Below are 57,671 nucleotides of genomic sequence, written 5' to 3' on the forward strand. Positions count from 1 at the left end.
GGGGTATCATAAGAATGTGCAATAATTTCATCAATTGTCGGTTCTCCAGATACCGTTTCATCATTAGATAAATAATTTATAAGTACTAATGTGACGACTCCAATTAATGTAAGAGAAACGAGGAGAATTATCATGATATTTACTAATTTATTTTTAAACAATCAAGTGCCCTCCACATCTTTTTTACTAATAATTGAAGCAAGTCCAATCGTTCGATATAGTTCATTTATCATAAGCATAACATCGTCAATTGACTCACGCACCACTATCTTTTTTCCATTGACAAGAGTAATGGTCGTGTCAGGAAAAGCCTCAACTTGTTCTATCAGTAATGCATTTAATAAAAAAGTACTATTATTTAACCTGGTTAACTTAATCATAGTAACAATTTAGAGACTGGTACTTTAGTAGCATAAAATAACTGTTACTTAAAAACACTAGCCTCGCCCTCCTAATTAATGTTTACTGCTTGAAAACTTAACGTTTTAAATTAACGAGTTCTTGTAAGATTTCATCAGAAGTCGTTATAATTCTCGTATTTGCTTGGAATCCACGTTGAGCTACGATCATTTCAGTAAATTCTTCTGAAATATCAACGTTAGACATTTCTAATGAACTCCCCATAAGCAATCCACGGCCCTCTCCAGGAACACCAATGTTAGGTTGTCCAGAATTGTTAGAGGCATGATATGTGTTACTTCCTGCTTTACTTAAACCGCCTGGGTTATTAAATGTCGCTAGAGCAAGTTGTCCAAGCAGTTGAACTCTACCGTTGGAGTAAACACCAATAATTTCACCAGATTGTCCAATGTTAAAACTATCTAAAAATCCATCGATATTACCTGATACTTGGTCAACATCAGCAGTGCTTGGACTTGAGAACTGAGTGAATCTTGAGAAGTCAAAAGTTAGCTGAAGATCCTCAGCCCCGTTGAAATCCCCTGGTCCTAATGGTCGAGTATTTAGGTTTAAAGTTAGATTAACTTCTTTCATAGAGTTACTATTATTCGCATTTGGGTTATCTTGAATGATAGCACCGTTTGAACCAAACTTGATGTAGTCATCCGTTAACCCTGGAAACGGAGTGTTTGTACTAGTTAACCTTTCATATGTGAAAAATGGCTGCCCAGTTAATGGATCCTTAAGATGTTCTCTTGTATTAAGATCAATAGAAGGTCTGACTATTCCAACTGTCCATTCCCCAGTAGCTGTTTTTTGAAATGCTAATTTTACATCATGAGTAGCACCAAGAGAATCTACAACTTTATGAGTAATCATAAATCCACTTTTCATAGCATCATTAATTTGTTGTTGTGTTAATCGATTAGTATTGTTAACTAATGCGGTACCACCTTTTTCACTTCCAACAGGTGGTAAATCTGCATTAAAATTACCTTTATACGATATATTTGTCGTCGCTTCTGGTGCCATTTGACTTCCCGCTTGAATTCTAAGAGGCTGTATTTGTGTGTAATCAATTTGGTTTGCTGTACCAGCTTGTAAACCGTATCCCATTACACGAAGGCCATCACCATTAACAAGTGTCCCATTTTGGTCTAAGTAAAAATTCCCAGCTCGTGTATACGAATTAAAATTACCATTATTCACTACAAAGAAGCCATCACCTGAAACAGCTACATCTAGAGAACGTCCTGTAGTTTGCATACTTCCTTGTGTATGAACGGTATCAATCGTTGCAATAGTTCCACCTAGACCAACTTGCATAGGGTTTGTTCCACCTCGATTAGCTGTGGGGGTACTTGCACCACGCATTTGTTGACTCATCATATCTTGAAATGTTGTACGCCCTTTTTTATACCCAAACGTATTTACATTTGCAATATTATTTCCTATTACATCTAGCTTTGTTTGAAAGTTTTTTAAACCACCAATACTGGAATACATTGAACGTAACATGTAGATTTCCCCTTTATTTTTCAGATCATAGTTCACTGATTGCTTCTATCATTCCACAACCATAGGCTTCCATTTCGGTCCAGCCCACTAATCAATAAGAATCGTTCCATTAATATTCGTAAAAATTTGCTTACCCGCTTCCGTTCTGTCTAACGCAGTAATAACAGTTTTGTTTTTCGTACTGACAACAAGTGCAGCATTATTCAAGATAACTAACGAGTCTTGCACACCTTTTAATTTTGCTTCTTTTAGCTTATTTTCAATGACTTTCCATTGGTTATTTTCTATGGATATTCCTCGTTCTTCCATTCGCTTTTCAGCATGTTTACTAAGCTTAATTCCTTCACTGCTATTAATCTCTGTTTCTAATATATTTTGAAAATTTCCTTGCCTTATTTGTTGTGCCGTTTTATTTGTAGTTGTGGTTAGCGGCCTTCCCAATTGGTGTGAATATATATGAGGGTTCATTAGTTCACCTCCTATTCACTTTTTTCTTTAGCACCTGCAGAAATTTGTTTAATTTGGTCAACCAATATCCAATTACCGTTTTCTAATTGCACCGAGACTTGCCCATCACGTTGACGAACAGCTTTTACGGTATTTGTCTCTAGATCACGATCTGAAATTGAACCTTCTTTTTGCCACAGTATTTCCTTACCAATGAGATGACTATTTTGTACAAGTTTATTTTCTGTTTGTGAAGCAATAAATTTCTCAAGCGTTTTATTCATATTAGTCATTTGTTCAAGTGATGAGAATTGTGCCATCTGCGAAATAAACTCCCGGTCGTCCATTGGATTCGTTGGATCTTGGTTTTGTAACTGGGTAATTAATATTTTTAGAAAATCGTCTTTTCCTAATGCTCCTTCTCCCGTTTTCTTAACATCACGAGGTCGATTTTCAAAAAAAAGACTTGGGTCTACTGTATTATTCATACTCAACACCTAAACTTTCTCGTTAATCGTTAGTTCTTCTAAAACTTGTGAGAATGTTTCTCTTTCTCTTTCATTATCTTCATCCTGTTTATCCCGCTGCTCTCGATCGTCGTCTCTACCTTTGCCGTCCTTATTTAAATTACCAGGTGATTGCTGATGTGCAATTTCAATCCGTTCTACATTTATTTGCTGTTGTGAAAAGCCATTCCTTAATTGTTGAATTTGAGATTCAATTAACTCTCGTGCAGTACTCGTAGTTGCTAGAATACGAGCTGTAATTACGCCATTCATTTGGGAGAGGCGAATATCCAACCTTCCTAGATGCTCTGGAAAAAATCTAATCGAGATTTGTGAGCCATTATTTAAGTTCTTTAATACACCACGACCCAATAGCTCTTGAAACTGGCGGACAAATTGACGTTGTTCTGCTTCTTTACTCGTTTGTTCTCCAATATGTAACACTAACTGTTGAACACGAGACATATTCTGTAAATCTGTATTTAGATTAACACTTTGCTGTCCTTCATAATTCCGCTCACTGACTCCTACTCTCTGCATGACCGATTGGAGGATTTGGTTATGATTGCGTTGTTCTTCTTTTTGTAGAGATGCGATTAATTGTCGTAACAAATCACTTTGACTTTTATGATTGCTTATAATATCGTTTTGTTTTAACAAATTTTCAAGATGTCTCATAAATTGATTAAACTCTTGAGCAGTTGATAACAACTGATCAGATGTTAATCGGTTTATAACTATTAGTAATGCGAGCATGTTGGCAGGTTTATTAACTTCTTGAACAGATTGTAAAAGCGCTTCTATCGGGAGGCCACTCTGAAAAATACTTTCAACCTCTAACTTTAGGTGTTCTGGTAATAATGCTAATAAGTCTACTACATCTTTATCATTCAGTTTTTCTTTTGTTAAATATCCCTCATCCATTGGAAGTAATCCAGCTAACTTTTGTAAATGAGTTAATAGTTTAGCTTCATCTATGCGTTGATCATCCGATAACGTATTTCTAGTATAAGTACTTGTTTCTTTTGTTACTCCCCAATCAGAGGAAGCACTTCCTAGTAAATTAGCAAAAGAAGATTTTTTACTTAACAAACTTTTCTTTTGCTGTGGCCCATTTACTATATTATTTTGATTTGGGTTTCCAACTCCTACTATGTTCAACCTTTCACCTCCTTTCAACCCTTTATTGATTTGCTAGCTTGGACATTAATTCCGCTGCTCTTTCTGGTTCCATTTTTGCCAGTATCCCAGCTCTAGCCTGTGTAGAAATTTGTGAGATATGAAGTAGGGCTTCTGATGTAGGGAGTTCAGACAATATTTTGGCTGCGTTCTTCGTTGACATCGCTTCGTAAGTTTTTGCTATTTCCTTTAAATCATGTCTAACTTCAGCAACTGATTCTTCTTGTACCTCTACTTGCTGCTCTAACAATGCCGTTTCATTTTTAAGCTTTAGTATCTCTTCCTCTTTTTGATTTAGCTCTCGTTCTAAGCGGTCTATTTGCGCTTGCTGATTAGCTATTGTTTCATTTAAATCCTCGATATTAATTTCTTCTTCTGCTTCTTTTTCAGTAAAATATTCTCCTATTAAAGGAAGATTTCCGCCAACCTCTTTAGCTTTATCTTTCAAGTCAACTCCAAGAAAAATTAGAATTACTGCAAATAATATAATGGCAAAGATGGTTGGAATGAAAATGACAAAGAAGAACCACTGAATTTTACTGTACTCTTTTTCATTACTCATGAGCTTCACCTATTTTAGCGGTTTACATATAACTGTAAAGAAATTTCGTCCATCCGCATATTGTCTAACTTTTTTTGTTCTTCTATATACTCTTGATACTTAAGTTCTTTCATTTTTTCATATTTTCTTAACTCTATTGAGGCATTAACTAACTCTTTTTGTTTTTGATACATGAGATTTCGAGCCAAGTTTGTCGATTGTTGCTGTTTTTCAATATCAACATTTAACCGCATTAAGATGGTTTGGTGTTGTTGAAGTTGATGAACTGGAATTCCTTCATTCATCTGCTGTTGACAACCTGCTTCTAAATCCTCTTTTTTCTTTAAGAGATCGTATAGTCTTGTTGCGGTATCTTCAAATTCTCTTGTGGCCTTACTATATTCATTTTCTGATGCTTGTTTTTCATTTTCTTTTATTTCTAGTACTTTTTGGAGAGTATAGCGAAATGACATTCATTATTCACCTTTCCCAAACTGATCGTGTAACAACTTTACAGCCTCATCCAGATTACTTTGTTCGTTAATATCTTGCTTTAAAAAAGAGATGATGCCTGGAAACGTTTGTATCGCTAGATCAACTTCTCTTGATGAACCTCGCTTATAAGCACCAATATTTATTAAATCTTCCGATTCATAATAGGTTGATAATAGTTTTCTCACCCTATCTGCTGCTAGCCGATGATGCTGTGGAACAATATCATGCATAACACGGCTAACACTCTTTAATATATTAATGGCTGGAAATTGGCCTTTATTTGCCAACTTTCTATCTAGTACAAAATGTCCGTCTAATATACCTCGCACGGCATCAGAGATCGGCTCATTCAAATCATCCCCGTCCACTAGTACTGTATAGAATGCAGTGATTGAACCTTTTACACTAGTACCAGACCGCTCTAAGAGTCTAGGTAACATCGCAAACACTGATGGTGTATATCCTTTTGTCGTCGGAGGTTCCCCGACGGCTAACCCTATCTCCCTTTGCGCCATTGCAAAACGAGTAACAGAATCCATCATTAAGTTAACGTTCATTCCTTGGTTACGGAAATACTCTGCAATAGCTGTTGCTGTCAATGCTCCTTTAACTCTCATTAAAGCGGGTTGGTCCGAGGTGGCAACAACTAAAATACTATTCTTTAGACCAGCTTCCCCCAAGTCACGTTCTATAAAATCTTTTACTTCTCGTCCACGTTCGCCAATTAATGCAATGACATTTAAATCAGCATCAGAGTTTTTAATAATCATTGATAAAAGCGTACTCTTGCCGACCCCACTCCCTGCGAAAATTCCAATTCGTTGACCTTTACCAACAGTTAATAAGCTATCTATAGCTCTTATTCCTATACTCATAGGTTCAGTAATTCTAGGTCTATCTAAAGGGTTTGGAGGGGAGTTATCAGTTGGAAATGAAGACAAACCATCTGGTAATTTTGAGTGGTCTAAAGGTTGTCCACATCCATCAATAACTTTACCTATTAAACCTAATCCAACTTTAACTTCTAAAGGGTGGCTAGTTGCTTCTACAAGGCTACCTGGAGATATTTCACCTGTACCATTTATCGGCATGAGTAGAACATGTTCTTCTCGAAAGCCGACAACTTCAGCCATCACCTTGGACTTTTGACTTTTCCCAATATGGATATAACAAAGGTCCCCAATTGAAGCTTGTGGTCCTTTTGACTCAATCATTAAACCGACAACCCTAGTCACTTTTCCATACCATTTGTACGAATTTAGATGGGGAACAACATTAATTAAATCATGTGCTTGCATGCTTCCCCTCCTTTAGTTTTATATTTAGGACCTTTTTAAGTTCAGTTAATTGGCTGTCTATGTTCGCGTCAATTCGGCCAAATGGTGTTTCAATGACACAATCATGTTCTTTTAATTGAGAGTCTGCATAAATAAATAACTGTTCAGTATGACTTAACAAACTAACTAATTCATTTTTGTGCTGCACAGTACGTTCAAACCAATGAGGGTGAACATATACTTTTACTTCAGCTTGATCTCTAACTTCAAGAACAGCTTGTTGTACTACATTTATCCATGCTTCATCTTCCGTTTTTACTGTATTGCCAATAATTTTTTTTGAAATAGCAAAAGCTAATTCAATAATGGTAGGTTGAGCTTGCTCAACAGTTTTTATATATTCCTTTTTCGAAGCCTCTACAAGATTATTAACTTGTGCTATCACTTGTGTATACTGTTGTTTTCCAGCCTCCAAACCTTGTTGATACCCAAGGTCATACCCTTGTTGTTTAGCCTCTTCTTTTAATTGATCCAGTTCGTTATTTACAAATTGCCTTTCTTGTTCTAACTGTTTTCGTATCTCAAGCGCAGCACTTTCGGCTTGTTCCATAATAAATTTTGCTTGTTGTTCAGCTTCTTGTAATAATTGTTTAATTTCATCTTCATTTCCAACAAAACTGCCATCAGCACTTTCCTTTTTTTCAGTTATGAATTCTTCGTTTAAAGTATTAAACTTAAGTTTTTTAATGGATATCGTTTTGGATCCACTGTTTTCAGCTTTTGCATATGTCGATTTGATGATTTTAGACAATAATATCATCTCCTCCGCCACGTGCAATTACAATTTCACCAGCTTCTTCAAGACGGCGAATTACCGCAACAATGCGTGATTGAGCTTCTTCTACATCACGCAAGCGTACAGGACCCATAAACTCCATTTCCTCTTTAAATGTGTCAGCCATACGCTGAGACATATTTGTAAAGACAATTTCTTTAACTTCATCGCTTGCAACTTTAAGTGCCAATTGTAAATCTTCGTTTTCAACATCACGAATAACACGCTGGATCGAGCGATTGTCAAGAGTAACGATATCTTCAAAAACAAACATTCTCTTTTTAATTTCTTCAGCTAGTTCTGGATCTTGAATTTCAAGTGCATCGAGAATAGTACGCTCTGTACTCCTATCCACGCTATTAAGTACTTCAACAACTGCTTCAATACCACCAGCATCTGAAAAGTCTTGGGTCACAGTCGCCGATAACTTCTGTTCTAAAATACTCTCAACTTGATTTACAATTTCAGGTGATGTGCTGTCCATAAGAGCAATACGTTTAGCTACATCGGCTTGAACCTCTTGAGGAAGTTCAGATAATATTTGAGCAGCTTGTACTGGCTCTAAGTAAGATAATATTAGAGCTATCGTTTGTGGATGCTCATTTTGAATAAAATTTAAAATTTGCGAAGGATCTGCTTTTCTTGCAAAATCAAAGGGCCGTACTTGTAAGGTAGAAGTAAGACGATTAATAATTTCCATTGCCTCTGCTTCCCCTAACGCTTTTTCTAAGACACTTTTTGCATAACCAATACCACCTTGAGCAATATAATCTTGAGCTATCGCTAATTGGTGAAATTGATTTAAAATATCTTCTTTTAATGAGCTATCAACTTTACGTACATTTGCAATTTCTAGCGTTAATTTCTCTATTTCTTCTTCTGTTAAATGTTTATAAACCTGTGCCGATACATCGGGGCCAAGGGAAATGAGGAGAGTAGCTGCTTTTTGACGTCCTGTTAAACTTCCTTTTTTTGTCACACTCATCCAATCAACCTCCTAGTCATCCACCATCCATGTTCTAATAAGCTTAGCAAATTCATCTGGTTTTTCTCTCGCCATTCGTTCAAGCTGCTTTCGCTTTGTAGCCGAAGCACTATCTTCTTCATTAGGAAGTTCAGGTACTTCTTCGTTTATTTGAGCTATAATTGTTTCCTCTTCCTCTTCTTTATTTCTCTTTTTCTTCTTAACCAATAAGAAGATTAATAGAATTATAATCGCAATTAATATACCAGCAACAATATATAACCAAGTTACATCCGTTTGTTCTGAGACTTGTTGAACTTCAACTTTCCCTCTAAATTGTTGTGAAGATACAAATATCTTATCGTTAATATCTTCTGCAGTTAGTTCATTTGCTAAATTACCATCTATACTCGTTCGTACAATCGTACTTAATATTTGCTGTATATCGTTTAATCGTTCTATTGGAAGTTCCTCTTGACCATCAGGAGGTTCAACCATTACCTGTATACCTAGATCCCTAATTTTATATGGACTTTCGACAATATCTCGCCGTATACGGTTCACTTCATTATTTACACGTTCTTCAATTTTTTCATAGGAGCCGCCGCCTCCACCGACAATACCAGGATAGCCAGGGATAGCTTCACCTGTACCTGCTACTCCCCCTTCAGGAACCTCGTCACCCTCATACGTTTCAGTGATTCTCTCGATACTCACAGCTAAGCCTTCCATATTCTCTTCATCAACTGGTGCGACAATGTCTTCTTGACGATTCTCTTGTGTAAAATCAATATCTGTCGTAACAGAAACTAATACACTATCTCGTCCCATCATAGTTCCAAGCATTTGAGTTAGTTGACGTTGTAGGTCTCTTTCAATATCTTGTTTAATTTTTCTTTGATGTTCGTATGCAGTCATTGTAGAGTAATCAATTGAATTTTCATCTTTATATTCATAATGCTCAAACATCTGGTTCATAATGACAATATTATCTATAGGAAGGTTAGGAACACTTTTGGATACTAGATGATAAAGCGCTCGAACCTGCCTCGGTTCGAGTTGGTATCCAGGAGCTGTATTTATGACTATTGACGCTGATGCCGTCATCAATTCATCAGATACCCAAATTCTTTCTTCTGGTAGTGTGATCATGACATTAGCACCGTTTACACCGTCTATATTGCGAATTAGATTCCCTAGTTCAGTTTGAACTGCTGCTCTTTCCATTAATGAGAATTCATTATCGGTAATACCAATTCCCATTCGGTCTCTAAAAAAACCATAATCGATACTACCACTTCTAGGAATACCTTCAGCCGCAAGCTCTACTTTTAAAGTATCGACCATTGATTCAGGAACACTAATCGTAGTACCATTAGCCGAAATCTCTGAAGAAATCCCTCTAGAGTCTAGTGTTTCTTTTATTTGTCCTGTTTCTTGAACAGTTAAGTTACTGTATAAAGGAAGAAAACTTGATTTTGTTCCAAAAATAGTTAATAATATAATCATAGTGATTAATAATAAAATAGAGCCTAACATTATACCCTTTTGGGCATTAGTGCGCTCTTTCCAGAAAACTACACCTTTTTCTCTATATTGTAAAAGCTTATCGTTCATGTGCCCTCCCGCCTATGTGACAATAACAATCTCAAGTTATTTTGTTATACTTGCATACGCATGATTTCTTGGTAAGCCTCTATTACTTTATTACGGACCTCGACAGTAGCCTGCAAAGTAATACTAGCTTTTTGACCTAAAATCATAACTTCATGGAGATTATCTACTTGTCCACGAGCAAGCCTCAATGTAGCCTCTGAAGATTGGCTTTGTATATTGTTGACGTTTTTTATTGCTTCACTAAGGGCAGTCTTAAATTGATCCTGGGCGTCTGCTGGAGTTCTTTTAATCATTTGTGTTTCTATTGGCTGTCGTTGTACAGCAAAGGGAGTGTTTATTTTATTCATTTCCACTACAATCATCCTTATCTACCAATTTCTAATGCCTTCATCAGCATGTTTTTTGTTGCATTCAATGTCGTTACGTTCGCTTCATAAGAGCGTGTAGCACTCATTAGATCTACCATCTCTTTTAGTGGGTCAACATTTGGTAGCTTTACATAGCCAGCTTCATCTGCATCTGGATGATCAGGTTGATACATCAATTTAAATGGTGTACGGTCCTCAACAATTCTGGATACTTTCACACCATTTCCAGGTTGATCTGATTGATTCATTGCTTTATTTAAGTATGAAGAAAAACTTTGTTGATTTGGTTGCATCACAACCATTTTCCGTCTATACGGTTGCCACTCTCCATCCACAATGCTTGCACGAGTTGTTTCAGCATTTGCCATATTGGCAGAGATCACATCCATCCTTAACCTTTGAGCTGTTAAAGATGATGCTGAAATATTAAATCCATTAAAAATTGTCACCTTTTATTTCCCACCTTTAATTACTGTTTGCAAACTATTAAAACGGCCGTTCAACCGGTCAATTAGAGCATTGTAATAGATTTGGTTTTGAGCAAGCGCTGCCATTTCTTTATCAATATCCACATTATTTAAGTTATGATTATACATTGTGTTATTTAACCTAGTAACAAAGGCTTCTCTCTGTTCCCCTGTGCTAAAACTCACATGACGATGGTCTGTCTTATTAACATCAAAGGATTTGGTCCTAATTGCTTGATCAAGCGTATGTTGAAAGTTCACTTTTTTTGACTTGTAATTAGGTGTATCGACATTTGCAATGTTTTGGGAAATCGCTTTTTGTCTTAAAGCTGAACCATCCAACGCCCTTTCAAGTGTACTAAAAGTAGGGCTTGAGAACAAATTCATTTTAGTCGCTCCTTGTCGTTTTTGCTCAAAAAATGGCTAATCCTGCTAGTAAATTGTAATCGATCTGATTATGAATGTCTAACAGTCATTAAAAATTTACTGCAATTCAAACATAAAGACCTATTTAAAAAGTAATACTAAAGAACTATCTAAGTACATATAACAACGTAGATGTGTGTCGAATTGTGTAATACTATGTGTATTATAATATAAATCACCATAAAAAATATGGTTTTCTTGTTTCCTAATAATGTATTTACAATTTTGCCACTTAGGATTTTCCTCCTACGTTTTTATTTCTACAGTCATTTCTCTAAATCTATCCCAGTTAATTGAAGAATAATAAATAGCCCATATCAGCCTAAATCAACAGTAGATTCACTCTAAAGCATGGAGAACTAAGCTTATGGCCTGGTTAAAGTAGAATAACAAAAAGTAGCAATCTAGAGAAACCAAAAAAAAAGAGGTTAACTCAACAGCTAAACCTCTTGTCATTATCATACATACAATATAGAAACCTGCGTATGATTTTATGAAATAAGGAATAAGTCTTCTTGAGTAACCTCTTTTGGACTGTAACCTCAATTTATATTAACCTTGTTTAATTTTATCTAATTCAGCTAAGAACTTATCATTTAGTACTTTAATGTATGTTCCTTTCATCCCTAAAGAACGAGATTCAATGACACCAGCACTCTCAAGTTTACGAAGAGCATTTACAATAACCGAGCGTGTAATACCTACACGGTCAGCAATTTTACTTGCTACAAGTAAACCTTCTTTTCCTTCTAATTCCTCAAATATGTGTTCGACAGCTTCTAGCTCACTGTATGATAATGAACTGATTGCCATTTGAACAACCGCTTTACTACGTGCCTCTTCTTCAATTTCCTGCGTTTTTTCATGAAGGATTTCCATCCCAACTACTGTAGCGCCATATTCTGCTAAAATTAAGTCATCATTATCAAATGATTTATTCAATCTTGCTAATACTAGTGTCCCTAACCTTTGTCCCCCACCTAAGATAGGCACAATGGTTGTTAAGCCCGAACCAAATAAATCTTTGTTTTCAACCGGAAACGCGGTATACTCACTTTCAATATCAAGGTTGGCACTTGTCTCTTCTATTCTGAATAAATTAGTTGTGTACTCTTCAGGAAACTGGCGTTCCTCTAACATTTTTTTCATTCTTTCATTTTCAATTTCTTGCTTGATAGAAAAACCAAGTAATTTCCCTCGACGACTTAAAACGAAAATATTCGCTTCAATTACATCGCGTAAAGTTTCAGCCATATCTTTAAAGTTTACGTGTTGGCCTCCAGACTTTTGTAGCATCTCATTAATTTTTCTAGTTCTAGTTAGTAAATCCATTCCTTTTCCTCCTAGTAAATCCATACTATAAAATATATTGACTTAGATCTCTATTTTTTGCGATAGTTGCTAACTTTTCTTCAACATATGCTGGTGTTATTACAATCTCTTCTAAGGTAATATCAGGTGCTTCAAATGATAAATCTTCAAGTAATTTTTCTAATAGCGTATGCAATCTCCTTGCACCGATATTTTCTGTATCTTGATTTACATCTGTTGCAATTGTCGCAATCTTATGAATAGCTTCGTCAGAAAACTTAACTTTTATACCTTCTGTTTCTAGTAATGCTGTATATTGTTTAATTAAAGCATTATCTGGCTCAATTAAAATGCGAACAAAATCGTCAATTGATAAATTAAAAAGCTCTACTCGAATCGGAAACCGCCCTTGTAATTCAGGTATTAAATCAGATGGTTTCGCCATATGAAAAGCACCTGCTCCAACAAACAAGATATGGTCAGTTTTAACTGGCCCGTATTTCGTTACAATGGTCGAACCTTCAACAATTGGTAATATATCACGTTGAACCCCTTCACGGGAAACATCCGCATTATTTTGACTCTTCCCAGCAATTTTATCTATTTCATCTATAAAGATAATACCCAATTGTTCAGCTTTTGAAACCGCCTCTTGATTTACCTCATCCATATCAATTAGCTTTTGTGCTTCCTCTTCAGTTAAGTATTTTCGCGCTTCACGAACGGTTAAACGGCGCTTTTTCTTTTTCTTTGGCACCATATTTCCTAACATATCTTGCATATTGATACCCATTTGCTCCATTCCAGACCCTTGAAACATATCTAAGAAACCAGCTGTTTGTTCCTCTACATCAATGGTAACGATATGGTCTTCAAGTTCACCTAAAGCAAGTTTATGCGCAGTTTGACGTCTTTTTTGCTGAATATCTTGACTTTCGTTTGAATCCGTTGCTTCTTGAACAGGTTGCCCTTGGTTGCCAAAAAGCATTTCCAGTGGATTTTTATATTGCGTCTGTTTTTTCGCGGAAGGTACAAGCAAGTCGACTATTCTTTGATTCGCTTGCTCCTCTGCCTTATCACGAACACTATTCATTTTTTCTTCTTTTACGATACGAATTGACGTGTCTACAAGATCTCGAACCATTGATTCTACATCACGTCCTACATATCCAACTTCAGTAAATTTTGTAGCTTCAACTTTTACGAATGGTGCACCTACTAATTTAGCGAGACGCCTTGCAATTTCTGTTTTCCCTACGCCAGTAGGCCCGATCATTAAAATGTTTTTTGGTGTAACTTCATCGCGAAGTTTTTCATCCAATAAACTTCGACGATATCGATTTCTCAGTGCTACAGCTACAGACTTTTTCGCAGACTCTTGACCCACAATGTATTGATTTAAACGTTCAACAATCTGTCTTGGCGTTAAGTTATTTTGCATCTCAACATCCTCCGCTCTATAAGTTTTTATAGCTCCTCGATCACAATTTGTTTATTCGTATATACACAAATATCGCCAGCCGTTTCTAAAGCAGCCATCGCAATCTCCTTTGCAGAAAGTTGGGGCGCATGTTTTTTTAATGCACGTCCAGCCGAAAGAGCATAATTACCACCAGAACCAATGGATAGGATGCCATCATCTGGTTCAATGACTTCGCCAGTACCAGAAACAAGTAGTAAATGTTCTTTGTTCATGACAATCAGCATCGCTTCTAAGCGTCGGAGAACTTTATCACTTCTCCATTCTTTTGCTAATTCAACTGCTGCTCTTTGCAGATTACCGTTGTATTCTTCTAACCGTCCTTCAAATTTCTCAAATAAAGTAAATGCATCTGCTACTGAACCAGCAAAACCAGCAATAACTTTTCCTTGATATATCTTTCTTACTTTTTTAGCGGTATGTTTCATAACTACAGCATTGCCAAACGTTACCTGTCCATCACCAGTCATTGCACATTGACCATTATGCTGAACTGCAAAGATAGTTGTCGCATGAAAATTTGCCTCTGACATGAGAAGATCCTCCTCTAAGAGATAATCGAAATCGAATTTCCTGAAATTTGTAAATTGAGTACATATGGTTACTTCAAGTATTAGTCCTATGCTCTTGGGTGGTGTTTCATATATACATCTTTCAATCGATCCTTTGTCACATGAGTGTATATCTGGGTTGAAGATAAATGTGAATGTCCTAACAATTCTTGGACAACTCTTAAGTCCGCGCCATTATTTAATAAGTGTGTTGCAAAGGTATGGCGTAACATATGTGGACTAACATGCATTGTTAACGATGCTTTTTCAATTCGCTTCTTCAAAATTTCTCGAATACTTCTATCTGTTAAGGGGCCACCACGAAAATTTAGAAATAGAGTAGGATGAGGCCCAGCTTTAGACTTACTTAACAATTGTGGTCGACTATTTTCTAGATAGTTCTGAAGTGCATCAAGTGCATAGCTCCCAATCGGGACATATCGCTCTTTTCTCCCCTTACCAAGTACAAAAACAGTACCTATTGTAAAGTCAATGTCATCTATTTTTAATTTACAGCATTCACTAACTCGTAAACCTGAAGAGTATAGCAACTCAATAATCGCTTTATCTCGTTGGTCTAGAACATTATTTTCATTAAATGAAGAAAATAATTGTTCAATTTCATTTTCATACATAAAAGTAGGCAAACGTTTTCCCACCTTAGGAGAATAGGACGCAGCAAATGGATTTTCATTTACTTTACCTTCTCTTAATAGAAAACGAAATAGACTACGCAACGCTGAAATCTTACGAGCGATTGAAGTACGTGCATATTTTTGTTCATGTAATGCTGTTAAATAATTTCTAACAAGTAGATAAGAAACAGAAGAAAACTTATCAAGATGATTATCTTTCATATGTTTAACAAAATCATTGATATCGAACACGTAGTTATCAATCGTATGTTTTGAGCAATTTTTCTCAACTTGCAAATAAAAAACAAAATCATCAATTAACTTACTGGTGGATGTATTTCCCATATAGACACCTCACAAAAGCTACTAAATTGTACCACAACTTAGTAGCTCTTTCAAGGAAATTTACATTTTTTTCACAAAATTCTGAATTGTTTCTAATGCCCTATTTGCCAATGCTTCATTTCGTTCTTTTTTATTCTTAATCCTTTTTTCCAACGGCTTTAATAAACCAAAATTTGCATTCATTGGTTGGAAATTTTTAGGGTTTGCTGTTGTAATGTATTGTGCCATACTTCCGATTGACGTTTCCTCAGGGAATACAGCTAGTTCCTTCTGTTGAACATACCTTGCTGCATTAATTCCTGCAATTAGTCCAGAAGCAGCTGACTCTACATAGCCTTCAACACCTGTAATTTGGCCAGCGAAGAAAAGATCATCTCTTTCTCTAAATTGATAAGTAGGTTTTAACACTTTTGGAGAATTGATAAACGTATTTCGGTGCATAACTCCATAACGTACAATTTCTGCATTCTCGAGTCCTGGAATCAGCTTTAATACTTCTTTTTGTGGCCCCCATTTTAGGTGTGTTTGAAAGCCAACAATGTTATACAAAGTTCCAGATTGATTATCTTGCCGCAACTGAATAACAGCATAGGGTCTCTTACCAGTCTCTGGATGCTCTAATCCAACTGGTTTAAGTGGTCCAAATAACATTGTTTTCTTCCCGCGCTGGGCCATTACTTCAATCGGCATACAGCCTTCAAAGAAGATTTCTTTCTCGAATTCTTTCAGTGGCACAGTTTCAGCTGCAACCAAAGCATCGTAGAACCGATCAAATTCTTCTTCTGTCATTGGGCAATTCAAATAAGCAGCTTCACCTTTATCATAACGAGATTTTAAGTAGACTTTATTCATATCAATAGAGTCTTTTTCAATGATAGGTGCTGCAGCATCATAAAAATATAAGTATTCTTCTCCAGTTAATTCTTTTAGCCTTTTGGATAAGCTTTCCGATGTCAGAGGACCTGTTGCAATAATAGTAGGTCCTTCTGGAATGTCACTTACTTCTTCATTCATTACAGTAACAAGTGGATGATTTCTAACTTTACTTGTTACACTTTCTGCAAATTCATGGCGATCAACAGCTAACGCTCCACCAGCAGGAACTGAACAAGAGTCAGCCGAAGAAATAATAACTGAATTCAAAATTCGCATTTCCTCTTTTAATACACCAACTGCGTTGGTTAATGTATTTGCGCGTAATGAATTACTACAAACAAGCTCAGCAAATTTATCAGTATGGTGTGCAGGCGTTTGCTTTACAGGTCGCATTTCATATAAATGTACAGGAATTCCATGATTAGCAATTTGCCATGCTGCTTCACTTCCTGCCAACCCAGCACCTATTACGTTAATATGTATATTCTCCAAGATTTAACCCTCCGTACTAAATTGAAGCTAATTCACTGTCTGTATTCTCAATCATAGGATGACTCTGGGCAATACATTTCTTTCATGATTACCAGGAGCCATCCTATTCACTCAATACGTATATTTTAATATATCTTAGAAGTCTGACCTCTAATATAATATACTAACAATGCTTATCTTTCAATTGATTTCACTAATTTGTCTCTTCTTTATAATCACATGATGTACATTGAACGTGTACACCTTTTTTGGTTTTCTTTTCAACAAGCATATGTTCACATTTTGGACATTTTCTTGCAATCGGTTTATCCCAAGAAACGAATTCACATTCTGGAAAGCGATCACATCCATAAAAAATTCTGCGTTTTTTACTTTTTCGTTCAACAATATTTCCTTCATGACAAGATGGACATTTTACACCTATATCTTTAACAATCGCCTTAGTATTACGGCAATCAGGAAAGTTGGAGCAGGCCATGAATTTTCCAAAACGCCCCATTTTATAAACCATTTCATGTCCACACTTCTCACAATCTTCTCCAGCAGGCTCGTCTTTAATCTCAACTTCTTTCATCTCTTCTTCGGCATGCTTTACTTGCTTTTCAAAACCTTTATAAAACCCATCAATAACATGGATCCAGTTTTCTTTCCCATCTTCAATGGCATCTAAATCATTTTCCATCTTTGCTGTAAAATCTACATCCAATATATCAGGGAAAAATTCATGGATTAACTCAATGACAATTTCACCTAGCTCAGTAGGAACAAAACGCTTTTCATCTAGGGCAACGTAGCCTCTACGTTGAATGGTATCTAACGTTGGTGCGAAAGTTGAAGGTCTACCAATCCCTAGCTCCTCAAGTGTTTTTACGAGACGTGCTTCTGAGTATCTAGGTGGTGGTTGTGTGAAATGTTGATTTGGTGTAATTTCCTCTTTTTTAACGGTTTTACCTTCTTCCAAATTCGGTAAAAACTTATCTTCTTCACTTTTCCCATCATCATTACCCTCAATGTAAACCTTCATGAAGCCTGGAAACTTTACTTTTGAACCTGTTGCTCTAAATACAACATCTTCATTTTTTAAGTCAACAGTCATCGTGTCCATTATTGCTGGAGCCATTTCACTCGCTACAAGGCGATCCCAAATAAGCTTGTAAAGGCGAAATTGATCTCTAGATAAGAAGCTTTTGACCGTCTTAGGGTCTTTGTATACAGACGTTGGTCTAATCGCCTCATGGGCGTCCTGTGACTTCTTATCTTGCTTTACCGTTCTTTCACCCTTACGCGTATATTCATTTCCATATGTCTGTTCAATGTAAGACTTCACTTCTTGTTTAGCTGTATCGGAAATACGGGTAGAATCTGTACGCATATATGTGATCAAACCTACTGTACCTTCTTTTCCTAAGTCGATCCCTTCATATAATTGTTGCGCTAACATCATCGTTTTCTTTGCCCTGAAATTCAACTTACGAGCAGCCTCTTGCTGTAAAGAAGACGTTGTAAACGGTGCTACTGGATTTCGTTTTCTTTCCTTCTTTTTAACAGAGTCAACCATAAAGTTGTTACCCTTAATTCTTCCGAGAACATCATTGACTTCAGATTCTGTCTTTAATTCAAGCTTCTTAGAACCGAGGCCATAAAACTTCGCTTCAAAGCTCTCTTTATCCATCGAAAATGTGGCTTGGATACTCCAATATTCTTCTGGTATAAACGCCTTTATTTCATTCTCTCGGTCTATAATCATTTTAACTGCAACCGATTGTACTCTTCCCGCACTTAAGCCTTTTTTTACTTTCTTCCATAATATTGGGCTAATATTATATCCTACTAATCGATCTAAAATTCGACGCGCTTGCTGCGAATCAACTAGATCCATATTAATAGATCGTGGTTCTTTAAAAGCATCTTTAATCGCTTGTTTTGTAATTTCGTTAAAAACGACCCGGCAATCTGATGTTTCATCAATATTTAAACTATGAGCTAAATGCCAAGCAATCGCTTCACCTTCACGATCAGGGTCAGCTGCAAGATAGATTTTCTTTACCTTTTTAGCTGCTGCTTTTAATTCCTTTAAGACAGGACCTTTTCCACGTATAGTTATATATTTAGGATTGAAGCCCTCTTCTACATTTACTCCCATTTGACTCTTCGGTAAATCTCTTACATGTCCCATAGACGCTTTAACTGTGTATTTTTTACCTAAGTATTTACCAATCGTCTTGGCTTTTGCGGGAGATTCAACAATTACTAAGTAATCAGCCATATTCCGTTTCCTCCCCCTTTGAGGATTAATATAAATCTTCCCTATTATTAAATACATTTTTAGCATTTGTCAAACATTACTTATAAAAAAATTAGAAATATAAGTCCATCATACCCAAATTTAGCAAGATAATTCAGACAAAATGTCTTCAGCATTTAATATAAGTTTTGCCCCGTTTTGTATCAATAAATTAGTCCCCATTGAACGTTCTTCTAAAATTGAACCAGGTACTGCCATCACCTCTCTACCTTGTTCTAACCCATGGTCAGCAGTTATTAAAGCTCCACTTTTCATTTTTGCTTCTACGACTAATATACCTCGGCTAAGACCACTTATTATTCGATTTCTTTCTGGAAATTGCCAACGCTGTGGTTTTTGAAATGGAGGGTATTCAGATAGTAACAATTGATCCTTCGTCATTAGTTGTGCGAGTGACATATTTTTTTTCGGGTATATATGATAGAGACCAGAACCTAGTACTGCTATTGTTTTTCCATTTAATTTTAGAGTTAGTTCATGTGCCTTCGTATCAATTCCTTCTGCAAGTCCACTAACTATTGTCCATCCTTTACTGACAATGGCAGGTAATAATTTATCTATACTATGCAGTCCATTTTGGGAAGGGTACCGTGTCCCAACGACAGCGAGTGTCTTTGTAGCGGTTAATAGCTTTAAATTTCCTTTACAATACAGTACCCACGGGGGATCAAAAATATTTAATAGAAGGGGAGGGTAGAGATCACTAAAACGAGTTACTGGAGTAATTTGATGAATGGTGTACTCATGAAGAAGATCGTCAATATTAAGGTGGTGGAGGTCATGGTAGAAAGTCTCTGCATGTTTATCTCTCATGGAGAAAATGCGTATAAGATCATGTGGGGAATATTCGTAGATTTTCTGGAGTGTTGGATCGTGTTCAAGAAAGGAGTGAGTGGTTTTCCAGCCTACACCTCTACAGTGATTAATATGAATTAATCGTTTTTTATATACATCCATTACATCACCTTTTTGAAGAAATTTAAATACAGAAAAGAGGCTGACTATTAACAAAAAATGTCAGCCTCTTATTTTATTAGTTTTTATGAGTAATACACTTTTCAAGAAGACCTTGTTCTTTAAGAACAGAGATTAAAGTTTCACCCATAACAGATGGAGTCTCAGCTACTTTAATTCCGCAGCTTTCCATTGTTTTAATCTTCTCAGCAGCAGTACCTTTACCACCAGAGATAATTGCACCAGCATGGCCCATACGTTTTCCTGGAGGAGCTGTTTGTCCACCAATGAAACCAACTACAGGTTTTGTCATGTTAGCTTTAACCCACTCTGCAGCTTCTTCTTCTGCAGTACCACCAATTTCACCAATCATGATAACTGCATAAGTGTCTGGGTCTTCGTTAAATAAGTTTAATACATCGATAAAGTCCGTTCCGTTTACAGGGTCTCCACCGATACCAACAGCTGTAGATTGACCAATTCCGTTAGTTGAAAGTTGGTGAACAGCTTCATACGTTAATGTACCAGAACGAGAAACTACACCTACATGACCTTTGTTATGAATGTAACCTGGCATAATACCAATCTTACACTCTTCTGGAGTAATAACACCAGGGCAGTTTGGTCCAACTAGACGAGTTTTCTTACCTTCCATGTAACGTTTAACATTAATCATATCGTTTACAGGAATACCTTCAGTGATACAAATTGCTAAATCAAGCTCTGCATCAACAGCTTCCATGATTGCATCTGCAGCAAATGCAGGTGGTACATAAATAACTGTTGCGTTAGCACCTGTTGCTTTAACTGCTTGTTCCACTGTATCAAATACAGGAACACCTTCGATTTCAGTTCCACCTTTACCTGGTGTAACTCCACCTACAATGTTTGTACCATATTCAATCGCTTGTTGCGTATGGAATAATCCAGTAGCACCAGTAATCCCTTGTACAATAACTTTTGTATCTTTATTAATAAGGATACTCATTCTCCACGTCCCGCCTTTCTATTTCACTAGAGATACGATTTTTTGTGCACCATCAGCCATAGAGTCAGCTGAAGTGATGTTTAAACCAGACTCTTCAAGAATTTTCTTACCTTTTTCTACGTTTGTTCCTTCAAGACGTACAACAAGTGGTAGTTCTAAACCTACTTGTTTTGTAGCTTCTACTACACCTTGTGCAATGATGTCACACTTCATAATTCCACCGAAGATGTTAACGAATATCCCTTTAACATTTTGGTCTGAAAGGATGATCTTAAATGCTTCAGTAACTTTTTCAGCAGTAGCACCGCCCCCAACATCAAGGAAGTTAGCAGGGTCTCCATTATAGTGCTTAATGATATCCATCGTTGCCATAGCAAGTCCAGCACCATTAACCATACAACCAATATTACCATCTAACGCGATGTAGCTAAGGTCATATTTAGAAGCTTCGATCTCCTTAACATCTTCTTCGTCTAAGTCACGATATTCTAAAATATCCTTCTGACGATATAATGCATTTGAGTCAAAGTTTAATTTCGCATCAAGTGCCATTACTTTACCGTCTCCAGTAGTAACAAGCGGGTTGATTTCTGCGATAGAGCAATCTTTATCAGCGAATACTTGATATAAGCCCATCATAAATTTAACAGCTTGATTTACTAACTGTTTAGGTATATTGATATTAAATGCTAATCTACGAGCTTGGAATCCTTGTAAGCCTACAGCAGGATCAATATACTCTTTAAAGATTTTTTCTGGAGTTGCTTCTGCAACTTCTTCAATCTCAGTTCCGCCTTCTTCAGAAGCCATCATAACGATGCGTGAAGTTGCACGGTCTAATACAAGACCAACATAGTATTCTTTCTGAATATCGCAACCTTCTTCGATAAGTAAGCGCTTTACTTCTTTACCTTCGGGACCAGTTTGGTGAGTAACTAAAACTTTCCCTAAAATTTCTTGAGCGTATGTACGAACCTCATCAAGATTTTTAGCAACCTTGACACCGCCAGCTTTACCACGGCCACCAGCATGGATTTGTGCTTTAACAACACAAACGCTAGAACCTAATTCTTTTGCAGCTTCTACTGCTTCTTCTACAGAAAAAGCCACTTTTCCATTTGGTACTGCCACTCCGTACTTACGAAGAAGCTCTTTACCTTGATACTCGTGGATATTCATTCTCTCTCCATCCTCCTATCAATTGTATCCATATTAGATGACATAGACTAACTAGTCTGTCCAATAGAGATATTTCGTGATGAATTGTCAAATTCCTTTTTTATTTTAACACTTTTTAAAATTTTTTGGAGGGATAATCCCTCCAAAATTTAATAAAATAGACATATTTTCTTCAATTTTCACTGTTATTCGTGTCTTTTCCTGTTTTTTTCTCACTTTTTGGTCTTGTACCAGTTAATCCATCATTTCCATATGTTACATTGATTGATGGGTGCATGAACATAGCCCCAGGTGGATACATTTTTTCTTCAACTACTTCACATTCTGAAGGATCTGCAAACCCCTTGTTTTCGATAGGAGCATTTTCTTCTTGAACCCAATGATCACCAGACATTTGGGCAGGATCAACATTTTCATCCCAGTGATCTAACGGTGTTTTCGGGTTAGGGTTAAACTCTCTATCCTTACCCATTATTCACATTCCTCCGTGTTATTGTTTTTATTTGTTTCATCCATAATTTTTCTAGTCATACTTCGACTAACTGCATCCATCTCTTGAACACTGCGGTGAATACCAAACTCCATCGCAATTTCTTCCCGGTAATGCTGAAGCATTTGCTCACATTCTGGAACGACTAATAAATTCTTTTTTGTCATCGTTTCACTCCTTTCATTATCTTCACATAGTATGTCCAACGTCGATAAAACAATGAATAAAGTATGATTAGATAATTTGGTATTGGAGCTTTTTTGACAAACTAAAGAATTTTATGTTTAACATTAGTATCTTGAACGTTTTTATCTATTCTATAAATAAATGCAAACACTTCTGCAACTACTTCATAAAGTTCAGAAGGTATGGTTTCATTAATTTCAAGTTGACTTAGCAACTCCACTAAAGACGGATCCTGTTGTATCGGGATATGATGCTCTTTTGCCCGGGCAATAATTTTTTCTGCAACAAGCCCCTTTCCTTTAGCTTTAACTTGAGGAGCAACGTCTGATGTTTCACTATATGACAATGCAATGGCGGAATGTGCCTTTTTTTCGTTCATCATATTCTCATATCAACTCCTTCATATCCATTCCTCTGTGTATAAGCTTTCTGCGCTGTAAACTGTTGTTCTTTAAATCGTACCCACTTTACATTCGAAAGTGTAAAACCTAAGCCACTGAGTTTCTTTTTCAATAGTGGTTGAAGAGCTGTTACTATCAAATTTGGACGTTCATGTTCATTAAGAACCTGCACTGATATTATTCTATTTTGTATTTGAACATCCACAATCGTTTCTTTTAGTTGCTCTAGATTAAGATAAAAAAGAATTCGACAATGGTCAGAGTCAATTTTTCCTTCCTCGTCCCTCTTCCCTTCCCACTGGACTGACAGATCTGTTTGCCATTCTCCTAATTGGAGTGGAATTTGCAAAGTGGTGTGCTGTAAAGGCCCCTGTTGTTCTTGAGCTATCAACTGCTGTCCGGTAATTCGATTGAGCAATAGATCTACTTTATCTTTGATACTCTGCGATAACTCCATTTGTTTAAGCTGCAATAATACCCTTTTTAATCGGTCTTCTTGACTGTTTTCATTTATTATTTGTGCTTGCAATAGTTGTCCTATTTCCCTTTCCTGTAGATAACCTAGCCCAGTTATAATCCGAAGCATTTGATTAGTCAGCGTTGAACGATCAGAAGTTCGTTCATTTAGTACAGATTGATTCCATAAATTTGTAAGTGCCACCCTTTCTTGTGATGACAAATCCTGCGATGCTAGTTGTAAGTTAAAAAAAATGTTCTCTGTTTTTCGAATATGCGTATTATTAAACATAAATAACTGTAACATTAACTGAAGTTGTTGTTGTTGTTCGACCTTTGTGAAAGGTTGTCCTAAACGTGGAAAAAGTAATTGGAAGAGTGTTTTTCCATCTACCGTATTTATCGGAATGTCTTTTGGTAATACAGATGGCCATAATTTGTTTATAGTATGTTGATTAGCAAGATCTCCCAATTGTCCTTTAAATGTACTAAATAATTGATTTGTATTACCGTTTGCATCTATTATTCCTAGTCTGTGTAATAGTTGTGTTGCCCCTTCATTCACATCTCTTGTAACTACATTTGAGGAAGCTAAATGAAGCAATTGAATGAATGGGTGTTTACCTTCAGGCAACTGTGTTTCCTTAATAACAGCCTGAATCCGATTTATATGTACATGTAATGATGGATATTCTTTTTCAATTTTTTGAAGTTCAACAAGAAGATCATTTAAATGATGTAGCAGTGGGCGTTGCGATCGACTAATTTCCCTAATCGCTTGAAAACTATCTTGAGTTAGCGGGAAATTTTTTTGAAGTAATATTGATAAGACCTTTAGCCCTTCTTCATTAATTAAGCCAATTTGTTGCAGGAGTTGGGCACCATTTTGAAATATTTCTTTTGTAAAAGGAATTTGTTGTGTTGCGAAATGGCGTATTAATAAGTCATTCACCCTATTAGATTGAATCCCTAGTTGGTGAAGAATTTGAACTTGTGACTGCTGGCCACCCTGACGTAAAGCGTTATGATCTAAAATCTTAAGCTGTGGGATACCATCTGCACGAACGACTTCTAGCCAATATTTCTGACCTGCGGAGAGTGGTGCCTCGAGTTTTGCAGTTACGGTCCTATTTCCCAATTGAAGTGATGCTATATTATTAGGGAAAAATTTAATAATTCTCCCTTGAAATAATTGACCTTTGAAAAGGTGTAATTTTTGAAGTTTTTTATTTTCAATTTTTTGGGAAATTTGTATAATTTCACTAAACAAATGGTACACCTTCCCTGAACTTATTATTTTGCGATAGTCTCTTTGACTGGACTAAAACTCTTTCGGTGTTCACCATCAATAATCCCGTATGTTTCTATCGCTAGCAAATGTTCTTTCGTTCCATATCCCATGTGACGCTCAAATCCAAAATTAGGATGTTTTCTTCCTAGGTTTTCCATATACCTGTCTCGGGTAACCTTTGCTATTACAGAACTTGCAGCTATGGATACACTAGTCGCATCACCTTTTATGATAGATGTTTGCGGTATAGGTATTGGAAGTTTCATAGCGTCTATTAATAGATGTTCTGGCTTTAGCGTTAAGCCTTCTATTGCTTCAGTCATCCCTATTTTTGTAGCTTCATAAATATTAATTTCATCAATAACTTTCACTGAAGTTATACTGGTATTTACTGCAATTGCCTCGTGAAAGATAACATCATAAAAAGCTTCTCTCTTTTCTTTTGATAGTTTCTTAGAATCCGTTAGTCCTGGCAAATAAAAATCCTTTGGTAATATGACAGCAGAACAAACAACAGGACCTGCTAACGGCCCACGCCCTACCTCATCTACACCTGCAATTAACTCTAACCCTTTATCTCGGATGTTAGTTTCATATGAACTCATATCGTTAAACATCTGACGTAACTGTGCTTCTTTTTGTAGTCGTCTCTCATATTTCTCAACTATTTTTTTTACACCTATTCGGTTATCTTTCTTAATAGTCAAAAATAGTTCTTCAGATAACTCTGTTTCACCTTGTAATAGTAGCTGTTCTATTTGTTTAATCGTTAATTGACTCATAATATGTACCCTCTCCACATCTTACACTTATTATATCGGATTATAACACTTATTCTTTACTATAGACTGTGTCAAAAGAACATTGTTAAAATCTGTAAACAACTAAAAAAAGCAGTGGTCATAAAAGGAAGACCAACTGCACTGTGAAACTTATAGATACTCACCAGGTGTCTCTAATGTAATTCTACCTATCTTTCCTGAACGCAATTCACGGAGGATAACTTCTGCAGTTTTATCATAATCAATATATCCCCCACTTTGTAAGAAGCCTCGCTTTTTACCAATTTCATCAAAAAGCTGAAGCCCTTCTGTAGGAATTTCATCTAGTTTAAAGCGCTCTTTGACTTGTCCTTCATAGCGGTCTTTTAAATAATTAAGTACAAATAATGCTACATCCTGAAAATCAAGTAACTCATCTTTTATTGCTCCTGTTGCCGCTAAACGAAAACCAATTGCTTGGTCTTCAAATTTAGGCCATAGAATTCCTGGTGTATCCAATAACTCCATTTCATTACCAACTTTAATCCACTGTTGCTGTTTTGTAACACCAGGACGATCCCCAGTCTTCGCAATCTTCTTTACAGCTAAACGGTTAATTAAAGTACTTTTGCCGACATTAGGTATACCTAAGATCATTGCTCGAATGGCTCTCGGTTTCATCCCACGAGCTTTCATCTTTTCTAACAGAGGTGTGGCAAGCTCCTTACAACTTGGACTAATTGCAGAAACTCCTCTACCAGATTGACTATCAATCGATAAAACTTTAACATCTTGTTTCGTAAAATAATTTTTCCATTCATCAGTCACTCTCGGATCAGCCAAGTCAGCTTTATTTAATAACACTAATCTTGGTTTATGAGCAACAATCTCATCAATCATTGGGTTTCTTGATGACATCGGAACACGTGCATCAAGCAGCTCGATGACGACATCAATTAGCTTCAGCTTTTCCGTTACTTCTCGACGCGCTTTTGCCATATGACCTGGAAACCACTGTATCGTCACGTTAACACCTACTTTGCTATTCGAATATCTGTAAATGGCCAAAAAACAAAATTAGCCTTTCCTACCACTTCATCATATGGGATATAGCCGATATCACGGCTGTCTAAACTTCTTCGTCGATTATCACCCATTACGAATAAATACCCTTCAGGAACAACGACTGAATTAGTCACTTCATCTAAAGAAAAATCGTATGTTAGTGGAGCGCCATGGAGATCTTCTTTTAACTCGTCTAAATAAGGCTCTTCATAAACTTCTCCATTAATATATAGTGTATCATTACTGAACTCAATCGTATCCCCTGGTAAACCAATCACACGTTTTATGTAATCACTTTCTTCATTTGCATGGAAAACAATAATATCAAATCGATCAGGTTCTCCAATGGTATACCCAATTTTGTTAACAATCATACGGTCGCTATGATGTAATGTAGGAACCATCGATTCACCTTCAACTACGATCGGTGCAAACAAAAAATAACGAATAAGAACTGCTAAAAGTAAAGCAATAAGAACTGCTTTTATCCACTCGTACGTTTCGCTTCTTCCGAAATTCATAAATCATCCTCCACAATATAAAATTATCTATTATGAGGAATTGAGATCTTCCCTATTTTAGATCATATCACAACTATTGTAAAAAAAGGAGCTTGATAATCAAGCCCCTTTCTTTTTTCATACAATTATCGAATTTCTTTAATACGCGCTGCTTTACCACGTAGTGCACGTAGGTAATATAGTTTGGCACGACGTACCTTACCGCGACGCTTCACTTCAATCGTATCGATTTTCGGTGAATGTAATGGGAATGTACGCTCAACACCTACGCCATAAGAAATTTTACGTACAGTAAAAGTTTCGCTGACACTTGTTCCACGACGCTTGATTACTACACCTTCAAACACCTGAATACGCTCACGGTTACCCTCAACAACTTTAACGTGTACACGTAAAGTGTCTCCAGGACGAAACGCTGGAAGATCAGTGCGTAGTTGTTCTTTTGCGATCTCACGGATAATATTGCTCATCCTATTCCCCTCCTTCCATCCAAGATGCTCATAACAGTCTTTCTCCTGCAGCGGAACATCGTAATCACGGGCCTTAGCCACAACGAATATAATAACATATTTCTTTCTTGAGAACAAGGTAATAGAGAAAGTTATCCTCTAATATCTTGTAAAATTAATAACCTAGTCATTTAATAAGTCTGGACGTCGTTTTTTTGTTCGTTCTATCGATTGTTCATGACGCCACTTTTTAATGTTTTCATGATGGCCCGATAATAACACATCAGGCACTTTCATGCCACGAAAATCTGCTGGTCTAGTGTAATGTGGGTGCTCAAGTAATCCAGTTGAGAATGAATCAGTTACAGCACTTGTCTCATTTCCTAGTACACCAGGCAACAATCTAGTTACACTATCAGCAATAACCATCGCACCGAGCTCCCCGCCTGTTAAAACATAATCTCCTATAGAAATCTCATCAGTAACAAGGTGCTCGCGAATACGTTCGTCAAAGCCTTCATAATGCCCGCACACTAAAATTAAATGCTCTTCTTTTGCAAGTTGCTCTGCTTTTTTCTGGGTATAGCGTTCTCCTTGGGGACATAGTAAAACGACCCTAGGCTTTGAGTTCTGGTCTTTTACTAACTCATCGACCGCATCAAAGACTGGTTGGGGCATTAATACCATTCCCGCTCCTCCACCGTATGGATAATCATCCACTTTTCTATGTTTGTTTTGTGCGTAATTCCGAAAGTCAACTACATTATAAGAAACATGTCCTTTTTCCGCTGCATGTTTCAAAATTGATGAACCGAAAACACCCGAAAACATCTCTGGAAATAGCGTCAGGATATCAATCTTCACTTAAATTAACCCCTCGAGTAGCTCAATCGTTACTTTCTTTTCAACCACGTTAACTTCTTTTACAACCTCATCAATATATGGTATCAGAATATCTTTACCACCCGTTTTGGGCTGGATCACCCATACATCATTGGCCCCAGGAGAAAGAACTTCTATTATTTTACCGAGCTCAAGTCCATCTTTCGTAAAGACATGACAACCGATTATTTCATGATAATAAAATTCACCCTCATTTAACTCACCTAATGCATCTTCAGATACTTTTAAGGTAGCACCTTTAAATTTCTCAACTTGACTTATATTCGTATAACCTTCAAATGTTAACAGGTCAAAGTTTTTATGTTTACGATGGGTTTCCACAACAACAGCTATCATTTCCTTCAGGTCAGGATGTTCAATAAAGAGTTCAGATCCATTAGCATAACGTTCTTCCTCGAAATCTGTTGTAGAGATAACACGGACCTCCCCACGAATTCCATGGGTATTTACTATTTTTCCTACTTTAAACCATTTTTTCATTGTTATTTTCATCCTTTTCTTATTTCATGAACGATGCCGTCCTTAATAATAATTTCTGCTTCTGAAAAAATATCATCCCAATTATCGCCGATCTTTACTTCACAAATTGATTCAACTGTACCATCACGTAATTCCGTTCCAATTTCTAATTTATTTAGCTGGTGTACCTTAAAATCAATTCCCCGAAGCTTTTCTTCACGTTGTTGTATTTCTTTTTGAAAATTATTACGCAAACTATGATTTTGTTCATGGTTAGTATGTTGTTTTATTTTTTTATGTAATTGAAACTTAAGCTGTTCTAATTCTTTTACGACTTGTTCTTTTTCAAATTGTAGTTCGTTTAACAGTTGATCTTTTCTTTTTTCCGTTAATACTTGCTTAATGGCAACTGTTTTTATTACTTTCATAGTTCACCTCATCTAACATTGTTCTATATTCTTCTATTTTATAGAAGCTTATACAAAAATAAAAGGGCGAGGTTTCCCTCTACCCTTTTACTTCGTCAACAATATCAATACGGACACGCTTATTTGTATTCGTAGCAGCCGCATGAACGACAGAGCGAATAGCTTTGGCTATGCGCCCTTGCTTTCCAATGACTTTGCCCATATCGTCAGGGTGAACTGACAATGCAAGGTGAACGGATTGGTTGTCAGTCGTTTCTGTGACATGAACTCTTTCGGGATGGTCAACAAGAGCTTTTGCAATATGTTCAACTAACTCTTTCATTGCATTCCCTTTCGTTTCTTCAGACATAATAAGGTTGTTCAAGCTTTTGAACACATATTATAAATGCTGATTACTTGCTGTTTTTTTCGTTGTGTAGCTTTTCCATTAAACCAGCTTTAGAGAAAAGGTTACGAACTGTGTCAGATGGCTTAGCACCTTTTAACATCCAGTCTAAAGCTTTCTCTTCTTTAATTTCTACTTTTGCTGGTTGAGTTAACGGATTGTAAGTACCGATTTCCTCAATGAAACGTCCATCACGCGGTGCGCGAGAATCTGCTACTACTACACGATAAAATGGGGCTTTCTTAGAACCCATACGTTTTAAACGAATTTTAACTGCCATTCGTTGTACACCTCCAAATAATTTCACACAATAATTTATATTATAGTAATTTTCACTAGCTTGCAACTAGGAAAAAATGAAAAACGTTTTTAGAACGGAAATTTAAAAGGCATTTTCCCTTTCTTTTTCCCTTTACCCATATTTGTCATTTGCTTCATCATCTTCTTCATGTCTTCAAATTGCTTTAATAGTCGGTTGACATCCTGAATAGAAGTCCCACTTCCTTTGGCAATTCTCCTGCGACGACTAGCATTAATAACACTAGGGTCTTGCTTTTCTTGCTTTGTCATTGAACGGACAATCGCTTCTACACGACCAATTTGTTTATCATCGACTTGTAGATTTTTCATGCCCTTTACTTTATTCATTCCTGGCATCATGCCTAGAAGTTCATCTAGCGGCCCCATGCTTTTAACTTGGTCCAACTGCTCAAGAAAGTCGTCAAACGTAAAGTCCATCGTTCTCATCTTTCTTTCAAGCTCACGTGCTTTTTCTTCATCAACATTGGCCTGTGCTTTCTCAATTAGAGTTAACACATCACCCATGCCAAGTATTCTTGAAGCCATTCGTTCAGGATGGAACGGCTCTAGTTGATCAACTTTTTCACCCATACCCGCAAATTTAATTGGAGTATTTGTTACTGACTTAACAGATAAAGCTGCACCACCACGAGTATCTCCATCAAGCTTTGTTAAAACAACACCTGTAATGTCTAACTGCTCGTTAAAGCTTTCAGCAACGTTTACTGCATCTTGACCTGTCATTGCATCTACAACGAGAAGAATTTCATCAGGCTTAGCAATTTCTTTTACCTGCTTTAATTCATCCATCAATTCTTCATCAATATGAAGTCGACCTGCAGTATCGATAATAACATAATCATTATGTTCTTCTTTTGCTTTTTTAATAGCTTCTTCAGCAATTTGAACTGGGCTAACTTGATCACCAAGTGAAAACACTGGCATATTAAGTTGTTTCCCTAGAGTTTCCAGCTGTTTAATCGCTGCTGGACGATAAATATCGGCAGCTACGAGCATTGGTGTACGATTATGTTTCTTTCGTAAGTGATTTGCTAATTTCGCAGTTGTTGTCGTTTTACCTGCCCCTTGTAGTCCAACCATCATAACAACTGTTGGTGGCTTGTTGGCAACTGCGATCTTACTTTGCTCTCCCCCCATTAAAGCCGTTAATTCTTCGTTAACCACTTTAATAACTTGTTGGCCAGGGGTTAAGCTTTTTAGAACTTCTTGTCCGATTGCACGTTCTTTTACACGTGCAATAAATTCTTTTACGACTTTAAAGTTAACGTCCGCTTCTAACAATGCGAGTCGGACTTCTCGCATCATTTCTTTAACATCAGCTTCAGATACTTTTCCTTTACCACGGATTTTCTGCATCGTACTTTGCAGTCGTTCCGCTAAACCTTCAAATGCCATTGGCCGTCGCCTCCTACTCTAGTTTTTCAAGAGCTTCGATGACGCTCATGATCTCTTCAGGAGTCGCTTCTGGTTTTAAGATTGCCGATTTTAACTTTGCAATATAGTTGGAACGCTGCTCAAATTTTTCGAGTAGCGATAGTTTTGCTTCATATTCCTCTAGCATTGCCTCCGTCCGTTTAATGTTATCATAGACGGCTTGACGGCTAATCTCAAATTCTTCGGCAATTTCACCTAGGGAGAAGTCATCTAAGTAATAGAGTTCCATATATTGTCGCTGCTTAGATGTAAGTAAGGACTGATAAAAGTCAAATAAATAATTCATCCTTAATGTTTTATCGAGCAAACGGACCATCCCCTTGTTAAGTGAATTCCCTTTACAAGAGATCATACTACACGAAAAGAAAATGAGTGTCAAGTTTTTTTCTTGAATGACTTAAATCTTGCTATAACTTATAAATTTTCCGCTTCTTCCTCAAGCTTTTCCTCTAAGACATCTTTGAAAAGCCCGTAAACAAACTGCTCAGCATTAAATGGTTGTAGATCATCCATTTTTTCACCTAATCCAACATACTTCACAGGAATATCTAATTCATGACGGATCGCTAGTACAATTCCACCTTTTGCTGTTCCATCAAGCTTTGTAAGAACAATTCCACTTACATCCGTCGTCTCACTGAATTGTTTGGCCTGACTCATTGCATTTTGCCCTGTTGTAGCATCTAGGACGAGAAGGACTTCGTGGGGAGCATTCGGTACTTCCCGTTCAATCACACGCTTTACTTTTTCTAATTCTTTCATAAGATTGACTTTATTTTGTAGTCGTCCAGCCGTATCGCAAAGTAAAATATCTGCATTCCTTGATTTCGCAGCTTGTACAGCATCAAACATTACTGCTGCTGGATCACTTCCTGCCTGTTGCTTTATAACATCGACCCCAACCCGTTCGCCCCACACTTCGAGTTGTTCAATAGCGCCTGCACGGAATGTGTCACCTGCGGCTAACAGTACAGATTTTCCTTGTTCCTTGAACATATGAGCCATTTTACCAATTGTCGTCGTTTTCCCTACTCCGTTTACCCCAACGAATAAAATAACTGTCATTGCACCCTCTTGAATATTAAGTGACACATCTTCTTCATCTTTTTGTAGAAGTTCTGCTAACTTTTCTGAGATGACGGGTTGAATTTCAGAAGTATCTTTAATATTCCGAAGGCGAACTTCGTCTTTTAAATCATCGATTAATTCCATAACAGTTGCGACACCAACGTCTGAACTAATGAGTAACTCTTCTAGTTCTTCAAAGAAATCTTCATCTACTTTACGATAACGTGCAACCAGTTCATTCATCTTACCAACGAATGAATCGCGTGTTTTTTCTAAGCCAGTTTTAAACTTCTCTGTTACCGATTCTGTTTGACCTGTAATCTTTTCCTTTAACTTCTTAAAAAAACTCATGTTAATTCCTCCTTAGCTTTCAACTAATTCTTTTGTATCTTCTAATTTTACGGACACGAGTCTAGACACACCTGACTCTTGCATCGTTACACCATAGAGAACATCAGCTTCTTCCATCGTTCCTTTTCGATGAGTAATAACGATAAATTGGGTTTGTCCACTAAATGCTTTTAAGTATGAAGCAAAACGGTTGACATTTGCTTCATCTAGAGCAGCCTCGACTTCATCTAATACACAGAAAGGTACAGGTCTAACTTTCAGAATAGAAAATAATAATGCAATCGCTGTTAGAGCTCTTTCACCGCCAGACAATAACGCTAGGTTTTGGAGTTTCTTCCCAGGTGGTCTCGCCATAATTTCTACTCCTGTAGTTAGTAGTTGATCTGGATTGGTAAACACCAAGTCTGCATGTCCACCACCAAATAACTGTTTAAACACAACTTTGAAATGAGCGCTAATTTGATCAAATGTTTCTTTGAAGCGTTTGGTCATTTCTTCATCCATTTCCATAATAACATTAAATAGGTTTTCTTTTGCCATCACTAAATCTTCTTTTTGTTCATGAAGGAATTGATGACGTTCACTTACACGATCATATTCTTCAATTGCCCCTAAGTTTACAGTTCCAAGCTCTTCGATTGCAAGCTTTATTAGCTTTACTTTCGTCTTTGCTTCTTCTACTGGGAACAACAATGGATGTTCGTCTTTAGCAGCCTCATAACTGAGCTCATATTCTTCACGGAGATGCGATAAGAGGTTATCTAACCGAACATCATAGCGATTCGTTAAAACCTCACATTGATGGAGTTCATCAAGTAATAATTTCAAGTGGCTTTTCTCTATTTTTAAAGTCGCTTCTAAATCGTCTAGTTTTCGTTGTTTTTCAGTTCGTTCATGACGTAGTTTACTAATAATAGAAATTGTACCGTCTTTTTTCTTTCGACTTTCCTCAATCCTAATTTCTAGATGATCCTCACCATTCGAACTGTCACTCATTTCATTTTCAAGTAACCAATACTGTTCTTCATTTTCTTTTAATACAAAAGTTACTTCTTCAACCTCATTTATTAAACGGTCTACTTTATCACGCTGATTTGCAAGCCGTTCTTCCTCTTTGGCCATATTGACCTTTAAGTCTGTTAGTTCATCTTGCATCGTTTCCTTGGAAGTTTTCTGTAGCTTTTGTTTAGCTTCAATTTCTTTCACTTGGCTTTCTAGAAGAGCTGTTGTTGCGGTCGACTGCTGAAATTCAATAGATAATGCCTCTAGTCGCCGCTCTGCAGTTTCTTCATCTTTGGTCAACATCTCTTGCTCCCGATCGAATAAAGCTAATCTATCATTGACACTTTTTTCTTCTAATTCTACTTCACGTAGAAGGTTTCTTGCCTCACGTTCTAATTCACGAGCTACCTCCCCAACTTCTCTTTGCTGTTGCAAGTTTGCTTCATTTTGCTGCAACTGTTGTTTAAGCTCTTTTACATACGTTTCGAGCTTGGTTGTTTTTTCTTCCATACCATTTAGCTTTTCCGACAGATCTTCTAATTCACGTTGACGGCCCAGTAACGGTGTAGACTTTTGCTTAATAGCACCACCAGTCATCGAACCTCCAGGATTAACTACATCACCATCTAGAGTTACAATACGGTAGCTATAGCCAATTTTTCTTGCTAAGTCGTTAGCACCTTCTAAATTATTCGCGATAATAACATGCCCTAAAAGATTACCGATTACTTGATCATAACGCTGATCATATCTTATTAATTGTGAAGCCATTCCAACAAACGATTTATGATTGTTAATTTGATGAACGACGTCCGTTCGGATGCCACGTCCTTTAATGACAGGTAACGGTAAAAAGGTCGCTCTTCCAAAACCATTCTTTTTCAAAAAGTTAATTGCTTGTCTTGCTGCACCTTCCGTTTCAACAACGACATGTTGCGTTGCTCCGCCTAAAGCGATCTCAATCGCTGTTTCATACTGCTTGGGAACATTAATTAACTCTGCTATTGCGCCTACAATTCCCTTTAGATTTTTACCTCTAGCTTTTAAAATTTCTTTAACACCTTGAAAAAAGCCAGAAAAGTCAGCTTGCATTTCTTCAATAACATCTTTTCTTGACTTCACTTGTTGAATTAACCTAAATGCTTCATATAGTTGTGCTTGTCGCTTGTCATATTCTTTATTTAGTTTTTCAATTTTCGTCTCTGATGCTCTAAATTGATCAACTTTTTCATGAAGCTCTTTTTGTCGACTATTAACAAGCTGTTCATATTCTTTCTTCCTGTCTAGTACTTGTTTTCGTAACTGTAAAAGTTGCTCATTATCATCAATTAATATTTTTTTCTTTGTCTTCGTGCTAGCAACCTGCTCTTCTAAGTAACGAATTTCATTGCGGATCGACGCTTGCTCATTAACTATTTCTATGTAATCAGATTTTAAACGATCAAGCTCACCTTCAAGATCCTCTTGGGCTAGCGCAAGTCTTTCTTGTCGTTCTAGTAACTCTGATGTCTTTGTTTGAAATTCTCTTTCTAATCTCCTAAGGAGCTCGTTTTCATTAGCTAAGTTCTTTTCTAAAAGCTGTTTTCTCTCCTTAATGTCATTGATTGTTTTTATAAGTTGATCCCGGTTATAGTGAAAATTCTTTTTTCTTTCTTTTATGACTTCTTTTTGTCCTTCACTTTTTTCTAGTGCCTCACTGGCTTGAAGGAGCTCGTCTTGAAGCTCATTTAAGGTTGTGTCAAGCTTACGCAACTCTAATTGCAACCGTTCACTAGTACCCTCTTTCTCCTTAATCTTATGAGAAAGCTCATCACGACGATGTTCTAACATTCGTAAATGTTCCTGGGCATTGGTCCATTTTTCATGAAGGTCGGTTATTTCATAGACCATTAATGCAACTTCTACTTCTTTTAATTCATGCTTCTTTTCCAAATAATCTTTTGCAATTGAAGATTGAATACGTAGCGGCTCTATCTGACCTTCTAACTCATGTAAAATGTCTTCGACACGGTTTAAGTTTTCTTGTGTTTCCCAGAGCTTTTTTTCCGCCTTCTGCTTACGATTTTTATATTTTAAGACGCCAGCTGCCTCTTCAAAAATCACACGGCGATCTTCTGCCTTACTACTTAGGATTTCTTCCACTTTTCCTTGTCCGATAATTGAAAAGGCTTCTTTACCAAGACCAGAATCCATAAATAAATCTACGATATCTTTTAACCTGCACGTCTGCTTATTTAGTTGATACTCACTTTCACCTGAACGATACACCCTTCTAGTCACACTAACTTCTGTATAATCTATCGCTAAATGCTGATCTTGATTATCAAGAACTAACGTAATTTCAGCAAAATTTAATGGCTTTCGCGTATCACTACCTGCAAAGATAATATCCTCCATCTTTGAACCACGTAACGATTTAGCCGATTGTTCACCAAGTACCCAACGGATTCCATCAGATATATTACTTTTTCCACTTCCATTTGGGCCGACAACTGCTGTAACACCAGAGTCAAATTCGACTGTCATCCTATCAGCAAATGACTTAAAACCCATGACCTCGAAACGCTTGAGGAACATGTTCCTTCCCCCTCAATTAATTAAACTTAGCTGCCCCTATAACTTCAGGCTAGCCATAGTTTTTCTTATACTAGTAAGTAATACGATAATCAAAACAATATACCCTTTGATTATCAATAGATTGGTTAATACATTCTAGTATAAAAAAATAACAACTTTCCTATTTTATCATACCACTATTGGATGTTGTTCAAAAAGTCTATGAAAAATATCTTGAAAGCACATCTAGATCCAACTTTAATGTGCCCCAATGAATGTTTTAGGATAGTTTCGTAAACTATGTTGCTGTTGGGCTGAATTATTTCAAAGCAACAATCTTTGATAAACGATTTATGTTATAAGACAAATGTGTTTTTCTATGATATGATTACGGCAACAATACCGTATAAGGAAGGGGTTCTAGTATGGACTTGTCTGTATGCAACCGGGAAAATATTGAGTTTATGTTAGAGGAAATTAAAAAGAAATTACAAATTGTAAATGCAGGAGCATTAAAAGCTAAAAGTTTTGAAACAGATAAATACGAGGAGTTAAAGGATATATACGATTTAGTTCAACGTCAAAAAAACTTTAGTGTAAGTGAGTTAGATGCTATTGTTTCCGAATTAGGAAAATTACGTAAATAGTTTACTACTAAGAAAAGGGGATGACACTCGTCATCCTCTTTTCTTTATCCAGTTTTGCTCTCTTGATTATCTGACCTGTTAGTTGGCTGTACATTTTTTATAATGTTAATAGCGAACAAAATAACACCTAAAGTGACCAGTATCCCACCGACTCCTATGAAAGGACCAAAAGATTGGTTACCAGTACTAACAAGCATGAATAAACTCACCATCATAATTGGTAAACCTAGGTTGTGTAACCAAAAATGGGTAATGCCTAATTTACTTTCCCCAGCTTTTGGAAATATCACATACAAAATTCCTGCTAAAGTCATTGCTGTCCAACCTAATAAATTCACATGGGCATGAGTACCAGTAAATTGGAATTGATAAGTCATTGACATATATAATCCCAATAAAACTCCAATAACAAAATATAATACCGAGATCTTTATAAACCAAATACCTATTTTCATAATAATCCCTCCTTTTGAATTAATTGTATTTTCCTAAGAAAATAAATATAACAATATTTTTTACAATTCAAAGTCATATTTTTGTGAGAAAAGTCATGTTCGCATATGACTTTTCTCACAAAAATTACCGTGCTATAAAAAAGATGAGTCCAAAATCTACACTCAACATTCAAAGATCGATTTGTAACAAATTATCGAGAACAATAAAAAGAGCTGAACTACAGTTCAGCCCCATAATTATAATTGTTCACTTAATTTTAGTAATGCTTGCTGGGCAGCATGTTGCTCGGCTTCTTTTTTTGAACGTCCTACTCCCACTCCGAGGATTTGTTCATTTAATAATACTTCTGACACAAATTCACGACTATGCGCTGGTCCTCTTTCCTGAACAATTTCGTAATGAATTTGACCGATGTTATCTCGTTGGACAAATTCTTGCAATTGACTCTTGAAATCCATCATATGCGAAAAAGCACCGTCATTAATTTTAGGATAGATCGTTTTATCTAGAAAAAAGTATACAGCTTCAAGTCCTTGATCTAAGTAAAGTGATCCAATAAAAGATTCGAAAACATCAGCAAGCAGCGCAGGTCGTTGTCTACCACCTGTCATTTCTTCTCCCTTCCCTAACAATACTAATTCCCCAAATGATAATTCATTTGCTAGATTTGCTAAAGAAGCTTCGCAGACAATGGCAGCACGCAGCTTGGTCATATCTCCTTCACTCATCGTCTCAAACTTTTTATATAAATATTGTGAAACTGCTAACTCTAATACCGCATCTCCTAAAAATTCAAGTCTTTCATTATCTTGACTCGAGTTAATTCGATGCTCATTCACATAGGATGAATGAGTGAAAGCTTGTATAAGTAACTTATGGTTTTTAAATTCTATATCAATACTTTTAAGCAATAAGTCAAACTTTTCTTTTTGTTTTAATGATAAAGTTAGCCTTCTTGGTGGTCTTTTTCGATCTCCATGGTTATTAGAATATCTTTTCCGATAATGTCTTGAAGAATTTGGCATGTCTTACCTCCAAACTGCCTATGCTATGATGAAAAGTAAGAGGCTGACTCACAGGTGCTGACTCCCTAGCTTATGTATACTATACAGTTTAAGGTGCCCGACACAACTTATGAGTTAGCCTCTTCATATAGGTTCACTACAAACCTTTACTATAAACTACTGTTGGCTTTGAATGTAGCTTACAACATCCTGAACAGTAGAAATTTTTTCAGCATCTTCATCAGAAATCTCAAGGTCAAACTCGTCCTCTAATTCCATAACAAGCTCAACAACATCTAATGAATCTGCACCAAGATCGTCTTTGAATGAAGATTCAGGCTTTACCTCTGACTCTTCTACTCCAAGACGGTCAACGATAATTTTAGTAATACGATCTAAAGTCTCTGCCATCTTCCGTTCACCTCCTCTCAAAACTTAAACTATTTTGCTTTATGTACAAAACAACATCGTATCTATTTTGCATGATAGGATTGATAAAAGCAAATCCTTTCTCTAAAAATAGGAGATTTGTTATGGCATGTACATTCCGCCATCTACATGCAGTGTTTGACCTGTCATATAACTACTATCCTCTGATGCTAAAAAGCGAACAACTCGCGCTATTTCTTGTGGCTGTCCAAGTTTAGATAAAGGAATTTGGCTTAGCATACCTTCTTTAATATCCTCCGTTAAATTATCTGTCATATCCGTCTCAATGAAACCAGGTGCAACAGCATTAACAGTAATATTACGATTTGCTAATTCGCGCGCTAACGACTTCGTTAAACCAATGACACCAGCTTTTGCTGCAACATAATTGGCTTGACCCGCATTACCTAACACACCAACAACAGATGAGATATTTATAATACGGCCTGACCGTTGCTTCATCATTTGACGAGTAACAGCTTTAGCACAGTGGAAAACGCCTTTTAAATTCGTATTAAGAACAGCATCCCAATCTTCATCCTTCATTCTCATAACAAGAGTATCACGGGTAATTCCTGCATTATTTACTAAAATATCTAGGGAGCCGTATGTAGAAATGACTTCTTTTACCATACTTTGAACTGCTTCACTATCAGCCACATCTGCTTGGATTGCAATCGCTTCACCGCCATTATTGACAATCTCATTTACGACTGCTTCAGCCTTATCTTTACTACCTGCATAGTTTACAGCTACCTTGGCACCGTTTTGTGCTAATTCTAGAGCAATTGCTTTTCCTATCCCTCTAGAAGCACCTGTTACAAGTGCTACTTTTCCATTAAGCATAGCCTATTCTCCTTTCATTTTTGCTACCATTGCATGAATGGACTCTATGTCACTTATTGCAAAAACATTTACTCTTCGCTGTACTTTACGTACTAAACCACTTAAAACATTTCCAGCTCCAATTTCCACAAATGTATCTACACCGAGATCAATTAATCTACGCACAGTATCTTCCCACAGTACAGGTGAGTATACTTGTTCTATTAGTTTATTTTTAATGTCAGGAGCTTCCGTCACAACATCGGCTGTTACATTTGCAATTACAGGAACTTTTGCTTCCGTGATTGAGATACCATCTAGTACAGTAGCCAACTTTTCAGCTGCAGGCTTCATTAAGGAAGAATGAAAAGGACCACTAACTTGTAATGGTATAGTACGCTTAGCCCCTTTTTCTTTTGCTAGTTCCGAAGCTTTTCGTACGCCTTCTGCTGTACCACTAATAACTATTTGACCAGGACAATTTAAGTTAGCTAGTTGAACAGAGTCCCCATTTTTTGAAACTTCTTCAGTCACTTCTTCTAAAACAGTTCTTTCCATACCAAGTATAGCAGCCATCGCTCCTTCCCCAGCAGGAACTGCCTCTTCCATAAACAATCCGCGCTGTCTAACTGCGCGAACAGCATCTTCAAACGTTAAACTTTGCGCACACACAAGAGCACTATACTCTCCTAGGCTGTGACCCGCAACGTAATCAGGAGTGATATTATACTCTTTTAAAGCTTCAAGTACTGCAACACTCATCGTAAGTAGAGCTGGCTGCGTATTTTCAGTACGCTTAAGTTGGTCTTCAGGGCCATTTAACATTATATCGGATAATGCGTATCCTAACTGCTCATCAGCCGTAGCAAAGACTTTCTCGATGTCTGGTTTACTTTCAATAAGAGATTGTCCCATCCCTACAAATTGTGATCCTTGTCCTGGAAAGATAAACGCTATTTTCCCCATCTTTTTTTCTCCTTTACTCTGATTGACGATTGTACTTAGCGACTTCATTTTTTATTGTTGTTACAACTTGCTGTTCTACCATTTCTCTAGCTTGAACAATCGTATGATAAAATGCCACCTGATCCGATGACCCATGAGACTTAATAACAGGGGCTTTTAAACCAAATAATGCAGCCCCTCCATATTCTGAATAATCCATCGTCTTCTTTATTTTTAGAAATCTCGGTTTTAATAATCCCGCTACTAGTTTATTGAAAACATTACTAGTAAGTTCTCTTTTTAAAATCGTAAATAAAGAAGCTGCTGCTCCTTCAGTCGCTTTCAGTACGATATTTCCAGTAAACCCATCACAGACAACGACATCAACAGCACCATTTAATAAATCTCTAGCTTCAACATTACCTACAAAATTAAGTTCTAAATCTTTTAATAATGGAAAAGTTAATTTTGTTAGTTCATTTCCCTTACCATCTTCGGTTCCAACATTTAGTAAGCCAACTCTTGGTCGATTTACTTTACGAACCATCTGCATATAAATACTACCCATAATTGCATATTGATTTAAGTGCTCTGGCTTAGCATCCATATTAGCACCAACATCAAGAATTAAGAAACCTTCCCCTGTAACTGTTGGCAACATTGGTGCTAATGCTGGTCGATCAATTCCGTTAATTCTACCTACATAAAGAAGACCAGCCGCCATTAATGCCCCTGTGTTCCCAGCAGATATACACGCATCAGCTCGTCCTTCTTTTACTTCTTTTACTGCTAAGACCATAGATGCATCCCTTTTACGTCGTACTGCTGTAGCAGGTGAATCATCATCTTCAATTTTTTCTTCAGTATGTAAAATCGTAATACGATCACTGGGCTGAATATGTTTTATGATTTCTGTTTCATTTCCTACTAGTGTAATAGATAGGTCAGGAAATTCTTTTAGAGCTTTTACGGCTGCATCTATAGATGCTTTAGGTGCCTTATCCCCGCCCATAGCATCAATTGCGAGTTTCATGTTAGCAACCCTCATTTCTTAATCGGTCCATACTAGTTTATATATCGATTGCCTCATTTCCTGCTTTTTATAACAAAAAGGCCAGCTAAACCTTTTGACAAATCCACCTAAAAAATGTCAATAATCGATACTACTCTCAGGATTGTTTTGACCTAAACATAACAAATTCTCCAGAGAAGACTTGCTCTTGGTCAACAAAACTATTAACTTCTACAATCGTTCTGTCTTTTTCATGCTTAATGACTTTTGCTTTTGCAATTACTCGTTCACCAACCTTCACTTGACGAGTAAACCTAATGGTTGCCTTGGCTGTTAAAGCAAGTTCATCATTTATTATTGCAACAGCTAAAGAATTCGCCTGAGCAAATAAATGATGCCCACGAGCTATTTTTGTTCTTGAAAAAACTTGTTCATTTCCAATTTGTAATATTGATATCGCACTTTCATCAAGTTGAAGATCAATCACTTCACCAATAACTTCTTCAATCGGTAATGCTTTCACTTCATCTAGTTGTTGTTTTGCAACATCTTTAATTCTTTCTCTTAACTCTGGTATCGATAATTCCATTCGGTCTAATCTAACAGTTTGAACGCTAACTAAAAATGTCTTCGCTAGTTCCTCATCTGTTACAAAAGGATTTTTTTTGATAGTTTCCTGTAACAGCTTTTGGCGTTCTTTCTTAGATTTTTTCATGTACGCCACCATCCAAAATATATGACTAGGTACTAATAGTAGTATATAATTGCAGCTACTAAATAGCAATAGTTAATCTAATTTTTCACCACTTAGTAAACCTTGCTCCTCTAGAAAATAAACTAGAGGTTTAAATTCATCACCTTTCCAAAATTCCGAGGAGTTTACAAATTCAACAGCATCTTGTCTAGCTACTTCTAACGCCCTATAATCGTGGACAACATCGGCTATCTTGAAGTTTGGTAGTCCACTTTGTTTTTGACCAAAGAAATCACCTGGTCCACGAAGTTCGAGGTCTCGTTCTGAAAGGGTAAATCCATCATTCGTTTCTGTCATGATCCTCATCCGCTCTTTTCCTACATCTGATTTTGGATCTGCAAGTAATATACAATAAGATTGATGTTCCCCACGTCCGACACGCCCTCTAAGTTGGTGTAGTTGAGCTAAACCAAACCTTTCCGCGTCGTATATAAGCATAATTGTTGCATTTGGAACATTTACACCTACTTCGACAACTGTTGTTGATACGAGAATTTGTGATCTATTCTTACTAAACTCCTCCATTACTTCGTCTTTCTCGGAAGAATGTAATCTCCCGTGCATTAACCCTACTTTGTATTCTTTAAAATGTGCTTGTAATATCGCATGAACATCGATTGCATTTTGGACATCCAGCTTCTCTGATTCTTCTATTAGCGGACAGATTACATAGGCTTGGTGTCCTTTTTTTAATTCTTTTTCAATAAAGTGTAATACTCTTTCTAACATGTCATGCTTAACCCAGTAAGTTTCAATTGTCTTCCTACCTGCTGGCATTTCATCAATAATTGAAACATCCATATCACCAAATACTGAAATAGCTAACGTGCGTGGAATTGGTGTGGCTGTCATAAACAACACATCTGGATTTTCTCCTTTATCACGAAGAATACGACGTTGCTCAACACCAAATCGATGCTGTTCATCTGTAATAACTAAACCCAGTTTTTGAAAATGAACATCTTCTTGTATTAGCGCATGCGTACCAATAATGACATGTGTTTCACCTGCTTTGATTTTCTCTAACTGTTCTCGACGTTTTTTCCCTTTCACAGAACCTGATAACAACGCAACCTCGATCCCTAAAGGAGAAAGTAACTCTGTTATAGAATTTACATGTTGCTCTGCAAGGATTTCTGTTGGTACCATTAAGGCTGCTTGGTAGCCAGCATCGACAGTAGCATACATAGCGATTGCAGCTACAACAGTTTTACCCGAACCAACATCGCCCTGTAATAATCGGTTCATCCGGTAATCTGAACTTAAATCCTTCATAATTTCGTCAACGACTCTTTGTTGTGCACTTGTTAACGGAAATGGTAAAGAATGTATGAACTGATCAACTTTTTCGGTAGTAACTGGCATGGGTAATCCTTTTGTTTGTTCACGTTTAAATTTTCGAAACGCTTGCATCTTTAATTGGAAAAGGAGAAATTCCTCGTACACCATTCGTCTACGAGCTTGTTTAACAAGTTCAGTCGATTGAGGGTAATGAAGCCTAAGAACAGCTTCTTTTTTTGGAAGTAGTTTATATTTCTCGAGAATAAAAGGCGGGAGTACATCCTTTATTTCATTTCCATACTCCTTTAAACCTTGATAAATGATTTTTTTTAACGTTCCCATTTTTAAACTTCCACCGACTGAATAAACGGGTGCAAGTTCATTTTGTCTAGAGGCTTCACCGACTTTAAATTCACTTACGGTTAGTGTAAGGCGGTGACGGTCCCATTTTCCTGTCAGGGTAATTGTGTTACCAATTTGTAATTGCTTTTTTACAAAACCTTGGTTAAAAAAAACAGCAGTAATAAGTACATTTTCGATAAGAACTCTAACTGATAACCTTGTTTTTTTCTTTCCAAAGTAACGAACAGACGGTTCACTATGAATGACTCCTTCAAGTGTAATTCGTTCGTCGTGGTTAACTTCATGAATTTCTCTAATACGATAGTCCTCATAACGAAATGGGTAGTATTCAAGTAAATCGCCAATCGTGTATATACCTAAGTTCCCCAACTGTTTTGCAGTTTCCTCGCCCACTCCCTTAATATTGGTTACAGGTTGTGCTATTTCGTTCATTTTTTATCTAGTGGTATCCCAAATATTTTTGCTTCTAACTCTCGGCCAGTTGGGGTAGCCGCTAATCCACCTTGTGCTGTTTCACGTAAAGCAATTGGCATTGTCTGCCCAATTTTGTACATAGCATCTATAACCTCATCACATGGGATACGGCTCGTAATACCCGCTAATGCCATATCGGCAGCTGTGATCGCGATTGCAGCCCCCATGGCATTCCTTTTAATACATGGTACTTCCACTAAGCCTGCTACAGGATCACAAACAAGTCCAAGCATATTTTTTAAGGCAATCGCCATTGCCACAGCTGATTGACTAGGTGGTCCTCCAGCTAATTCAACAATAGCAGCTGCTGCCATACCTGTTGCTGAACCTACCTCTGCTTGACATCCTCCTGCTGCTCCAGAAATGGAAGCATTATTAGCTACAACAAATCCAAATGCTCCTGCAGTAAAAAGAAACCGGACTTTTTGTTCTTTAGTAGGGTTGAGTTTATTTTGGAGTCCAAAAAGTGTCCCAGGCACAACACCAGCAGAACCTGCAGTTGGGGTTGCACAAATCGTTCCCATTGCTGCATTTACTTCATTTGTAGCTATAGCCTTACTAACAGCATCAAGCAGAATATCTCCAGTAAGGGACTTTCCAGATTTAATATACTCTTGAAGTAATACCGCGTCTCCACCTGTTAAACCTGACACCGATTTGATCTTTTCTTTAATTCCGCGATTAACCGCCTCTTCCATAATATCGAGGTTTTTTTCCATTATTGAAAAGACCATTTCTCGACTTTTTTCTGTGACTTCCATCTCTTGTTGTATCATTACTTCAGAAATGGGGATTTGTTTTGAGTCCGCTAATTCAATTAATTCCGCAACATTACGAAACATAGTTAACCTCCAAGTCGTTAATCATGGATTTTTGTCACTTTATTAATATTTGGTAGTGCTTCCATTTCTTTAAGCAAAACCTCATCCACATTTTGGTCAACTTCAATAACCATTAAAGCCTCTTGACCTTTTTCTTTTCTGGACACTTCCATATGTCCTATGTTTATTTGATATTTAGCTAAGATGTTAGAAACATTCGCAATGACTCCATAACGATCATTATGAACTACTAGAATCGCGGGGTGATTTCCAGAAAGCTTTAAATCAAAACCGTTTAATTCAATAATTTCGATCTTCCCACCACCAATAGAAATACCAACTAACTCTAGTTTGTCTTTTTCATCTCCAAGAATAACCTTTGCAGTGTTAGGATGGTCTGTTACTGCTTCCTCTTCATGAAAATTAATTTCGATCGTTTTAGTCTCTGCAATTTTGATAGCGTTAGTAATCCGCTTATCAAATGTATCAAAGTCTAATAGGCCGCCTACTATGGCTACATCAGTACCATGTCCTTTATACGTCTTTGCAAAAGAACCGTAAAAATAAATATTAGCCCATTTCGGTTCTCTTCCAAAAAGCGTTCTAGCAACGCGACCGATTCGTGCCGCACCTGCAGTGTGTGAACTTGAAGGTCCAATCATGACTGGACCAATAATGTCAAAAACTGTGCGATACTTCAAATCATTCACCTCTTTTTAAAAATGAGGTTGACCCAAAAACAAAGTGCCAGTCTTCTCACAACGAATTCTAATCTCGCGCACGTGAGAAGCACAGACACTTAGAGTCAGCCTCATAAATATTATGCTTATTCAACTGAGAAAATAAATGAATATAGCGGCTGTTTACCTTCGTGAATTTCAACTTCTACGTCTTCAAAGTTTTCTTCAACAAAAGTAGTGATTTCAGCTACTGTTTCTTCTGTCGCTCCCTCTCCCCAGATGATCGTTAAAATTTCTGAATCTTCATCTAACATATTTTTTAGCAATTGCTGCGTTACTTCAACTAGCGACGGTCCAGATGAAATTATCGTTTTTTCAGCAATGCCCATAAAATCGTCCTTCTTAATTTCAATTCCGTCCATACTTGTATCCCGGACAGCATACGTCACTTGCCCTGTTTTTACAAAGGACATCGCATCTTTCATTGTTTCTCTATTACTTTCAAGAGAAGTCATTGGATTAAAAGCCAATAACGCAGCTAAGCCTTGTGGTACCGTTTTAGAAGGAACAACAGTCACCTCAGCATCAGCAACTTGTGCAGCTTGTTCTGCAGCCATAATAATATTCCCATTATTAGGTAGAACTACTACTTTATGAGCGTTGGTTTTATGTATAGCTGTAACAATATCTTCTGTACTTGGGTTCATTGTCTGACCACCAGGAATGACTACACTTGCACCCAGTCCTTTAAACAACTCCTCAATTCCTTCACCCATAGAAACTGTTACTACTCCATATTCGGTCTTTTCTTTTGGAGCCTCTTCTTTGATTGCAGTGTCTTCACCATAAACGGCTTTCGTCTCATCTAATAAATGAGTATGTTGCTCTCTCATATTTTCAATCTTGATATTAATTAAATTACCGTATCGTTGAGCACGATTTAATATTTCACCAGGTGACTCAGCATGAATATGTACTTTTAATAAGTCCTCATCAGATACAACAAGAAGCGAATCCCCTAATTGATCTAATTCTTGGCGAAAAGCTGCTTCAATAAAAGGAGCTACTTTTAGTTTCTCCTCATCAAATTTAACCATTACTTCAGTACAATAGCCAAATTCAATATCTTCTGTTGCTAACATACTTTGAGCATTATGGTGCTCAATTTTTACGAGGTCTTCCATTGAAGGCGTTTCCACTTCTTGACTTACAATCGTTTCTCCCTTTAGTACTGCAAGGAACCCTTCATAAATATAAACTAGACCCTGTCCACCAGAATCAACTACACCAACTTCTTTTAATACTGGAAGTAGGTCTGGAGTCCGTTTTAAAGAAGCTCTCGCCTCTGTTAATAAAAATTCCATAACAGCAATTGGATCATTTGTTTTCTTTGCAGCTTTTTCAGCTGCTTTTGCACTATCTTTTGCAACGGTTAAAATTGTTCCTTCAACTGGCTTCATTACAGCTTTATAAGCCGTTGTTACACCAAGTTCAAAAGCACCAGCTAACTCTTTGCCATCAATCGTACCTTTTCCTTCAACACCCTTTGCAAAGCCTCTAAATAGCTGGGAAAGAATAACTCCAGAGTTTCCTCTAGCTCCCATTAACAACCCTTTAGAAAAAGCTTGAGCCACAGCTGCTACTTTTTGTAGAGGGGCTTGTCTAACTTCTTTTACTCCAGATGTAATCGTTAAATTCATATTCGTTCCCGTGTCACCATCTGGTACTGGGAATACATTTAATGCATCCACAATTTTTGCATGTTTTGTTAAATTAGCGCCACCTTGAATAAACATTTGCGCTAGTTGACTAGCATCAATTACTTTTCCTGACACAAATCTTTCCTCCTAACTCACTTAAGGGTTGATTACACGCACCCCTTGAACAAAAATGTTCACTGAGTCTACAACCAAACCTAACATTTTCTCTAGTTGATATTTAACTTTCGTTTGTACGTTATGAGCTACTTCAGAAATTTTTGTACCATAACTTACAATGATGTACATATCGATATGGATTTTATCGCCTTCTTCTCGAATGACTACACCACGTTGAAAGTTCTCTTTACCTAAGATCTCACTTAACCCATCTTTAAGTTGCTTTTGTGATGCCATGCCTACAATTCCATAACAATCGACAGCAGCTCCACCAGCGATAGTTGCTACTACGTCTTTAGAAACATCAATAATTCCCATTTGCGTTTTTAATTCTACAGGCATTACAGTCTCCCCCTTTTATAAATTGTTTGGGTATCGTCATTTTACTATACTATATCCAATTTTGAAAGCTAACTCTATCACATTTACTGTCAAGCATCATTACTTGATAAAAATTGTTGGAAACTGTTGCATTCTAAAAATCCCTATGCTAAGATATTCGAGTATGAATTAAAAATCGAACAGACAGCTGATTCGATTGGATTAATTGGGTTTAAGGAGGTGCGTATATAATGGCACGTAAATGTTATATTACTGGTAGAAAAGCACGCACAGGAAACCAGCGTTCACACGCGATGAATAAAACTAAGCGCAAATGGGGCGCAAACGTTCAAAAAGTTCGCATTTTAGTTGACGGTAAACCAAAACGAGTTTATGTTTCTGCTCGTGCGTTAAAGTCTGGTAAAGTAGAGCGCGTATAAGACAAGTCTACTATAAGTGTAGACGAAACGAAGTTATTTCATGCTTCGTTTAAGAAACAAGAGGCTGACAACTGTCGACCTCTTGTTTTTTGGTTTTTAAAAACAATTTCCTAAATATTCAAATTTAACTAAAATCAAGAAAGAAAAGGTTTTTTAAACCACACTAAGTAAAATGCTTTTCTTTCTAACCAAATAATGCACCGTCTTTGGGCAGTTACGGTGCATTATTGGATAATTAATTTTTTTTAAATGAACCTAGAATTGCTCTTACAAACCCGCCAATGAACTTAGGCAGCTTGATCGTATAAAATTTCATAGCTCCTCCTCCTCAACATGAATTGCCACCGACTTACGAATAAATGAAGGATGATGACATGAAGAATGCTCATTTATACTAGTATATTCATCACTGACAAAATAGTACCCATTTTTTTCATGTGAGAACTATATGAGTTCTACCCTTTCTATCTATCCTACAATCATTCATATGCAAAATTATCATTGATATGCAACTTGGTTTATAAAAATTGGACAAACAAACTTTACAAAGTCACATTAATAAGGCAGCTATTCAGTAGTTAAGGTAGGAATTATCCTCTAATTGCGCCAATTGCCGCGGCACGATCTTTTTTGCTATAAACGGCTGATCCTGCTACAAGTACATTTGCACCAGCTTCAATACATAATTGTGCCGTTTCTTCATTTACCCCACCGTCTACCTCGATATCAATATTAAGCTTTTTTGACTTTGCCATTTCAGAAACCGCTGTAATTTTTGGTAAGACACTATTAATAAACTTTTGACCACCAAATCCAGGGTTAACAGTCATTAACAGAACCATATCAACGTCGTCTATTACGTGTTGAATGGTATCAACTGGTGTTGCTGGATTTAATACTACTCCAGCCTTTACACCCTGTTCTTTAATGAGATGAACCGTCCGATGGAGGTGTGGGCAGGCTTCAACATGAACTGTAATAATATCCGCTCCAGCTTTTGCAAACTGTGGAATGTAGAGATCAGGATTTTCAATCATTAAATGAACATCTAGTGGTAGTTTAGTAACTGGCCGAATCGCTTCGACAATTAGCGGTCCAATCGTAATATTCGGCACAAAGTGACCATCCATGACGTCAACATGTATGTAATCTGCTCCACCTTGTTCTACATCGCTTATCTCTTCACCTAACTTTGAAAAATCTGCTGATAAAATGGATGGGGCTATCTTTATCATAACTAGTACCTCCGCTTTTGGCTTTTTATTTCCTCTAAAAATTGTAAATAGTGTTCATAACGATAAGATAATATTTCTTCAGCATCAACAGCTGCTTTAATTGCACATTTAGGCTCACTCGTATGTGTACACCCTCGAAACTTACAATCCGCAAGCCTTTCCTTCATCTCTGGAAAGTAAAGTGATAAATCCTCTGCTTCAATATCAACAAAATCCAACGAGCTAAAACCAGGTGTATCAGCAACTAAGCCTTCACCCACTGCTAATAATTCTACATGCCTAGTCGTATGTTTTCCACGACCTAAATGAGTTGATATTTTATTTGTTTCAATATCTAACTCTGGGTGCAGCGTATTGAGTAAAGATGATTTTCCTACTCCTGATTGACCTGCTATAACAGTTACCTTATCTTTTAAATAAGGCATTAATGTTTCAATTCCTGCTTTTGTTTCAATTGATGTAAGAATAACTGTATATCCGATGGCTTCATAGTCTTCTTTGTACTTCTCAATAATCCGTTGTTTAGCTTCGTCTAATAAATCAACTTTACTTATACAGATAATTGGTTCAATATAATGAGCTTCAATATGTACTAAAAAGCGATTTAATAAGAGCGGACTAAAATTTGGCTCCAATGCCGAAAAAACTAAAATGGCTTGATCGACATTTGAAATTGGCGGTCGAATCATTTCATTTTCCCGATCATGTATATCAAGGATATATCCATCTGTACGATTTTCAGCTTCAAAATGGACAAAATCACCTACGAGTGGTTTAATATTTTGATTACGAAAAACCCCTCGACCACGACATTGAAACATACCATCCTCATTATGGACATAATAGAAGCCACTCAAGGCTTTGACTATTCTTCCTTCTGGCATTAAATCCTCCTGATTATTGAGGCTGTTGACTCTTTGATAAGAACAGCCTCTTTTTTTATTACTTTATTGGTTTGTGTATTTGAACTCATATGTATCATAGAGTTCTCCATTAATATACAGTTTATAATACCCATCTTTACGTGGAGTTACGACTATCGGAATCCGGAGAGTTTTCGTCTCTAATATTCTTTCGTCGAAAAAGACTTTTTCGGTTTCTGTCGTAGCATCTTTATAACGAATAAGAATATGTGGATCATCACCCTCATCTACTTGAAGAGGTAGAGCACTCTCTATTGTTTTTCTCGGCTCTTGTTCAGGTTTTCTTTCCTCTTCTCTTGTTTCTTCAGGTTTTTTTGGTTCTGGTCCTTTAGAAATCGTCAGAGCAACTTCAGTACCTTTCTTTACTTGTGAAAATGCATTTGGTGATTGAGAGATTACTTGATCTTTAGGTACATCGTTAGAGTGTTGATATGTGACTTTAGATAATAAACCTTCACTATCTAAATAATTATATGCCTCTCGTTCTGTCAATCCGCGCAAATTGTTTAAGGTAACCATTTTTTCAACACTGTACGTTAAGTAAACAGTAGTTTCTTCCACGATCACGTGAACTCCAGGTTCTGGTACCTGGGTAAGAATAACACCTGGTGTTTCATCAGATTCACGCTCTGCAAATTCAATTTTTTCAAAATCACGGAGAATTCGTTCAGCCCGCTCCCTTTGCATACCAATCACTTCAGGCATCTCAAACCTCTCTTGGCCTTCACTGACAATTAATCTTACTTTACTTCCAACTTTTACTATCGAACCACCAACTGGATCTTGTCGAATGACTTGATTTTCTGGTGCTTCATCATGAGGTACTCTTTCATGTTCCACAATCAAGCCAAGATCAGTTAAAAGTATCTCAGCTTCTTCTATATCTTCTCCAATGACGTTAATTACTTCTACTTCATCTACTTTTAGGAGACTTGGAAAGAGAGCAAACGCCGCCACTCCAGACCCAATAATTAAGAAAAATAAAACCAATAATAATGTTAACCAGCGGTTCTTCTTTTTCTTTTTAGGTTGTTCTGTTTTGACCTCTTCGTTCGATGATTTGTCCACAAGTGGCTTAGCTTCAATTGTCGCATCTAAATCTTTTACTGTTTCATTATGTTTAATGATGGGTATGGCCTTTGTCACATCTTCATCGTCAGTTGGAATAACAAACCTCGGCTCGTTAGATCGAGCTGGATCTAATGACGTTTCTAGATCTTCTCCCATTTCAATTGCACTTTCATAACGATGTAATGCATCTTTTGTAGTAGAACGTAGAATAATATTTTCAAGGCTTTGTGGAATTAAACGATTAATTTTCCTTGGAGACGGCACTTCATCTTGTAAATGCTTTAAAGCAATTGTAACAGCAGTATCTCCTGAGAATGGAACTTGTCCAGTAACCATTTCATAAAGTACAATCCCTAGAGAGTAAATATCTGATTTATACGTAACAACTCCACCTCTTGCTTGCTCTGGTGAAAGATAATGGACCGAACCCATAACAGAATTAGTATGAGTAATCGTTGCACTGGACATTGCACGTGCAATTCCAAAGTCTGTTACTTTTGCTTCCCCACTTTTACTTATTAAAATATTATGTGGTTTTATATCTCTATGGACAATTTGATTAGCATGTGCGTGTGCAATTGCCGAAGTCACTTGAGTCATAATATCGACGGTTTCATCAAGGGAAAGGGCCCCACGATCTTGGATAAGTTCCTTTAAAGTCGGACCTTCTACGTATTCCATGACGATATAATATAAATCTTCTTCCTCACCGACATCAAATATACTAACAACATTAGGATGAGCTAGACTAGTAGCGGCCTGAGCTTCTCGTCTAAAACGCTTAATGAATTGCTCATCTCTTGAGAATTGTGGCTGTAAAACTTTAACGGCAACGATTCGATCGAGGATAACATCACGTGCTTTGTACACATATGCCATTCCACCGCCGCCAATTGTTTCTAAAATATGATAACGACCGTTAATACGTGTACCTATCATTAGCGTCACCCCTGTTCCTGACGATCATGAGAATAGTGGACAATCGCTACGGTTATATTATCTTCTCCTCCACGATCATTGGCCAAATCAATTAGTTTATCAACTTTATCGTTAACACTATTACTTAATCGTAGTAACTCCTCTATCTCACTATCGTTTACTTTATTTGATAAACCGTCTGAACAAAGGATGATGGTATCATCTTCTTCCCAATCAATCGTTTCAACATCAATTTTTATCGTTGGTTCGGTGCCAAGAGCTCGCAGCAAAACGTTTTTTCTGGGATGATGCTCCGCTTGTTCTTCTGTTATTTGGCCTGTTCGAACGAGCTCATTAACCAAAGAATGGTCAGATGTCTTTTGCTGAAAGCCACAGCTATTTAATAAATATCCCCGACTATCTCCTACATGACCGATTGAAACGAATTCCTCTGTACAAACCGCTAACACAACAGTGGTTCCCATCCCCTGACATTCTCGATTTGCTTTTGCATGTAAGAATAGTCGCTCGTTAACTAATTGAATGGCTTCATTAATCCATTGTTCAATTTCTGTTGGTTTTGACATCACAGGGGTATTTAGCCATTTTTCTTTTAATAAATCACTCGTCATTTGGCTTGCAACATCCCCTGCCTGATGCCCGCCCATCCCATCTGCAACAACTGCCATAACTGGACCTTTAGGATGTTGAAAGATACCCCCGCTATCTTCATTATGGGGTCTCACTTTACCAACATTTGAATTAAAAGCAAACTTCATTTATTGCTCACCTCGTCTCCTCTTTACGCTCCTTAGCACGGAGCTGACCACAAGCAGCATCGATATCATGTCCTTGCTCTCTTCGAATCGTGACATTAATTCCACGATTTTTCAAGATGTTTTCAAATGCAAAGATTTGATCTCTAGGTGTCCGCTTATAATCTCTTTCTAATACAAAGTTTACTGGTATTAAATTAACATGACATTTTACATTTTTTATTAGGTCAGCCAATTCTTCTGCATGTTCGTCTTGATCATTTACTCCACCAAATAAACCATACTCAAAAGTCACTCTACGTCCTGTCTTATTAGTATAATAATTAATCGATTCCATTAATTTTGTTAATGAGTAGGCTCGATTGATTGGCATGAGTTTAGAGCGTAATTCAGTATTCGGTGCGTGTAAGGAGATAGCAAAGTTAATTTGCATCCCTTCATCTGCAAATTTATATATATACGGGACAATGCCGCTGGTAGAAACCGTAATGTGCCGAGCCCCTATATTAAGTCCCTTATTATGGTTAATCGTTCTTAAAAAAGAAACAAGCGCATCATAATTGTCGAACGGCTCACCAATTCCCATAACAACTACGGAACTTACTCGTTCATCCACTTCATCCATTGCACGCTGTGCCTCAAGTACTTGTGCCACAATTTCTCCAGCCTCTAAATTACGTTTAAGCCCACCTAATGTAGAAGCACAAAACGTGCAACCTATTCGACAGCCAACTTGAGTAGTTACACAAACACTGTTTCCATAATTGTGGCGCATAATAACTGTTTCAATTGAGTATCCATCGTGAAGTTCAAACAAAAATTTGACTGTACCGTCACTAGACTCTTGTTTTGTCACTGTTTTTAATGTAGTTAAACTAAACTGCTCCGTCAGTTTTCTACGTAAATCCTTTGACAAATTCGACATGTTTTCAAAAGAGTCAATTCGTTTCCTATAAAGCCATTCATAAATTTGTCCTGCTCTAAAATCAGGTTCGTTATTTTCTTTCAACCACTGTTTTAAATCAGTAAACTGAAGCGAATATATTGAAGGTAACTTTTCTGTTTGCACTAAATTTGTTTCAGTATTTTTGTCCTCCATAAGAGCTCCTTCATTCCTTATTATCGTTTAATCAAAGCTGTTATAAAAAAGCCATCTGTATTAAAATGATGCGGTAATATCGTTAAACTTCCTTCTCCAAATACTGCTTTTTCAGATATATGTTGAGGTAAACGTTCGTTTAAAGAGACATCTAATTCAAAGTCTTTGTTGTTTTCCAAAAACCATTGTACCATTTCTTCATTTTCAGTACGGTCAATTGTACAAGTACTATAAACGAATCTTCCACCTGTTTTTAATAAAGGTACTACAGCTGTTAAAATTTCTTTTTGGATTTTTTGGATACCCTCAATATCTTTGACACTCTTTGTCCATTTTATATCTGGTTTTCTACGAATTACACCTAAGCCAGAACATGGAGCGTCAACTAGGATTGCATCAAAAGTGGCCTTTTCAAATGATTGACTAGCAAGTCGTGCATCCATCGCCCTTCCTTCGACTGACTTTAATTCTAGACGCTTACTTAATTGATTTATTAGGTTAACTTTGTGATCATGCAAATCAAGAGCGACCACTCTGCCTTGATCGTTCATTTGCTCTGCTAAATGCGTTGATTTTCCTCCAGGAGCTGCACAACAATCTAATACATTCATGCCTTCTTTTGGACTGAGTGCTCTAGCTACGAGCATAGAACTTTCATCTTGTATCGTAATCACACCATCTTGGAATGCATTCGTATGAGTAACATTACCTTTTTGTATGATGAGTGCATCGTTAGAAAGGTGACCACGAATTGCATCTATCCCTTCTTCTTTTAAGAGTTCAATTGCTTCTTCTATAGTTGCCTTTGTTCGATTAACGCGAACAGTTACTTGTGGTGGCTCTAAATTAGTCATGCATATTTGTTTAGCCTCATCGTACCCATACTGTTTAACTAAACGTTTTACTAACCATAGAGGGTGACTTGTTTCAATCGCTAATCGAGTTAGATCATCCTTTACCTCATCAAAAGACCGTAACTCCTGTCTTCTAACATTTCGTAACACGCCATTTACCATCCCAGAAATCCCTTGGTGACCTCTTTGTTTTGCAATGGTTACAGCTTCATGTACAATCGCTCGATCTGGCACCCGATCTAGGTACACCATTTGATAAATAGATAACCTTAATAAAACTCTAACCCAGTCATCTAGCTTTTTTTTCCCTCTTTTTATAAAAGGCTCCAAATAATAATCTAGAGTATCACGGCGTTGTACTGTTCCATATACAATTTCAGTTAATAGTCCAACATCTCTTGGATCTAAGTTTGCTTTTTTTACCGTCTGGTTTAAAAGCAGATTACTATAGGCCTGATTTTTTTCTATTTGAAGTAATACATCTAGTGCAACCTCACGTATTGTTTTTTGTTTCATTCTAATCTCCTAGTTTGTCTCCTGTTGTAATGCCTGCACCACGTAGAAATTGGGAGGCAAGCATTCGTTTCTTCCCAGCTGGCTGTAAATCTGTCACTTTAATAGCCACATCATTGCCCGTCGCTACGATAAAGCCGTCATCTACTACTGCTATTACAGTACCAGGTTCCTCTTTTTTAGTTGTGGAAGTTTTCTGCCCCCACCAAATTTTCATCGGCTGTCCCACAAAAGTGGTGAATGCAACTGGCCATGGATGAAGTCCACGAATTTGATTATAAATATCTTCACCTGGTCTCTTCCAGTCTACTTTCTCTTGATCACGCGTAATATTCCTTGCATAAGTAACTTCTTGTTCATTTTGTACGAGCGGTTTAATTTCCCCGCGAATAAGGGCTGGAATGGTTTGGGATAATAGCTTAGCCCCAGCTTCACTTAAAGTATTATGTAATGACCCGACATGATCTTCCTCTTCAATCGGAACAACCACTTGCGTTAAAATGTCACCAGCATCTAGCTTTTCAACCATATACATAATCGTAATTCCAGTTTCCTTTTGACCATCGATTATTGATTGATGTATAGGTGCCCCACCTCGATATTTAGGTAATAATGAAGCGTGCACATTAATACAACCATATTTTGGTGCTTCTAATAGATCTTTTGGTAATATTTGTCCAAATGCTGCCGTTACAATCAAATCTGGCTCTAAATTAAGGACTTTATTTAACTCTTCTTTTTCTTTTATTTTTTCCGGTTGCAGAATAGTTAATCCATGTTTTTCTGCTTCTACTTTAACTGGAGGAGGAGTTAATACTCTTTTTCTACCTTTAGGACGATCTGGTTGTGTAACGACACCTACGACCTCATATCCATCTTCAATCAATTGACGCAATACGGGGACAGAAAAATCAGGAGTTCCCATAAAAACTATTTTCATTAAGTAATGCCTACCTTTCTAAGATTATTGAACGACTTTACATAAAAATTTGCGGATTCATATCTATTGATATCTGTAAACTACCTTGAGCAGTTTCCCTGCTATAGTGCTGTTGAATTTCACGTAATATTTTTCCAAACGCTGGTTCATTTTTGTATTTTATCATGCATTGATAGCGATATCTATCTTTTAACCGCGCAATTGGTGAAGCAACTGGACCTAAAATATTTGCTTCACTCGATAATTGCTGTTTAAGAAAATGAGTAATCTTTTCTGTTACATGAATTACCTTTGGTAACTCTTGATGAGAAACATTAATAAGTGCAATATG

The 57,671-nt window shown here is 36.9% G+C and carries 64 protein-coding genes (2 of these 64 cut by a window edge); 2 read left to right on the forward strand and 62 right to left on the reverse strand.

Translation table 11 applies throughout. The features are described 5' to 3' along the window. The 41 genes from fliL to smc form a co-directional block, all read right to left on the reverse strand. Positions 1–161, reverse strand: partial view of a flagellar basal body-associated protein FliL gene (fliL, locus tag GKP30_RS03500; RefSeq protein ID WP_216827979.1) — the beginning only. It extends 271 nt beyond the left edge of the window; the window shows 161 of its 432 coding nt (coding positions 1–161); its start codon is at positions 159–161; the stop codon falls past the left edge of the window. Further along, the gene (locus GKP30_RS03505) at positions 162–380 is read right to left on the reverse strand and encodes a flagellar FlbD family protein (RefSeq protein ID WP_216827980.1); all 219 of its coding nucleotides are present in this window, start codon (positions 378–380) and stop codon (positions 162–164) included. It abuts the gene before it with no gap. Between the two features lie 97 nt (positions 381–477). Continuing rightward, positions 478–1,917: a flagellar basal-body rod protein FlgF gene (gene flgF, locus GKP30_RS03510; protein WP_216827981.1), complete on the reverse strand. Its 1,440-nt coding sequence runs from the start codon at positions 1,915–1,917 to the stop codon at positions 478–480. A gap of 87 nt (positions 1,918–2,004) precedes the next feature. Beyond that, complete coding sequence (locus tag GKP30_RS03515) at positions 2,005–2,385, reverse strand: TIGR02530 family flagellar biosynthesis protein (protein WP_216827982.1); 381 nt, start codon at positions 2,383–2,385, stop codon at positions 2,005–2,007. Between the two features lie 11 nt (positions 2,386–2,396). Continuing rightward, positions 2,397–2,852 (reverse strand): flagellar hook assembly protein FlgD, encoded by a 456-nt coding sequence (flgD, locus tag GKP30_RS03520; RefSeq protein ID WP_216827983.1) that lies wholly within the window; start codon positions 2,850–2,852, stop codon positions 2,397–2,399. A gap of 9 nt (positions 2,853–2,861) precedes the next feature. Then, entirely contained in the window at positions 2,862–4,031 is a 1,170-nt protein-coding gene (locus GKP30_RS03525; protein WP_216827984.1) for a flagellar hook-length control protein FliK, read from the reverse strand. Positions 4,032–4,053: 22 nt separating this feature from the next. Next, a complete protein-coding gene (locus GKP30_RS03530; protein ID WP_216827985.1) occupies positions 4,054–4,611 on the reverse strand; it encodes a MotE family protein in 558 nt (185 codons plus the stop codon). Positions 4,612–4,625: 14 nt separating this feature from the next. Continuing rightward, entirely contained in the window at positions 4,626–5,063 is a 438-nt protein-coding gene (fliJ, locus tag GKP30_RS03535; protein ID WP_216827986.1) for a flagellar export protein FliJ, read from the reverse strand. 3 nt (positions 5,064–5,066) lie between these two features. Beyond that, entirely contained in the window at positions 5,067–6,383 is a 1,317-nt protein-coding gene (gene fliI, locus GKP30_RS03540) for a flagellar protein export ATPase FliI (protein ID WP_216827987.1), read from the reverse strand. Continuing rightward, complete coding sequence (fliH, locus tag GKP30_RS03545; protein ID WP_216827988.1) at positions 6,370–7,173, reverse strand: flagellar assembly protein FliH; 804 nt, start codon at positions 7,171–7,173, stop codon at positions 6,370–6,372. The genes fliI and fliH overlap by 14 nt, the downstream gene beginning before the upstream one ends. After that, positions 7,166–8,182 (reverse strand): flagellar motor switch protein FliG, encoded by a 1,017-nt coding sequence (fliG, locus tag GKP30_RS03550; protein ID WP_216827989.1) that lies wholly within the window; start codon positions 8,180–8,182, stop codon positions 7,166–7,168. Before fliG ends, fliH begins: the two co-directional genes overlap by 8 nt. Positions 8,183–8,194: 12 nt before the next feature. Beyond that, complete coding sequence (fliF, locus tag GKP30_RS03555) at positions 8,195–9,778, reverse strand: flagellar basal-body MS-ring/collar protein FliF (protein WP_216827990.1); 1,584 nt, start codon at positions 9,776–9,778, stop codon at positions 8,195–8,197. Positions 9,779–9,822: 44 nt separating this feature from the next. Continuing rightward, a complete protein-coding gene (gene fliE, locus GKP30_RS03560; protein WP_216827991.1) occupies positions 9,823–10,125 on the reverse strand; it encodes a flagellar hook-basal body complex protein FliE in 303 nt (100 codons plus the stop codon). A 17-nt stretch (positions 10,126–10,142) separates the two neighbouring features. Beyond that, complete coding sequence (gene flgC / locus GKP30_RS03565; protein WP_216828096.1) at positions 10,143–10,589, reverse strand: flagellar basal body rod protein FlgC; 447 nt, start codon at positions 10,587–10,589, stop codon at positions 10,143–10,145. A gap of 9 nt (positions 10,590–10,598) precedes the next feature. Next, a complete protein-coding gene (gene flgB / locus GKP30_RS03570) occupies positions 10,599–11,000 on the reverse strand; it encodes a flagellar basal body rod protein FlgB (RefSeq protein ID WP_216827992.1) in 402 nt (133 codons plus the stop codon). 591 nt (positions 11,001–11,591) lie between these two features. Continuing rightward, positions 11,592–12,371, reverse strand: coding sequence for a GTP-sensing pleiotropic transcriptional regulator CodY (codY, locus tag GKP30_RS03575; RefSeq protein ID WP_216827993.1), 780 nt, complete (start codon positions 12,369–12,371; stop codon positions 11,592–11,594). Positions 12,372–12,396: 25 nt separating this feature from the next. Then, positions 12,397–13,791, reverse strand: coding sequence for an ATP-dependent protease ATPase subunit HslU (gene hslU / locus GKP30_RS03580; protein ID WP_216827994.1), 1,395 nt, complete (start codon positions 13,789–13,791; stop codon positions 12,397–12,399). 26 nt (positions 13,792–13,817) lie between these two features. After that, on the reverse strand, positions 13,818–14,363 hold the full coding sequence (gene hslV / locus GKP30_RS03585) for an ATP-dependent protease subunit HslV (RefSeq protein WP_216827995.1): 546 nt from the start codon (positions 14,361–14,363) through the stop codon (positions 13,818–13,820). Between the two features lie 86 nt (positions 14,364–14,449). Next, positions 14,450–15,361 carry a tyrosine recombinase XerC gene (gene xerC, locus GKP30_RS03590; RefSeq protein ID WP_216827996.1) on the reverse strand — a complete coding sequence of 304 codons (912 nt, stop codon included), beginning with the start codon at positions 15,359–15,361 and terminating at the stop codon, positions 14,450–14,452. 60 nt (positions 15,362–15,421) lie between these two features. Next, positions 15,422–16,729 carry an FADH(2)-oxidizing methylenetetrahydrofolate--tRNA-(uracil(54)-C(5))-methyltransferase TrmFO gene (gene trmFO / locus GKP30_RS03595; protein WP_216827997.1) on the reverse strand — a complete coding sequence of 436 codons (1,308 nt, stop codon included), beginning with the start codon at positions 16,727–16,729 and terminating at the stop codon, positions 15,422–15,424. 193 nt (positions 16,730–16,922) lie between these two features. Then, the gene (gene topA, locus GKP30_RS03600) at positions 16,923–18,995 is read right to left on the reverse strand and encodes a type I DNA topoisomerase (protein WP_216827998.1); all 2,073 of its coding nucleotides are present in this window, start codon (positions 18,993–18,995) and stop codon (positions 16,923–16,925) included. Positions 18,996–19,115: 120 nt separating this feature from the next. Further along, positions 19,116–19,991, reverse strand: coding sequence for a DNA-processing protein DprA (dprA, locus tag GKP30_RS03605; RefSeq protein ID WP_216827999.1), 876 nt, complete (start codon positions 19,989–19,991; stop codon positions 19,116–19,118). A 76-nt stretch (positions 19,992–20,067) separates the two neighbouring features. Beyond that, a complete protein-coding gene (gene sucD, locus GKP30_RS03610) occupies positions 20,068–20,976 on the reverse strand; it encodes a succinate--CoA ligase subunit alpha (RefSeq protein WP_216828000.1) in 909 nt (302 codons plus the stop codon). Positions 20,977–20,994: 18 nt separating this feature from the next. Continuing rightward, positions 20,995–22,155: an ADP-forming succinate--CoA ligase subunit beta gene (gene sucC, locus GKP30_RS03615; protein ID WP_216828001.1), complete on the reverse strand. Its 1,161-nt coding sequence runs from the start codon at positions 22,153–22,155 to the stop codon at positions 20,995–20,997. Positions 22,156–22,327: 172 nt separating this feature from the next. Next, a complete protein-coding gene (locus GKP30_RS03620) occupies positions 22,328–22,627 on the reverse strand; it encodes a DUF3905 domain-containing protein (RefSeq protein ID WP_216828002.1) in 300 nt (99 codons plus the stop codon). Further along, complete coding sequence (locus GKP30_RS03625; RefSeq protein ID WP_216828003.1) at positions 22,627–22,812, reverse strand: small, acid-soluble spore protein, alpha/beta type; 186 nt, start codon at positions 22,810–22,812, stop codon at positions 22,627–22,629. Before GKP30_RS03625 ends, GKP30_RS03620 begins: the two co-directional genes overlap by 1 nt. A 101-nt stretch (positions 22,813–22,913) precedes the next feature. After that, positions 22,914–23,213, reverse strand: coding sequence for an EscU/YscU/HrcU family type III secretion system export apparatus switch protein (locus GKP30_RS03630; protein ID WP_216828004.1), 300 nt, complete (start codon positions 23,211–23,213; stop codon positions 22,914–22,916). Then, the gene (locus GKP30_RS03635; protein WP_216828005.1) at positions 23,210–24,958 is read right to left on the reverse strand and encodes a hypothetical protein; all 1,749 of its coding nucleotides are present in this window, start codon (positions 24,956–24,958) and stop codon (positions 23,210–23,212) included. Before GKP30_RS03635 ends, GKP30_RS03630 begins: the two co-directional genes overlap by 4 nt. A gap of 23 nt (positions 24,959–24,981) precedes the next feature. Beyond that, the gene (locus tag GKP30_RS03640; RefSeq protein ID WP_216828006.1) at positions 24,982–25,761 is read right to left on the reverse strand and encodes a ribonuclease HII; all 780 of its coding nucleotides are present in this window, start codon (positions 25,759–25,761) and stop codon (positions 24,982–24,984) included. A gap of 150 nt (positions 25,762–25,911) precedes the next feature. After that, positions 25,912–26,766 (reverse strand): ribosome biogenesis GTPase YlqF, encoded by an 855-nt coding sequence (gene ylqF / locus GKP30_RS03645; RefSeq protein ID WP_216828007.1) that lies wholly within the window; start codon positions 26,764–26,766, stop codon positions 25,912–25,914. A gap of 8 nt (positions 26,767–26,774) precedes the next feature. Beyond that, positions 26,775–27,326, reverse strand: coding sequence for a signal peptidase I (gene lepB / locus GKP30_RS03650; protein WP_216828008.1), 552 nt, complete (start codon positions 27,324–27,326; stop codon positions 26,775–26,777). A 125-nt stretch (positions 27,327–27,451) separates the two neighbouring features. After that, on the reverse strand, positions 27,452–27,796 hold the full coding sequence (gene rplS, locus GKP30_RS03655; RefSeq protein ID WP_216828009.1) for a 50S ribosomal protein L19: 345 nt from the start codon (positions 27,794–27,796) through the stop codon (positions 27,452–27,454). Between the two features lie 162 nt (positions 27,797–27,958). Then, positions 27,959–28,639, reverse strand: a complete 681-nt coding sequence (gene trmD, locus GKP30_RS03660; RefSeq protein ID WP_216828010.1) for a tRNA (guanosine(37)-N1)-methyltransferase TrmD — start codon at positions 28,637–28,639, stop codon at positions 27,959–27,961. Continuing rightward, positions 28,640–29,158: a ribosome maturation factor RimM gene (gene rimM, locus GKP30_RS03665; protein WP_216828011.1), complete on the reverse strand. Its 519-nt coding sequence runs from the start codon at positions 29,156–29,158 to the stop codon at positions 28,640–28,642. It abuts the gene before it with no gap. An 8-nt stretch (positions 29,159–29,166) separates the two neighbouring features. Further along, positions 29,167–29,565 (reverse strand): YlqD family protein, encoded by a 399-nt coding sequence (locus GKP30_RS03670; RefSeq protein WP_216828012.1) that lies wholly within the window; start codon positions 29,563–29,565, stop codon positions 29,167–29,169. A gap of 79 nt (positions 29,566–29,644) precedes the next feature. Next, positions 29,645–29,887, reverse strand: a complete 243-nt coding sequence (locus GKP30_RS03675) for a KH domain-containing protein (protein ID WP_216828097.1) — start codon at positions 29,885–29,887, stop codon at positions 29,645–29,647. A gap of 70 nt (positions 29,888–29,957) precedes the next feature. Next, on the reverse strand, positions 29,958–30,230 hold the full coding sequence (gene rpsP, locus GKP30_RS03680; RefSeq protein ID WP_216828013.1) for a 30S ribosomal protein S16: 273 nt from the start codon (positions 30,228–30,230) through the stop codon (positions 29,958–29,960). 89 nt (positions 30,231–30,319) lie between these two features. After that, complete coding sequence (ffh, locus tag GKP30_RS03685; RefSeq protein WP_216828014.1) at positions 30,320–31,666, reverse strand: signal recognition particle protein; 1,347 nt, start codon at positions 31,664–31,666, stop codon at positions 30,320–30,322. A 13-nt stretch (positions 31,667–31,679) separates the two neighbouring features. Continuing rightward, positions 31,680–32,012 carry a putative DNA-binding protein gene (locus tag GKP30_RS03690; protein WP_216828015.1) on the reverse strand — a complete coding sequence of 111 codons (333 nt, stop codon included), beginning with the start codon at positions 32,010–32,012 and terminating at the stop codon, positions 31,680–31,682. A gap of 107 nt (positions 32,013–32,119) precedes the next feature. Then, entirely contained in the window at positions 32,120–33,124 is a 1,005-nt protein-coding gene (gene ftsY, locus GKP30_RS03695) for a signal recognition particle-docking protein FtsY (protein WP_216828016.1), read from the reverse strand. A 12-nt stretch (positions 33,125–33,136) separates the two neighbouring features. Next, on the reverse strand, positions 33,137–36,703 hold the full coding sequence (gene smc, locus GKP30_RS03700) for a chromosome segregation protein SMC (protein WP_216828017.1): 3,567 nt from the start codon (positions 36,701–36,703) through the stop codon (positions 33,137–33,139). 404 nt (positions 36,704–37,107) lie between these two features. On the opposite strand from smc, the gene GKP30_RS03705 reads away from it, so the two are divergent. Beyond that, positions 37,108–37,329, forward strand: coding sequence for a DUF1128 domain-containing protein (locus tag GKP30_RS03705; RefSeq protein ID WP_216828018.1), 222 nt, complete (start codon positions 37,108–37,110; stop codon positions 37,327–37,329). A 44-nt stretch (positions 37,330–37,373) separates the two neighbouring features. Here the strand turns inward: GKP30_RS03705 and GKP30_RS03710 are convergent, their stop codons facing one another. The 12 genes from GKP30_RS03710 to GKP30_RS03765 form a co-directional block, all read right to left on the reverse strand. Continuing rightward, positions 37,374–37,784 (reverse strand): cytochrome-c oxidase, encoded by a 411-nt coding sequence (locus GKP30_RS03710; protein WP_216828019.1) that lies wholly within the window; start codon positions 37,782–37,784, stop codon positions 37,374–37,376. Positions 37,785–38,021: 237 nt separating this feature from the next. Continuing rightward, positions 38,022–38,810, reverse strand: a complete 789-nt coding sequence (gene rnc / locus GKP30_RS03715) for a ribonuclease III (protein WP_216828020.1) — start codon at positions 38,808–38,810, stop codon at positions 38,022–38,024. A gap of 156 nt (positions 38,811–38,966) precedes the next feature. Continuing rightward, positions 38,967–39,200 (reverse strand): acyl carrier protein, encoded by a 234-nt coding sequence (gene acpP, locus GKP30_RS03720; protein WP_216828021.1) that lies wholly within the window; start codon positions 39,198–39,200, stop codon positions 38,967–38,969. 120 nt (positions 39,201–39,320) lie between these two features. Next, entirely contained in the window at positions 39,321–40,064 is a 744-nt protein-coding gene (gene fabG / locus GKP30_RS03725) for a 3-oxoacyl-[acyl-carrier-protein] reductase (protein ID WP_216828022.1), read from the reverse strand. A gap of 3 nt (positions 40,065–40,067) precedes the next feature. Further along, positions 40,068–41,009, reverse strand: coding sequence for an ACP S-malonyltransferase (gene fabD, locus GKP30_RS03730; protein WP_216828023.1), 942 nt, complete (start codon positions 41,007–41,009; stop codon positions 40,068–40,070). Positions 41,010–41,022: 13 nt separating this feature from the next. Then, entirely contained in the window at positions 41,023–42,021 is a 999-nt protein-coding gene (gene plsX, locus GKP30_RS03735; RefSeq protein WP_216828024.1) for a phosphate acyltransferase PlsX, read from the reverse strand. A gap of 136 nt (positions 42,022–42,157) precedes the next feature. Then, a complete protein-coding gene (fapR, locus tag GKP30_RS03740) occupies positions 42,158–42,715 on the reverse strand; it encodes a transcription factor FapR (protein WP_216828025.1) in 558 nt (185 codons plus the stop codon). 72 nt (positions 42,716–42,787) lie between these two features. After that, a complete protein-coding gene (gene recG / locus GKP30_RS03745; protein WP_216828026.1) occupies positions 42,788–44,830 on the reverse strand; it encodes an ATP-dependent DNA helicase RecG in 2,043 nt (680 codons plus the stop codon). Beyond that, positions 44,827–45,714, reverse strand: a complete 888-nt coding sequence (gene sdaAA / locus GKP30_RS03750; RefSeq protein WP_216828027.1) for an L-serine ammonia-lyase, iron-sulfur-dependent, subunit alpha — start codon at positions 45,712–45,714, stop codon at positions 44,827–44,829. Before sdaAA ends, recG begins: the two co-directional genes overlap by 4 nt. A 17-nt stretch (positions 45,715–45,731) precedes the next feature. Next, positions 45,732–46,394 carry an L-serine ammonia-lyase, iron-sulfur-dependent subunit beta gene (gene sdaAB / locus GKP30_RS03755; protein ID WP_216828028.1) on the reverse strand — a complete coding sequence of 221 codons (663 nt, stop codon included), beginning with the start codon at positions 46,392–46,394 and terminating at the stop codon, positions 45,732–45,734. A gap of 125 nt (positions 46,395–46,519) precedes the next feature. Next, positions 46,520–48,208 carry a DAK2 domain-containing protein gene (locus GKP30_RS03760; protein WP_216828029.1) on the reverse strand — a complete coding sequence of 563 codons (1,689 nt, stop codon included), beginning with the start codon at positions 48,206–48,208 and terminating at the stop codon, positions 46,520–46,522. Between the two features lie 21 nt (positions 48,209–48,229). Beyond that, positions 48,230–48,592, reverse strand: coding sequence for an Asp23/Gls24 family envelope stress response protein (locus tag GKP30_RS03765; RefSeq protein WP_216828030.1), 363 nt, complete (start codon positions 48,590–48,592; stop codon positions 48,230–48,232). A gap of 230 nt (positions 48,593–48,822) precedes the next feature. Between GKP30_RS03765 and rpmB the strand changes: the two genes are divergently transcribed. Then, entirely contained in the window at positions 48,823–49,011 is a 189-nt protein-coding gene (rpmB, locus tag GKP30_RS03770; protein ID WP_209122429.1) for a 50S ribosomal protein L28, read from the forward strand. Positions 49,012–49,246: 235 nt separating this feature from the next. On the opposite strand, the gene spoVM is transcribed toward rpmB, so the two are convergent. The 9 genes from spoVM to priA all read right to left on the reverse strand — a co-directional run. After that, entirely contained in the window at positions 49,247–49,327 is an 81-nt protein-coding gene (gene spoVM / locus GKP30_RS03775) for a stage V sporulation protein SpoVM (protein ID WP_075385605.1), read from the reverse strand. 274 nt (positions 49,328–49,601) lie between these two features. After that, positions 49,602–50,246: a ribulose-phosphate 3-epimerase gene (gene rpe / locus GKP30_RS03780; RefSeq protein WP_216828031.1), complete on the reverse strand. Its 645-nt coding sequence runs from the start codon at positions 50,244–50,246 to the stop codon at positions 49,602–49,604. A 2-nt stretch (positions 50,247–50,248) separates the two neighbouring features. Beyond that, on the reverse strand, positions 50,249–51,130 hold the full coding sequence (gene rsgA / locus GKP30_RS03785) for a ribosome small subunit-dependent GTPase A (RefSeq protein ID WP_216828032.1): 882 nt from the start codon (positions 51,128–51,130) through the stop codon (positions 50,249–50,251). A gap of 63 nt (positions 51,131–51,193) precedes the next feature. Further along, positions 51,194–53,179, reverse strand: coding sequence for a Stk1 family PASTA domain-containing Ser/Thr kinase (pknB, locus tag GKP30_RS03790; protein ID WP_216828033.1), 1,986 nt, complete (start codon positions 53,177–53,179; stop codon positions 51,194–51,196). Between the two features lie 5 nt (positions 53,180–53,184). Beyond that, the gene (locus GKP30_RS03795) at positions 53,185–53,937 is read right to left on the reverse strand and encodes a Stp1/IreP family PP2C-type Ser/Thr phosphatase (protein ID WP_216828034.1); all 753 of its coding nucleotides are present in this window, start codon (positions 53,935–53,937) and stop codon (positions 53,185–53,187) included. A 7-nt stretch (positions 53,938–53,944) separates the two neighbouring features. Beyond that, the gene (gene rlmN / locus GKP30_RS03800) at positions 53,945–55,033 is read right to left on the reverse strand and encodes a 23S rRNA (adenine(2503)-C(2))-methyltransferase RlmN (RefSeq protein WP_216828035.1); all 1,089 of its coding nucleotides are present in this window, start codon (positions 55,031–55,033) and stop codon (positions 53,945–53,947) included. A gap of 20 nt (positions 55,034–55,053) precedes the next feature. Continuing rightward, entirely contained in the window at positions 55,054–56,403 is a 1,350-nt protein-coding gene (rsmB, locus tag GKP30_RS03805; protein ID WP_216828036.1) for a 16S rRNA (cytosine(967)-C(5))-methyltransferase RsmB, read from the reverse strand. 1 nt (position 56,404) lies between these two features. Further along, positions 56,405–57,340 carry a methionyl-tRNA formyltransferase gene (gene fmt / locus GKP30_RS03810; protein WP_216828037.1) on the reverse strand — a complete coding sequence of 312 codons (936 nt, stop codon included), beginning with the start codon at positions 57,338–57,340 and terminating at the stop codon, positions 56,405–56,407. Between the two features lie 37 nt (positions 57,341–57,377). Beyond that, positions 57,378–57,671, reverse strand: the 3' portion of a protein-coding gene (priA, locus tag GKP30_RS03815) for a primosomal protein N' (RefSeq protein ID WP_216828038.1). 2,115 nt of this gene lie beyond the right edge of the window; only the last 294 of its 2,409 coding nucleotides appear in the window; its start codon lies beyond the right edge, outside the window; it ends in the stop codon at positions 57,378–57,380.

This window comes from Alkalihalobacterium elongatum (genome assembly GCF_019024285.1).
Taxonomy (GTDB): Bacteria; Bacillota; Bacilli; order Bacillales; family Bacillaceae_F; genus Alkalihalobacterium; species Alkalihalobacterium elongatum.

Coding starts and splice junctions, on each gene's coding strand:
- GKP30_RS03505 (WP_216827980.1), bottom strand. CDS start 380: ATGATTAAGTTAACCAGGTTAAATAATAGTACTTTTTTATTAAATGCA.
- flgF (WP_216827981.1), bottom strand. CDS start 1,917: ATGTTACGTTCAATGTATTCCAGTATTGGTGGTTTAAAAAACTTTCAA.
- GKP30_RS03515 (WP_216827982.1), bottom strand. CDS start 2,385: ATGAACCCTCATATATATTCACACCAATTGGGAAGGCCGCTAACCACA.
- flgD (WP_216827983.1), bottom strand. CDS start 2,852: ATGAATAATACAGTAGACCCAAGTCTTTTTTTTGAAAATCGACCTCGT.
- GKP30_RS03530 (WP_216827985.1), bottom strand. CDS start 4,611: ATGAGTAATGAAAAAGAGTACAGTAAAATTCAGTGGTTCTTCTTTGTC.
- fliJ (WP_216827986.1), bottom strand. CDS start 5,063: ATGTCATTTCGCTATACTCTCCAAAAAGTACTAGAAATAAAAGAAAAT.
- fliI (WP_216827987.1), bottom strand. CDS start 6,383: ATGCAAGCACATGATTTAATTAATGTTGTTCCCCATCTAAATTCGTAC.
- fliG (WP_216827989.1), bottom strand. CDS start 8,182: ATGAGTGTGACAAAAAAAGGAAGTTTAACAGGACGTCAAAAAGCAGCT.
- fliF (WP_216827990.1), bottom strand. CDS start 9,778: ATGAACGATAAGCTTTTACAATATAGAGAAAAAGGTGTAGTTTTCTGG.
- fliE (WP_216827991.1), bottom strand. CDS start 10,125: ATGAATAAAATAAACACTCCCTTTGCTGTACAACGACAGCCAATAGAA.
- flgB (WP_216827992.1), bottom strand. CDS start 11,000: ATGAATTTGTTCTCAAGCCCTACTTTTAGTACACTTGAAAGGGCGTTG.
- codY (WP_216827993.1), bottom strand. CDS start 12,371: ATGGATTTACTAACTAGAACTAGAAAAATTAATGAGATGCTACAAAAG.
- hslU (WP_216827994.1), bottom strand. CDS start 13,791: ATGCAAAATAACTTAACGCCAAGACAGATTGTTGAACGTTTAAATCAA.
- hslV (WP_216827995.1), bottom strand. CDS start 14,363: ATGTCAGAGGCAAATTTTCATGCGACAACTATCTTTGCAGTTCAGCAT.
- xerC (WP_216827996.1), bottom strand. CDS start 15,361: ATGGGAAATACATCCACCAGTAAGTTAATTGATGATTTTGTTTTTTAT.
- topA (WP_216827998.1), bottom strand. CDS start 18,995: ATGGCTGATTACTTAGTAATTGTTGAATCTCCCGCAAAAGCCAAGACG.
- dprA (WP_216827999.1), bottom strand. CDS start 19,991: ATGGATGTATATAAAAAACGATTAATTCATATTAATCACTGTAGAGGT.
- sucD (WP_216828000.1), bottom strand. CDS start 20,976: ATGAGTATCCTTATTAATAAAGATACAAAAGTTATTGTACAAGGGATT.
- sucC (WP_216828001.1), bottom strand. CDS start 22,155: ATGAATATCCACGAGTATCAAGGTAAAGAGCTTCTTCGTAAGTACGGA.
- GKP30_RS03620 (WP_216828002.1), bottom strand. CDS start 22,627: ATGGGTAAGGATAGAGAGTTTAACCCTAACCCGAAAACACCGTTAGAT.
- GKP30_RS03625 (WP_216828003.1), bottom strand. CDS start 22,812: ATGACAAAAAAGAATTTATTAGTCGTTCCAGAATGTGAGCAAATGCTT.
- GKP30_RS03630 (WP_216828004.1), bottom strand. CDS start 23,213: ATGATGAACGAAAAAAAGGCACATTCCGCCATTGCATTGTCATATAGT.
- GKP30_RS03640 (WP_216828006.1), bottom strand. CDS start 25,761: ATGAGTCAATTAACGATTAAACAAATAGAACAGCTACTATTACAAGGT.
- lepB (WP_216828008.1), bottom strand. CDS start 27,326: ATGAATTTCGGAAGAAGCGAAACGTACGAGTGGATAAAAGCAGTTCTT.
- rplS (WP_216828009.1), bottom strand. CDS start 27,796: ATGAGCAATATTATCCGTGAGATCGCAAAAGAACAACTACGCACTGAT.
- rimM (WP_216828011.1), bottom strand. CDS start 29,158: ATGAAAAAATGGTTTAAAGTAGGAAAAATAGTAAATACCCATGGAATT.
- GKP30_RS03670 (WP_216828012.1), bottom strand. CDS start 29,565: ATGAAAGTAATAAAAACAGTTGCCATTAAGCAAGTATTAACGGAAAAA.
- GKP30_RS03675 (WP_216828097.1), bottom strand. CDS start 29,887: ATGAAAGAGTTAGTTGAACATATTGCAAAAGCTCTTGTTGACCATCCC.
- rpsP (WP_216828013.1), bottom strand. CDS start 30,230: ATGGCAGTTAAAATTCGTTTAAAACGTATGGGTTCTAAGAAAGCCCCA.
- ffh (WP_216828014.1), bottom strand. CDS start 31,666: ATGGCATTTGAAGGTTTAGCGGAACGACTGCAAAGTACGATGCAGAAA.
- ftsY (WP_216828016.1), bottom strand. CDS start 33,124: ATGAGTTTTTTTAAGAAGTTAAAGGAAAAGATTACAGGTCAAACAGAA.
- smc (WP_216828017.1), bottom strand. CDS start 36,703: ATGTTCCTCAAGCGTTTCGAGGTCATGGGTTTTAAGTCATTTGCTGAT.
- GKP30_RS03705 (WP_216828018.1), top strand. CDS start 37,108: ATGGACTTGTCTGTATGCAACCGGGAAAATATTGAGTTTATGTTAGAG.
- GKP30_RS03710 (WP_216828019.1), bottom strand. CDS start 37,784: ATGAAAATAGGTATTTGGTTTATAAAGATCTCGGTATTATATTTTGTT.
- rnc (WP_216828020.1), bottom strand. CDS start 38,810: ATGCCAAATTCTTCAAGACATTATCGGAAAAGATATTCTAATAACCAT.
- acpP (WP_216828021.1), bottom strand. CDS start 39,200: ATGGCAGAGACTTTAGATCGTATTACTAAAATTATCGTTGACCGTCTT.
- fabG (WP_216828022.1), bottom strand. CDS start 40,064: ATGCTTAATGGAAAAGTAGCACTTGTAACAGGTGCTTCTAGAGGGATA.
- fabD (WP_216828023.1), bottom strand. CDS start 41,009: ATGGGGAAAATAGCGTTTATCTTTCCAGGACAAGGATCACAATTTGTA.
- plsX (WP_216828024.1), bottom strand. CDS start 42,021: ATGAAACTCGCAATTGATGCTATGGGCGGGGATAAGGCACCTAAAGCA.
- fapR (WP_216828025.1), bottom strand. CDS start 42,715: ATGAAAAAATCTAAGAAAGAACGCCAAAAGCTGTTACAGGAAACTATC.
- recG (WP_216828026.1), bottom strand. CDS start 44,830: ATGAACGAAATAGCACAACCTGTAACCAATATTAAGGGAGTGGGCGAG.
- sdaAA (WP_216828027.1), bottom strand. CDS start 45,714: ATGTTTCGTAATGTTGCGGAATTAATTGAATTAGCGGACTCAAAACAA.
- GKP30_RS03765 (WP_216828030.1), bottom strand. CDS start 48,592: ATGCCTGTAGAATTAAAAACGCAAATGGGAATTATTGATGTTTCTAAA.
- rpmB (WP_209122429.1), top strand. CDS start 48,823: ATGGCACGTAAATGTTATATTACTGGTAGAAAAGCACGCACAGGAAAC.
- spoVM (WP_075385605.1), bottom strand. CDS start 49,327: ATGAAATTTTATACGATCAAGCTGCCTAAGTTCATTGGCGGGTTTGTA.
- rpe (WP_216828031.1), bottom strand. CDS start 50,246: ATGATAAAGATAGCCCCATCCATTTTATCAGCAGATTTTTCAAAGTTA.
- rsgA (WP_216828032.1), bottom strand. CDS start 51,130: ATGCCAGAAGGAAGAATAGTCAAAGCCTTGAGTGGCTTCTATTATGTC.
- pknB (WP_216828033.1), bottom strand. CDS start 53,179: ATGATAGGTACACGTATTAACGGTCGTTATCATATTTTAGAAACAATT.
- GKP30_RS03795 (WP_216828034.1), bottom strand. CDS start 53,937: ATGAAGTTTGCTTTTAATTCAAATGTTGGTAAAGTGAGACCCCATAAT.
- rlmN (WP_216828035.1), bottom strand. CDS start 55,033: ATGGAGGACAAAAATACTGAAACAAATTTAGTGCAAACAGAAAAGTTA.
- rsmB (WP_216828036.1), bottom strand. CDS start 56,403: ATGAAACAAAAAACAATACGTGAGGTTGCACTAGATGTATTACTTCAA.
- fmt (WP_216828037.1), bottom strand. CDS start 57,340: ATGAAAATAGTTTTTATGGGAACTCCTGATTTTTCTGTCCCCGTATTG.